60 protein-coding genes and 1 tRNA gene (1 of these 61 cut by a window edge) are annotated in these 54742 nt (G+C 60.4%); 33 read left to right on the top strand and 28 right to left on the bottom strand.

Annotation, left to right across the window (positions count from 1 at the left end; genetic code table 11):
* A protein-coding gene (putA, locus tag VL130_RS09120; RefSeq protein ID WP_325362538.1) for a bifunctional proline dehydrogenase/L-glutamate gamma-semialdehyde dehydrogenase PutA crosses the window boundary here: on the bottom strand, positions 1 to 2430 show its 5' portion. 690 nt of this gene lie to the left of the window's left edge; the window shows 2430 of its 3120 coding nt (coding positions 1-2430); its start codon is at positions 2428 to 2430; its stop codon lies off the left edge, out of view.
* A gap of 118 nt (positions 2431 to 2548) precedes the next feature.
* Positions 2549 to 3721, bottom strand: coding sequence for a TIGR03862 family flavoprotein (locus VL130_RS09115; protein WP_325362537.1), 1173 nt, complete (start codon positions 3719 to 3721; stop codon positions 2549 to 2551).
* A 158-nt stretch (positions 3722 to 3879) separates the two neighbouring features.
* On the opposite strand from VL130_RS09115, the gene VL130_RS09110 reads away from it, so the two are divergent.
* From VL130_RS09110 to VL130_RS09095, 4 genes are all read left to right on the top strand, one after another.
* Positions 3880 to 4008: an entericidin gene (locus VL130_RS09110; RefSeq protein ID WP_325362536.1), complete on the top strand. Its 129-nt coding sequence runs from the start codon at positions 3880 to 3882 to the stop codon at positions 4006 to 4008.
* A 140-nt stretch (positions 4009 to 4148) separates the two neighbouring features.
* Positions 4149 to 4274 carry an entericidin A/B family lipoprotein gene (locus tag VL130_RS09105; protein WP_325362535.1) on the top strand — a complete coding sequence of 42 codons (126 nt, stop codon included), beginning with the start codon at positions 4149 to 4151 and terminating at the stop codon, positions 4272 to 4274.
* A gap of 2 nt (positions 4275 to 4276) precedes the next feature.
* Positions 4277 to 4867, top strand: a complete 591-nt coding sequence (locus VL130_RS09100) for a DUF1287 domain-containing protein (RefSeq protein WP_325362534.1) — start codon at positions 4277 to 4279, stop codon at positions 4865 to 4867.
* 36 nt (positions 4868 to 4903) lie between these two features.
* Positions 4904 to 5551, top strand: a complete 648-nt coding sequence (locus VL130_RS09095; RefSeq protein WP_325362533.1) for a hypothetical protein — start codon at positions 4904 to 4906, stop codon at positions 5549 to 5551.
* Here the strand turns inward: VL130_RS09095 and VL130_RS09090 are convergent.
* Entirely contained in the window at positions 5513 to 6529 is a 1017-nt protein-coding gene (locus tag VL130_RS09090; protein ID WP_325362532.1) for an adenosine deaminase, read from the bottom strand. The genes VL130_RS09095 and VL130_RS09090 overlap by 39 nt on opposite strands.
* An 80-nt stretch (positions 6530 to 6609) precedes the next feature.
* On the opposite strand from VL130_RS09090, the gene VL130_RS09085 reads away from it, so the two are divergent.
* A complete protein-coding gene (locus VL130_RS09085; RefSeq protein WP_325362531.1) occupies positions 6610 to 6858 on the top strand; it encodes a type II toxin-antitoxin system Phd/YefM family antitoxin in 249 nt (82 codons plus the stop codon).
* Positions 6848 to 7129 carry a type II toxin-antitoxin system RelE/ParE family toxin gene (locus VL130_RS09080; RefSeq protein ID WP_325362529.1) on the top strand — a complete coding sequence of 94 codons (282 nt, stop codon included), beginning with the start codon at positions 6848 to 6850 and terminating at the stop codon, positions 7127 to 7129. Before VL130_RS09085 ends, VL130_RS09080 begins: the two co-directional genes overlap by 11 nt.
* A 70-nt stretch (positions 7130 to 7199) precedes the next feature.
* On the opposite strand, the gene VL130_RS09075 is transcribed toward VL130_RS09080, so the two are convergent.
* From VL130_RS09075 to VL130_RS09060, 4 genes are all read right to left on the bottom strand, one after another.
* On the bottom strand, positions 7200 to 8816 hold the full coding sequence (locus VL130_RS09075; RefSeq protein WP_325362528.1) for an MFS transporter: 1617 nt from the start codon (positions 8814 to 8816) through the stop codon (positions 7200 to 7202).
* Between the two features lie 119 nt (positions 8817 to 8935).
* Positions 8936 to 10378 (bottom strand): chloride channel protein, encoded by a 1443-nt coding sequence (locus tag VL130_RS09070; RefSeq protein ID WP_325362527.1) that lies wholly within the window; start codon positions 10376 to 10378, stop codon positions 8936 to 8938.
* The gene (locus VL130_RS09065) at positions 10371 to 10856 is read right to left on the bottom strand and encodes a MarR family winged helix-turn-helix transcriptional regulator (RefSeq protein WP_325362526.1); all 486 of its coding nucleotides are present in this window, start codon (positions 10854 to 10856) and stop codon (positions 10371 to 10373) included. Before VL130_RS09065 ends, VL130_RS09070 begins: the two co-directional genes overlap by 8 nt.
* A gap of 61 nt (positions 10857 to 10917) precedes the next feature.
* On the bottom strand, positions 10918 to 11817 hold the full coding sequence (locus VL130_RS09060; RefSeq protein ID WP_325362525.1) for a LysR family transcriptional regulator: 900 nt from the start codon (positions 11815 to 11817) through the stop codon (positions 10918 to 10920).
* Positions 11818 to 11921: 104 nt separating this feature from the next.
* Between VL130_RS09060 and VL130_RS09055 the strand changes: the two genes are divergently transcribed.
* A complete protein-coding gene (locus VL130_RS09055) occupies positions 11922 to 12833 on the top strand; it encodes an NAD-dependent epimerase/dehydratase family protein (protein ID WP_325362524.1) in 912 nt (303 codons plus the stop codon).
* Between the two features lie 30 nt (positions 12834 to 12863).
* Positions 12864 to 13619 carry a metallophosphoesterase family protein gene (locus tag VL130_RS09050; RefSeq protein ID WP_325362523.1) on the top strand — a complete coding sequence of 252 codons (756 nt, stop codon included), beginning with the start codon at positions 12864 to 12866 and terminating at the stop codon, positions 13617 to 13619.
* Positions 13620 to 13640: 21 nt separating this feature from the next.
* Here VL130_RS09050 and VL130_RS09045 read toward each other — a convergent pair whose 3' ends face one another.
* Positions 13641 to 13883, bottom strand: a complete 243-nt coding sequence (locus VL130_RS09045) for a hypothetical protein (protein ID WP_325362522.1) — start codon at positions 13881 to 13883, stop codon at positions 13641 to 13643.
* A 104-nt stretch (positions 13884 to 13987) separates the two neighbouring features.
* Entirely contained in the window at positions 13988 to 14707 is a 720-nt protein-coding gene (locus VL130_RS09040; protein WP_325362521.1) for an SDR family oxidoreductase, read from the bottom strand.
* A gap of 214 nt (positions 14708 to 14921) precedes the next feature.
* On the opposite strand from VL130_RS09040, the gene VL130_RS09035 reads away from it, so the two are divergent.
* The 3 genes from VL130_RS09035 to VL130_RS09025 all read left to right on the top strand — a co-directional run bounded on the left by VL130_RS09035 (position 14922) and on the right by VL130_RS09025 (position 18115).
* Positions 14922 to 15488, top strand: coding sequence for a TetR/AcrR family transcriptional regulator (locus tag VL130_RS09035; RefSeq protein ID WP_325362520.1), 567 nt, complete (start codon positions 14922 to 14924; stop codon positions 15486 to 15488).
* Between the two features lie 42 nt (positions 15489 to 15530).
* Positions 15531 to 16229: a YoaK family protein gene (locus VL130_RS09030; RefSeq protein WP_325362519.1), complete on the top strand. Its 699-nt coding sequence runs from the start codon at positions 15531 to 15533 to the stop codon at positions 16227 to 16229.
* 95 nt (positions 16230 to 16324) lie between these two features.
* Positions 16325 to 18115, top strand: coding sequence for a chloride channel protein (locus tag VL130_RS09025; RefSeq protein ID WP_325362518.1), 1791 nt, complete (start codon positions 16325 to 16327; stop codon positions 18113 to 18115).
* 2 nt (positions 18116 to 18117) lie between these two features.
* Here VL130_RS09025 and VL130_RS09020 read toward each other — a convergent pair whose 3' ends face one another.
* The 5 genes from VL130_RS09020 to VL130_RS09000 form a co-directional block, all read right to left on the bottom strand.
* Positions 18118 to 18765, bottom strand: a complete 648-nt coding sequence (locus tag VL130_RS09020; protein ID WP_325362517.1) for an SOS response-associated peptidase — start codon at positions 18763 to 18765, stop codon at positions 18118 to 18120.
* Between the two features lie 77 nt (positions 18766 to 18842).
* Positions 18843 to 19028, bottom strand: a complete 186-nt coding sequence (locus VL130_RS09015) for a hypothetical protein (RefSeq protein ID WP_325362516.1) — start codon at positions 19026 to 19028, stop codon at positions 18843 to 18845.
* Positions 19029 to 19181: 153 nt separating this feature from the next.
* Complete coding sequence (locus VL130_RS09010) at positions 19182 to 19928, bottom strand: helix-turn-helix transcriptional regulator (RefSeq protein ID WP_325362515.1); 747 nt, start codon at positions 19926 to 19928, stop codon at positions 19182 to 19184.
* 116 nt (positions 19929 to 20044) lie between these two features.
* On the bottom strand, positions 20045 to 20620 hold the full coding sequence (locus tag VL130_RS09005) for a uracil-DNA glycosylase family protein (protein WP_325362514.1): 576 nt from the start codon (positions 20618 to 20620) through the stop codon (positions 20045 to 20047).
* A 48-nt stretch (positions 20621 to 20668) separates the two neighbouring features.
* Positions 20669 to 21793 (bottom strand): heavy metal-binding domain-containing protein, encoded by a 1125-nt coding sequence (locus VL130_RS09000; protein ID WP_325362513.1) that lies wholly within the window; start codon positions 21791 to 21793, stop codon positions 20669 to 20671.
* A gap of 177 nt (positions 21794 to 21970) precedes the next feature.
* On the opposite strand from VL130_RS09000, the gene VL130_RS08995 reads away from it, so the two are divergent.
* Positions 21971 to 22135, top strand: a complete 165-nt coding sequence (locus VL130_RS08995; protein WP_325362512.1) for a hypothetical protein — start codon at positions 21971 to 21973, stop codon at positions 22133 to 22135.
* Between the two features lie 11 nt (positions 22136 to 22146).
* On the opposite strand, the gene VL130_RS08990 is transcribed toward VL130_RS08995, so the two are convergent.
* Complete coding sequence (locus VL130_RS08990) at positions 22147 to 22557, bottom strand: CBS domain-containing protein (RefSeq protein ID WP_325362511.1); 411 nt, start codon at positions 22555 to 22557, stop codon at positions 22147 to 22149.
* Between the two features lie 46 nt (positions 22558 to 22603).
* Positions 22604 to 23584 (bottom strand): hypothetical protein, encoded by a 981-nt coding sequence (locus tag VL130_RS08985; protein ID WP_325362509.1) that lies wholly within the window; start codon positions 23582 to 23584, stop codon positions 22604 to 22606.
* A 220-nt stretch (positions 23585 to 23804) separates the two neighbouring features.
* Between VL130_RS08985 and VL130_RS08980 the strand changes: the two genes are divergently transcribed.
* Both VL130_RS08980 and VL130_RS08975 read left to right on the top strand, forming a co-directional pair.
* On the top strand, positions 23805 to 25136 hold the full coding sequence (locus VL130_RS08980) for a glycoside hydrolase family 27 protein (RefSeq protein ID WP_325362508.1): 1332 nt from the start codon (positions 23805 to 23807) through the stop codon (positions 25134 to 25136).
* A gap of 48 nt (positions 25137 to 25184) precedes the next feature.
* A complete protein-coding gene (locus tag VL130_RS08975; RefSeq protein ID WP_325362507.1) occupies positions 25185 to 25463 on the top strand; it encodes a hypothetical protein in 279 nt (92 codons plus the stop codon).
* Positions 25464 to 25481: 18 nt separating this feature from the next.
* Here the strand turns inward: VL130_RS08975 and VL130_RS08970 are convergent, their stop codons facing one another.
* Positions 25482 to 26441, bottom strand: a complete 960-nt coding sequence (locus tag VL130_RS08970; protein ID WP_325362506.1) for an NAD-dependent epimerase/dehydratase family protein — start codon at positions 26439 to 26441, stop codon at positions 25482 to 25484.
* Positions 26441 to 27655, bottom strand: a complete 1215-nt coding sequence (gene kbl / locus VL130_RS08965) for a glycine C-acetyltransferase (RefSeq protein ID WP_325362505.1) — start codon at positions 27653 to 27655, stop codon at positions 26441 to 26443. The genes VL130_RS08970 and kbl overlap by 1 nt, the downstream gene beginning before the upstream one ends.
* 99 nt (positions 27656 to 27754) lie before the next feature.
* On the opposite strand from kbl, the gene VL130_RS08960 reads away from it, so the two are divergent.
* The 10 genes from VL130_RS08960 to VL130_RS08915 all read left to right on the top strand — a co-directional run bounded on the left by VL130_RS08960 (position 27755) and on the right by VL130_RS08915 (position 35260).
* A complete protein-coding gene (locus tag VL130_RS08960; RefSeq protein ID WP_325362504.1) occupies positions 27755 to 28351 on the top strand; it encodes an XRE family transcriptional regulator in 597 nt (198 codons plus the stop codon).
* Positions 28352 to 29015: 664 nt separating this feature from the next.
* Positions 29016 to 29903, top strand: coding sequence for a MotA/TolQ/ExbB proton channel family protein (locus VL130_RS08955; RefSeq protein WP_325362503.1), 888 nt, complete (start codon positions 29016 to 29018; stop codon positions 29901 to 29903).
* Positions 29904 to 29908: 5 nt separating this feature from the next.
* Positions 29909 to 30343 (top strand): biopolymer transporter ExbD, encoded by a 435-nt coding sequence (locus VL130_RS08950; RefSeq protein WP_325362502.1) that lies wholly within the window; start codon positions 29909 to 29911, stop codon positions 30341 to 30343.
* Between the two features lie 13 nt (positions 30344 to 30356).
* Positions 30357 to 31067, top strand: a complete 711-nt coding sequence (locus tag VL130_RS08945) for a TonB family protein (protein WP_325362501.1) — start codon at positions 30357 to 30359, stop codon at positions 31065 to 31067.
* A gap of 57 nt (positions 31068 to 31124) precedes the next feature.
* Positions 31125 to 31301, top strand: coding sequence for a hypothetical protein (locus tag VL130_RS08940; RefSeq protein WP_325362500.1), 177 nt, complete (start codon positions 31125 to 31127; stop codon positions 31299 to 31301).
* Between the two features lie 124 nt (positions 31302 to 31425).
* On the top strand, positions 31426 to 32031 hold the full coding sequence (locus VL130_RS08935; RefSeq protein ID WP_325362499.1) for a hypothetical protein: 606 nt from the start codon (positions 31426 to 31428) through the stop codon (positions 32029 to 32031).
* A gap of 141 nt (positions 32032 to 32172) precedes the next feature.
* On the top strand, positions 32173 to 32934 hold the full coding sequence (locus tag VL130_RS08930; RefSeq protein WP_325362498.1) for a M48 family metallopeptidase: 762 nt from the start codon (positions 32173 to 32175) through the stop codon (positions 32932 to 32934).
* Positions 32935 to 33037: 103 nt separating this feature from the next.
* Positions 33038 to 33114 (top strand) — tRNA-His (locus VL130_RS08925).
* 86 nt (positions 33115 to 33200) lie between these two features.
* Positions 33201 to 34271, top strand: a complete 1071-nt coding sequence (locus VL130_RS08920) for an FAD-dependent oxidoreductase (protein WP_325362497.1) — start codon at positions 33201 to 33203, stop codon at positions 34269 to 34271.
* Between the two features lie 74 nt (positions 34272 to 34345).
* Positions 34346 to 35260 carry a transglycosylase SLT domain-containing protein gene (locus tag VL130_RS08915; RefSeq protein ID WP_414636243.1) on the top strand — a complete coding sequence of 305 codons (915 nt, stop codon included), beginning with the start codon at positions 34346 to 34348 and terminating at the stop codon, positions 35258 to 35260.
* A gap of 1 nt (position 35261) precedes the next feature.
* Here VL130_RS08915 and VL130_RS08910 read toward each other — a convergent pair whose 3' ends face one another.
* Complete coding sequence (locus VL130_RS08910; protein WP_325362496.1) at positions 35262 to 37079, bottom strand: ATP-binding protein; 1818 nt, start codon at positions 37077 to 37079, stop codon at positions 35262 to 35264.
* A 246-nt stretch (positions 37080 to 37325) separates the two neighbouring features.
* Here VL130_RS08910 and VL130_RS08905 point away from each other — a divergent pair, with 246 nt between their 5' ends.
* Positions 37326 to 38510 carry a DUF2336 domain-containing protein gene (locus VL130_RS08905; protein ID WP_325362494.1) on the top strand — a complete coding sequence of 395 codons (1185 nt, stop codon included), beginning with the start codon at positions 37326 to 37328 and terminating at the stop codon, positions 38508 to 38510.
* A 36-nt stretch (positions 38511 to 38546) separates the two neighbouring features.
* On the opposite strand, the gene VL130_RS08900 is transcribed toward VL130_RS08905, so the two are convergent.
* Positions 38547 to 39905, bottom strand: a complete 1359-nt coding sequence (locus VL130_RS08900; RefSeq protein WP_325362493.1) for a hypothetical protein — start codon at positions 39903 to 39905, stop codon at positions 38547 to 38549.
* Positions 39906 to 40124: 219 nt separating this feature from the next.
* On the opposite strand from VL130_RS08900, the gene VL130_RS08895 reads away from it, so the two are divergent.
* Both VL130_RS08895 and VL130_RS08890 read left to right on the top strand, forming a co-directional pair.
* On the top strand, positions 40125 to 41000 hold the full coding sequence (locus VL130_RS08895) for a DUF2336 domain-containing protein (RefSeq protein WP_325362492.1): 876 nt from the start codon (positions 40125 to 40127) through the stop codon (positions 40998 to 41000).
* 66 nt (positions 41001 to 41066) lie between these two features.
* Positions 41067 to 41825, top strand: coding sequence for an NAD kinase (locus tag VL130_RS08890; RefSeq protein ID WP_325362491.1), 759 nt, complete (start codon positions 41067 to 41069; stop codon positions 41823 to 41825).
* On the opposite strand, the gene VL130_RS08885 is transcribed toward VL130_RS08890, so the two are convergent.
* From VL130_RS08885 to VL130_RS08870, 4 genes are all read right to left on the bottom strand, one after another.
* The gene (locus tag VL130_RS08885) at positions 41822 to 42559 is read right to left on the bottom strand and encodes a molybdenum ABC transporter ATP-binding protein (RefSeq protein ID WP_325362490.1); all 738 of its coding nucleotides are present in this window, start codon (positions 42557 to 42559) and stop codon (positions 41822 to 41824) included. The two genes, VL130_RS08890 and VL130_RS08885, sit on opposite strands and share 4 nt — an antisense overlap.
* Positions 42552 to 43226 carry a molybdate ABC transporter permease subunit gene (modB, locus tag VL130_RS08880; RefSeq protein WP_325362489.1) on the bottom strand — a complete coding sequence of 225 codons (675 nt, stop codon included), beginning with the start codon at positions 43224 to 43226 and terminating at the stop codon, positions 42552 to 42554. Before modB ends, VL130_RS08885 begins: the two co-directional genes overlap by 8 nt.
* 8 nt (positions 43227 to 43234) lie before the next feature.
* On the bottom strand, positions 43235 to 43999 hold the full coding sequence (gene modA, locus VL130_RS08875) for a molybdate ABC transporter substrate-binding protein (protein WP_325362488.1): 765 nt from the start codon (positions 43997 to 43999) through the stop codon (positions 43235 to 43237).
* Positions 44000 to 44088: 89 nt separating this feature from the next.
* The gene (locus VL130_RS08870) at positions 44089 to 45600 is read right to left on the bottom strand and encodes a porin (protein ID WP_325362487.1); all 1512 of its coding nucleotides are present in this window, start codon (positions 45598 to 45600) and stop codon (positions 44089 to 44091) included.
* Positions 45601 to 46156: 556 nt separating this feature from the next.
* Here VL130_RS08870 and VL130_RS08865 point away from each other — a divergent pair.
* Positions 46157 to 46390: a BolA family transcriptional regulator gene (locus VL130_RS08865; RefSeq protein WP_325362486.1), complete on the top strand. Its 234-nt coding sequence runs from the start codon at positions 46157 to 46159 to the stop codon at positions 46388 to 46390.
* On the opposite strand, the gene VL130_RS08860 is transcribed toward VL130_RS08865, so the two are convergent.
* Positions 46387 to 46869 (bottom strand): META domain-containing protein, encoded by a 483-nt coding sequence (locus VL130_RS08860; protein WP_325362485.1) that lies wholly within the window; start codon positions 46867 to 46869, stop codon positions 46387 to 46389. The genes VL130_RS08865 and VL130_RS08860 overlap by 4 nt on opposite strands.
* A 100-nt stretch (positions 46870 to 46969) precedes the next feature.
* Entirely contained in the window at positions 46970 to 47449 is a 480-nt protein-coding gene (locus VL130_RS08855; RefSeq protein ID WP_325362484.1) for an Lrp/AsnC family transcriptional regulator, read from the bottom strand.
* Positions 47450 to 47823: 374 nt separating this feature from the next.
* Here VL130_RS08855 and VL130_RS08850 point away from each other — a divergent pair, with 374 nt between their 5' ends.
* The 5 genes from VL130_RS08850 (at position 47824) to mmsB (ending at position 53537) form a co-directional block, all read left to right on the top strand.
* On the top strand, positions 47824 to 48894 hold the full coding sequence (locus tag VL130_RS08850) for a Leu/Phe/Val dehydrogenase (RefSeq protein ID WP_325362483.1): 1071 nt from the start codon (positions 47824 to 47826) through the stop codon (positions 48892 to 48894).
* Positions 48895 to 48916: 22 nt separating this feature from the next.
* Positions 48917 to 50413, top strand: a complete 1497-nt coding sequence (locus tag VL130_RS08845) for a CoA-acylating methylmalonate-semialdehyde dehydrogenase (RefSeq protein WP_325362481.1) — start codon at positions 48917 to 48919, stop codon at positions 50411 to 50413.
* 96 nt (positions 50414 to 50509) lie between these two features.
* The gene (locus VL130_RS08840; RefSeq protein WP_325362480.1) at positions 50510 to 51634 is read left to right on the top strand and encodes an isobutyryl-CoA dehydrogenase; all 1125 of its coding nucleotides are present in this window, start codon (positions 50510 to 50512) and stop codon (positions 51632 to 51634) included.
* Positions 51634 to 52662, top strand: a complete 1029-nt coding sequence (locus VL130_RS08835; protein ID WP_325362479.1) for an enoyl-CoA hydratase/isomerase family protein — start codon at positions 51634 to 51636, stop codon at positions 52660 to 52662. The genes VL130_RS08840 and VL130_RS08835 overlap by 1 nt, the downstream gene beginning before the upstream one ends.
* Positions 52659 to 53537 carry a 3-hydroxyisobutyrate dehydrogenase gene (gene mmsB, locus VL130_RS08830; protein ID WP_325362478.1) on the top strand — a complete coding sequence of 293 codons (879 nt, stop codon included), beginning with the start codon at positions 52659 to 52661 and terminating at the stop codon, positions 53535 to 53537. The genes VL130_RS08835 and mmsB overlap by 4 nt, the downstream gene beginning before the upstream one ends.
* Here the strand turns inward: mmsB and VL130_RS08825 are convergent.
* Both VL130_RS08825 and VL130_RS08820 read right to left on the bottom strand, forming a co-directional pair.
* Positions 53534 to 53839 (bottom strand): hypothetical protein, encoded by a 306-nt coding sequence (locus VL130_RS08825; protein ID WP_325362476.1) that lies wholly within the window; start codon positions 53837 to 53839, stop codon positions 53534 to 53536. The two genes, mmsB and VL130_RS08825, sit on opposite strands and share 4 nt — an antisense overlap.
* Before the next feature lie 107 nt (positions 53840 to 53946).
* Entirely contained in the window at positions 53947 to 54441 is a 495-nt protein-coding gene (locus VL130_RS08820; protein ID WP_325362475.1) for a GNAT family N-acetyltransferase, read from the bottom strand.
* Positions 54442 to 54742: the final 301 nt, after the last annotated feature.

The following is a 54742-nucleotide window of genomic DNA, read 5'->3' as shown; positions in this document are numbered from 1 at the left end:
CGCCGTGGTATCGACGAACATGCCGTTCAGCCCGCCGGTTTCAGCGATGAAGGGCACGATCGGGCCGTCCTTTTTGGCCAGTGTCAGGTTGATCAGCCTTGCCGTGTCGGTGCCGCCGGTAAAGGCGACGCCGGCGATACCGGGATAGTCCACCAGCGCCGCGCCGATTTTCGCACCGTCGCCAGGCAGCAGTGCCAGCAGATCGGGATGCAGGCCCGCGCCATAGAACAGCTTCACGGCTTTCTGGGCGATCAAGGGGGTCTGTTCGGCGGGCTTGGCCAGCACGGCATTGCCGGCGGCCAGGGCGGCAGCGATCTGACCAGTGAATATGGCCAGCGGGAAGTTCCACGGCGAAATGCAGACGAAGACGCCGCGGCCGTGCAGTGCGTGCGAATTGCGTTCGCCGACCGGGCCGGTGAGGACGGTTGGCTTGCCAAATTGTTCGCGCGCCAGCTTGGCATAATAACGGCAGAAGTCGGCGGCTTCACGTACCTCGGCGATGGCGTCCGGCCAGGTCTTGCCGGCCTCACGCACCATGATGGCGCAAAGCTTATCGTGGCGGGATTCGAGCGCATCGCCCATAGCTTCAAGCACTTTCGCCCGGCCGTCGCCACCCAGTACATTCCACGCCGGTTGCGCAGCATCGGCGCGCTGGAAGGCCTCGGTGATCATGATCGGGTCGGCATCATGGACCTCGCCGACGATGCGGGTGATATCGGCCGGTGCGAAGACGTGCGCGGCATAGGTCGAATGTGGTTTCCCGCCGATCAGGGCATTGGCTTCCCTGGGGGCGGCATCGATCGCCCGCATTGTCGCCGTCAGGCGTTCGCGCACGGCGCTGATACTCACATCCGGCCCGTGGGAATTGAGCCGGTCGCCGTACATGTCACGTGGCAGGGGCAGCTTGGCATGGCGATCCGGATGGGCCATGACTTTTTCGACCGGATCGGAAATGACGTCCTTCGGGTCGATCTTTTCATCGAGCAACGCATTGACGAAGGACGAGTTGGCGCCGTTTTCCAGCAGTCGGCGCACCAGATAGGGCAGCAGGTCTTCGTGACCGCCGACCGGCGCATAGGCACGCAATGGGAAGGTCTCGAACTGTTCGGCGGCCTCGGCATAGAGCTGTTCCCCCATGCCATGCAGGCGCTGAAATTCGACGGTAACGCCCTTGGCATTGGCCATGCGGCGGACGGCGGCCAGAGAGTGCGCGTTGTGCGTGGCGAACTGCGGATAGATAAACGGCGTGGCGTCGATCAGCGCCTTGGCACAGACCAGATAGCTGAGGTCGGTCGCCGCCTTGGTGGTGTGGACCGGATAGTCTTCGCGGCCATAGACCTGCGCGCGCTTGATTTCGGTATCCCAATAGGCGCCCTTGACCAACCGCACCATTAGCCGCCGTCCGCTCTTTTCGGCCAGGGTGCGCAGGGCGGCGATCACTTCCGGGCATCGCTTCTGGTAGGCCTGAACCGCCAGTCCGAGGCCCTTCCACTCACCTAGTTCCGGCTCATGGGCGAGGCGGTCGAGTATCTTCAGCGACAGCGCCAAACGGTCAGTTTCCTCGGCGTCGAGCGTGAAATTGATATTGGCCTTGGACGCCTGGATAGCCAGAGCCTTTACTCTTGGATAAAGGTGCTCGAAAACGTCTGCTGCCCTAGCCGCTTCATAACGTGAATAGAGCGCTGACAGCTTGACCGAAATGCCGTGATCTGCCTCTGGGCCGGCGGTGGCAACCTTTGACAGGGCATTGATGGCGGCGGCATAGGATTTGGTGTAGCGGCGGGCGTCGTGCTCGGTGCGGGCGCCTTCGCCCAACATATCGAACGAACACAGATAACCATCCTTTTTCGCCCGTTTCAGCGCGGCCTCGATGGTGCGGCCGAGCACGAACTGCTCACCCATGATCCGGATGGCCTGCGCCACGGCGCGGCGGATGACTGGCTCGCCGAGGCGGGCCGCCAGATTGGTGACATAGCCGCCGACGTCTTTCTTGGCCTGTTCCTCGACATCGATGATCTTGCCGGTCAGCATCAGGCCCCAGGTCGAGGCATTGACGAACCAGTTATCGGATTGCCCCAGATGCGAGGCCCAGTCGGCCGAGGCGATTTTTTCGGCGATCAGTTGGTCCCGCGTCGCCTCATCAGGTGTGCGCAACAGGGCTTCGGCCAGGCACATCAGGGCCAGACCTTCCGCCGTACCGAGCGAAAACTCCTTCAGGAAACTCTCGACCACGCCCTGTTTCTGTGCGGCTTTGCGCGTGGCGCGCACCAGAGATTCCGCTTCGGCCCGCACTACGGCGCGGGTCTGGTCATCAAGCGGACTGGCCTTCATCAGCGCCGCGCAGATGGCGGCGTCGCTGATGTATTTGTTGTGATCGAGGCTGTCCCAGTCATAAACGAACGCACGCGAAAACGGGGCGGAATCGGGCATGGGCGGCTCCTGCTGAGACATCCGGACGCCTCGCTGAGTGAGCGTCCTGTCCGTCATATCTGTTACACTTGCGACAAATCTGGCAAGCGAAAAGAACGGTGTTTCCGGAAGCTTTGGATCACGTCTGCGTTTGCGCGATCGCCTTCGCGGCCGCCACAGCGCTAGAAAAACACGCCTGCAACAGATAGCCGCCGGTTGGAGCTTCCCAGTCGAGCATTTCGCCGATCGCATAGACACGAGGCAGCGCTCTCAATTCGAAATCCGGCGTCAGGGCGTCGAATTTGATGCCGCCGGCCGAGGAGATGGCGCGGTCCAGGCCTTGCGCGCCGGTCAGTCGTACCGTTACCGTCTTGAAGTCCGCTCCCGGTTTTTCATGAATCAGGGCGATGGCTGCCGGCGACAGATTGAGGGCCTTGCGCAGGCGGTTGCTTTGGCTGTCCTTGGGGGAGGCGCGTTTTAGTTTATTGACCGCCTGATCCGCCGTCAGGTCGGGGCGCAGGTCGATAACCAGATCGGCGTGGCCGTCCTTGTTTATGGCGTCACGCAGCGCCGCGCTGAGGGCGTAGATGGCCCCGCCTTCGAGGCCGTTACGGGTCAGCATCAGTTCGCCCTTGATCTCACGACCGGCAAATTTCACAGCGATATTTTTCAACGGTTCACCGGCGAACCTGTCGGCGAACTGCGCGCTCCATGTGGTTTGGAAACCGGCATTGGCCGGCTGGAAGGGCGCTATCTCCACGCCTTTTTCACGCAGCGCATCCATCCAGCCACCGTCACCGCCAAGCTTCGGCCAACTGGCCCCGCCGAGCGCCAGTATCGTCGCGGCGGGCACAATGCGCACATCGTCATTGAACAGAAGCGCTTCGCTTGATTCTTTTTTGGCCCAGCCGCGCCAGTCATGCCGCGTATGCAGTTTTACGCCCTGCGTCTCCAGTCGTTTCAGCCAGGCGCGCAGCAGGGGCGAGGCCTTCATCGCTTTCGGAAATACACGCCCGGAAGAGCCGACAAAGGTCTCCGCGCCCAATTCATCGGCCCAGGCGCGCAAATCCTTCGGCGGGAAGGCTTCCAGCGCCGGTCGCAGGCTTTGCGCCCGTTTGCCGTAGCGCGTCACGAAGCGATCGAACGGCTCGGAATGGGTAAGATTCAGCCCGCCACGTCCCGCCATCAGGAACTTGCGCGCCACGGAGGGCATGCGGTCGTAGATTTCAACGCGCAATCCGGCGGCGCTCAAACGGTCGGCGGCCATCAGGCCCGCGGGGCCGGCGCCTATGATAACAATCGGGTTTTTCATGCGGCGCGTCATAGCCTGTTATGTAAGGCCGCGCCACGGTTACCGGATGCCGCCATGATTTTATCCATTAACCGCACTCATTGAATCCTTATGCGCAATCTTTGATTTTGGTCTGACGTGGCGATCATGTCCACGCAATCTGAGAAGGACATCTGATCATGAAGCGCATTATTCTGTTTACCGTTATCGCCATTCTGCCGATCCTGGCCGCCTGCCATACCGTTCAGGGCGCCGGCGAAGATGTGACCGCCGTTGGCAAGGGCATGGAAAGCGCCGCCAGCAATTGATGGCGGTGTAGATCGTAAAGACCAGGCCCATGACATAGGCGTGTCATGGGTCTTTCTCTTTGCATGGAGCCATATTTCCCGTAAATTCGCCGCAATTACGAGTCACACTCGTAATGTATTAATTCTGAGGATATAAAACCATGAAACGTCTTGCCCTTATCGCCGTTATCGCCCTTCTGCCTATGCTGGCCGCCTGCCACACCATTCAAGGCGTCGGCAAGGATATCACTGCCGTTGGCAACGGTATGGAAGACGCGACGCACTAATCATGCAGCGCCGCGCTTTCCTGACCGGCCTTCCGGCGCTTGCTTTGGCGAGTGCGGCATCGGCTGCTCCGGATAAGTGCGGCGTTTTTCTAAAGGCCGCACACGCGCAGACGCGCCATGCCGTCAGCTATGACAGCGGTTATACGCGAATCGCCTATCCAATGGGTGACGTGGCCTCCAATAAAGGGGTCTGCACCGACGTGGTGATCCGCGCCTATCGTCCGATAGGTATCGATCTTCAGCAACTGGTCCATGAGGATATGGCGGCGCACTTCAGTCTTTATCCGAAGACCTGGGGGTTGAAGCGCGCCGACAGCAATATCGATCATCGCCGTGTGCCCAACCTGCGCGTATTCCTCAATCGGTTCGCCGGGTCGTTGCCGATAACGCAAAAGCCGGAGGATTACGCCGCCGGCGATCTGGTCACCTATCGCCTGCCGGGAAACCATCCGCATATCGCCATCGTCAGCGACGAACGCGCCTTTTTCGACAAACGCAGGCCCTTGATCATCCATAATATCGGCTGGGGGCCGAAGCAGGAAGACAGCCTTTTCGGCGCCGAAATCACCGGGCATTTCCGTTATGGCATTTGAGGGTTATAATCGCTGGCGATTTCCGGAATCGGCGTTATGACCTTCAGGCGTTTCCTCATCTGGCTGGGCGAAAGACTGATCGAGTGGCAGTTGGCGATCGCCCTGTTGCTGGCGGTGAAATTCGGGCTGCCGGTGACGCCGCAAAGCTATGTTGATGTCAACACCTTCGCCGCCGGTGTGCGCGAGACTTTAAGTAATAGTCTCGCCGATGCCGCCTTCATGACGCAGAACTTCATGAATGGCGACTGGAGCCTGTACTGGTGGAAAAGCTGGCGGGCCGCCGGCTGGATCATCGGTATCCATATCTATCTGCAAGGCCTTTATTTGTTCACCTCGCTGCTGGCGCGGCGGATCGCGCCCGAATATTCCGTCATGGGCGGCGTTATCGCTTTTCTTGTCAGCTTCGCGGTGATCTGCGGCCTGCATTATGAAAACCGCGATCCCGAAAGCCTGCGTCTGGCGCTTTGTTTGCTGGCCGGCGGGCTTGCGGCCGTGACCCTGAGTGCGGCTTTCGGGACGCTTTTCACCGAGCCTGCGAAGCCGGTGACGCGGCGATATTCGCCTTTGCCGCGTGGTCCGGTATTTGCCGAAGACCTGCCGCCGGAATTACCGAAAGACCTGCCGGCGGTGGCCGCGCCCCAGCCGTCAATTTTCCGCCGCGAACGCCTCTATTTCAGTGATTAACACGGCTTTCCGCTCGTCGCCGAGAAACGCGCCGTTGATGCTGTTGCGCGCCAGGGTCAGGCAGTCCGCGCGGTTGATCAGACCAAGCCGGGTCAGGCTCAGGAAATTGTCGTTCACATAGCCACCGAAATAGGCCGGATCATCGGAATTGATCGTGGCGCGCAACCCCTTTTTCAGCATGTCGGGGATCGGATGGTCGTTCAGGTCTTTCACCACGCACAGCTTGTGATTGGACAGCGGACAGACCGTCAGCGTCAGGCCTTCGCGCACGATATGTTCAACCAGAACAGGATCTTCCAGCGAACGGTTGCCATGGTCGATGCGGTCGATATGCAGGACATCCAGCGCTTCATAGACATAGGCCGGCGGGCCTTCCTCACCGGCATGGGCGCAGAGTTTCAGTCCCAGTTCGCGCGCCTTGGCGAAGACATTGGCGAATTTCGACGGCGGATGGCCGATTTCCGATGAATCCAGCCCAACGCCGATGATCCGGTCGAGATACGGCACGGCCATAGCCAGGCTCTCGAACGCGGCTTCTTCGGACAGATGGCGCAGGAAACTGTGGATCAGCGATACCGATAGCCCCAACGTTTCGGCATCTTGCGCCGCGCGGCTCAGGCCCTCGATGACGAACGCGTAGGGGATGCCACGATCGGTATGGGTCTGCGGATCGAAAAAGATTTCAGCATGACGGACATTATCGGCCACGGCCCGATGGAAATAGGCCATTGCGAGGTCATAGAAATCGGCCTCGGTGCGCAGCACATCGGCGCCCGTGTAATAGATATCGAGGAAATCCTGCAAATTGGAGAAATTATAGGCGGCGCGCAGGGCTTCGATACTGTCGTAGGGCAAGGCGATGCCATTGCGCCGGGCCAGTTCGAACATCAGTTCCGGCTCCAGCGAACCTTCGATATGCAGATGCAGTTCGGCCTTGGGCAGACCGGCGACAAAGGCATCGAGTGAGGTGTCGGACATGGAAAGCCTCTTTTCTAAGTCTTGAATTTTGGCATCTATAGTGCCAAATAAAGACCTGAATTTGACACCGAGAATTGATCATGGCCAGTGCAATCTTGGCGACTATGAGCGCCAGTATTTCTGAACTCAAGAAGAATCCGATGGGGACGGTGGAAACCGGAGAGGGAGGGGCCGTGGCCATTCTCAACCACAATACGCCAGCCTTTTATTGTGTGCCGGCTAAGGCCTATGAAGCCTTGATGGATAGGCTTGAAAATTTTGAGTTGAATGCGATCGCCGATGCACGGCAAGGACAAAAGGTGATCAAGGTCGATCTGGATGATTTATGAGCTTGCCTTCCTCGACGAGGCCTTGAAGGAATGGCGTAGGCTAGACGCCAATACCCGTCAGCAATTCAAGAAAAAGCTCGCGGAACGGCTGGAAAATCCACGTGTGCCGGCGGCTAAACTGATCGGCGCCAAGGATCGCTATAAAATCAGGCTGGCGAGTATCGGCTACCGGCTGGTCTATGAAATTCGTGACGCCGAAATCTTGGTGCTCGTAATTGCGGTGGGCCGCCGAGATCGGAGCGCAGTTTATAAGGCGGAGGATCAGCGTTAGAATTCCTTTTCTCTGATATAGACTCCGATCACCGCGCCTTGGCTCACCGCGAACGAGACGACCGGAAAATTTACGCCACAGTCTTTTGAGGGGCGGGTTTTTCAAGCTGTCGCAAGTCGAGGCCGCGCGTTTCCGTGCCGTACTTGATGAACAGACCCAGGGTGATCAGGATGGGCACCATGATCATGCCGGCGGCGATGCCCAGCGGTGGCACCAGAGCGGTGATGCTGAGCGTTTGCGCCAATACGCCACCGATTTTTGAGCAGGCGGCCACCCAGCCGGTGGCGCGTCCGCGGACCTTCAGCGGATAACTTTCCGACGCGTAAGGCAACAGAATGGCCAATATGCCGTTCGAGCCGATGATCAGCAGCGCGACCGGGAAAACCGGGCTGCCACCCGCATGACCTTCCAGCAGCAAGACCCAGCCCAGCCCGGCGAAAGTGACGGCGATCATCAGGATCAGCGACCATTTGGTGCTCCACTGGCTGTAGATCCATGTACACAGGAAAACGGTCGGGAAGGCGATCAGCGCCGATTCCGCCAAAAGACGGGACGAGACGCCCATGCTGTAGCCCTTGGCCACCAGATCAGCGGGCAGCCACAGCAGCAGGCCAAAATTGATCAGGCCCCAGGCGATGGCGGCGATGCTGAGGGCCGCCGTCTTGCCGATCAGCGCGGTGGTCCACAAGCCTGGTTCGGGCGCATGGGGTTCGCCGTGCGCGTGATGATGGCCGTGGCTGATCAGTTCGGTCGGGTCTTCCTCGTCTTCCGCCAGAACGCGGCTGACCGTGCCGAAGCGGTTCATGACCTGATGCGCCTCATGTTCGCGGCCGCGCGCCAGCAGGAACTTGGCCGATTCAGGGATCAGCCCGCCCATGAAGACGAGCAACAGGCCGGTTGGCAGGTTGAGCAGCCACATGATGCGCCAGCTATAGGTCGGCACCAGCAGCGCTGAAAAACCACTGGCGGCGAAATAACCGCCGACCGCGCCCAGCCCGCCGACCAGCACCAGCGCCCAGCCGCGATGCTTTGACGGCATGGTTTCCGCCAGCAGGGCGTAGGTGACTGGCAACATGCCGCCGGCGCCGGCGCCCATCAGGAAGCACATGACGATGTTCCAGTTCAGTGATGGCATGGCGCCGCAGATCGACGTGCCGACAAAGACGACGGCGGACAGGAGGATGGACGCCTTGCGCCCATAGATATCGGCGATAATTCCCCATAAAACCGAGCCGCAGACTGTGCCAACAAGGGCGAAAAAGGGGACCAGCGCCGCCTGGGCCTTGGATACGCCGTATTCATGCACCAGGCCCGGCATGACGAAGCCGAGCGCCGCCGGTTTCATGACGTCGATGATCAGGGCGACGACGAGCACGACCATCAGGCCCCAATGGGCGATATGAAGTTCGGCGTCTTCCGGCGCGGCGACGACAATGCGCGACGCCGATTTGACCTGCTGGCCGATCGCGGTTGGCAACAGGCCGTAGGCGGCCACGCCAATGCCGGCCACGATCAGGAACATGCCGAACAACATGCCGTTATCCATCGGCATCCCGGCCATGGCGAAACCCATATCCTTCGCCATCCAGAACATCGGGAAGTGCAGCAGGACGCCGACAGTCACCATAGCGCAACCAAACGCGAAGGCCCATGCGCCGCGTCTGCCGTGAAATGTATTGGCGTTCATGTGCCCGTGCCCTTGTGTTGTTTTTTCTAAGGCATACGCACAATTTAGCAAAAATAAAGCTTAAAATTCATAAGCTTCGATGATTTTGACAACATTAAATTGTTGCTACATTGGCAACCTTAAGATTGTGCCGGGGTTTGCGACGGCGCAGCGCTTGGGCGCGCTGTATATTCCGACGGCACATGGTGGCCGCGACGCACCAGCTTTTCGGTCATGATCGTGTTTTTCATGACAAAGGCCGAGACCATGAAGGCCGTGCAGCAACCGGCCAGCAGCGGCAGCAGGGTGTTGAACTGTTGCGTGATCTCCAGCGCGAACAGCACGGAGGCGAACAGGGCGCGCGACGCCCCGGCGAAACAGGCGGCCATGCCGACCAGTCCGGCCATGCGCAGGTCGATATCGAGCATCGGCACGGCGGCCTTGAAGACCTGTGCCGTCAGCACGCCCAGTCCGCCGCCGATAGTGAAGATCGGCGCCAGGGTGCCGCCCGATGTGCCGCTGCCGAGCGCGATCGACCACGAAACGAATTTCAGCAGGCAGAAGACGAGCAGGGCCGTGCCAAGAAAGTCGCCGCTGAGGATGCGGTCGATATTGGCGTAACCGACGCCCATTGTCTGCGGTGCGAAGACGCCGACAATGCCCACCACCCCGCCGCCGATGGCCGGCCACCACATCCAGTGGATCGGCAGGCGCTCGAACAGGTCCTCGATGATATAGGTCGATTTGGCGATGACGACGGCGAACAGGCCCAGCACCGCGCCGAGCGCCGCGTAGGCGATCAGGGCTTCGGAACTGGCTGGCGCAAAGGCGGCGATGTGGAACACCAGTTCCGTACCGAAGAAGAAAGGGCGCATGATGATGGCGGTCATAGCGGCCAGCGCGATGGGGATGAAGGAGCGCGGGCGGAATTCAAACACCAGCAGTTCGATGGCGAGCAGGATAGCGGAAAACGGCGTGCCGAAAATGGCAGTCATGCCGGCCGCCGCGCCGGCCGCCAGCAGGGTCTTGCGTTCATGCGCCGTGACGTGGATCAACTGGCCGATCAGCGAGCCGAGCGCGCCGCCGGTGGCGATGATCGGGCCTTCCGCGCCGAAGGGGCCGCCGCTGCCGATGGCAATGGCGGCGGACAGGGGCTTGAGGAAGGTCATCCGCACGGGGATGCGGCTGTCATTGGTCAGGATCTGCTCCATCGCCTCCGGGATGCCGTGGCCGCGGATGGCCTTGGCGCCATAGCGCGCCATCAGCCCGACGATCAGCGAACCGATAACTGGCACGGCGATAACGAACAGGCCGAGATGGTGATCGGCGGGCGAGGTGAGATCGAACGACACGCGCTGATAAAAGGCCAGGTTGGTGATCAATCCGATCAACGCCATCAGGCCGCGAGCGATCGGCGTCATGACCAGGGCCAGGCAGATGCACAGCATCCCGACCAGCAGGCTGCGGCGATCGAGGGCGCGCGGATGGCGCTCGACATCGGCTTTTTCCAGCACCGGGCCAATGCCGAGCGACAGCGGCAGGCCGGGGGTGGTGGAGGCGTTTTTCAGGTCGTGGTTACTCATGAGGGTCACTTTTATCTTCAAAGAAAAAGGCGGCGGGCTGGTCGGCCAGGCGGGCGGCGTTGATCAGGGCATCGAGGCCGCCGGCGAGATCAGACAGGGTTTGTGGCGGCAGGCGACTGACGGCCTGCATCAGTTTTTCGTGGGCGCTGAGCGGACTGGTTTCCAGCGCCGAACGGCCATCGGCGGTCAGATGAATTTCGACGCGGCGGCCATCGGTGGCGGCGCGCTCGCGGCGCACGAGGCCACGCGCTTCAAGGCGGCTGACGATTTCGGATACCGTGCTTTGATGCGTGAAGGTGAGGGCGGCCAGTTCATTGACCGAAATACCGTCGTGGTTCTCGATGCGCTTCAGCACCAGCAGTTGCGCCGGCGTGGGGCCGCTCGTCTGTTCGCTCTGACGCGTGGATTCGCGCAGGGCCTGTACGATGCGGCGCAACGAATCCATGACGATCTGGGGCTGGGTCAGTATATCGGACATTGTATGGGTTCCCATTTAATGGGGCCATAAACCTTGCGATGGGCTATGTCCAGTAGGATGGTCAGATATTTTTGTGCGCTGCGGTATTTAGTTTTTGTTTCAGGCTGACCGTCAGGAAGTCAGCGACGCGGCGGATGCGGGCATTGCTGCGGACCTCCTCGTGCATCACCAGCCAGACCGGCAAGGCGGGTAGGTTCATGCCGATATCGATGCGCTCCAGTTCCGGTTGGGCATCGGCCAGCAGGCATTGCGCAAAGCCGATTCCGGCGCCAGCCAGCAGCAGGTGCCAGCAAACCATCTGGTCGTCGGTCCGTACCGGGAACTGGTTGCGCGTCACTGGGAAGCCGCGGGCGGCATAGCCTTTCAGGATATCGTCGGCGCGATCAAAACCAATGACATCGTGGTCAAGAATATCGCGCATGGCCTGCGGACGCCCCTTGCGTGCGATATAGCTTTGCGCGGCGTATAGCCCCAGAGGGGTATCACCGAGCTTGCGGGCGATCAGGGCGTTCTGCGTCGGATCGAACATGCGCAGGGCGATATCGGCGTCGCGGCGCAGCAGGTTCTGTGAGGCGTCCGAAGCAACGATCTCGATCTGGATCAATGGTTCGGCCGCGCGCAGTTGCGCAATGATCGGCGGCAGGATCAGGTTCGACACCACGACCGAGGCGGTGAGGCGGACCGTGCCAGAAAGAGTCTCGGCCTTACCCTGGGCTTTCAATGCCAGGGCTTCGGCGGCGCGGCCCATGTCGCGGGCGTCGTCGATCAGGCTTAAGCCGGCTTCGGTCGGCTCCAGCCCCTTGACCGACCGGCGAAACAGGGGCGTACCGATGACAGTTTCCAACTCCTTGATCTGACGGCTGAGCGTCGGCTGAGTGGCGCCGATCCTTATCGCCGCAGCGGATAGTGAGCCGGTATCGATCGTGGCGAGGAAGGCGCGCAGCAGGGTCCAGTCGAGCATGACGATATATCCATATTTGCATACAATGTATCAAGATATGCGCAATTTGTATGCGTAATTAAATGAATTAAACCTTGTCTTGTCAACTGAAGGAGGTATGAAAAATGAAAACGGTTCTGGTTTTGGGCGCCAATGGCGGCGTCGGCAAGGTGGTGGCGAAAGCGTTTCTGGAAAAGGGCTGGCGGGTGCTCGGTCTGGTGCGCGCCGGCAAGGCAGCCGGCGAGGGGATTGTCCCGATTCATGCCGACCTGTTCGATGCGGGCGCGGTCGCAAAAGCGTGCGGCCCGGTCGATCTGGTGTTCAACGGCCTCAACGTACCCTATCCGGTTTTGGCGGAGAAAGCCCTGCCGACCTATACCGCGGCGGCCGATATCTGCGAGGCGCTGAATGCCCGCCAGATATATCCCGGCAGCGTCTATAATTTCGGTTCCTCCATGCCGCCGGTCCTGACCCCGCATACGCCGTTTGCGGCTGATACGCTGAAGGGCCGTATCCGGGTCTCGATCGAAGCCCTGTTCCGGGAGCGCGCCGAAGTCGGTCGCCTGCGCACCATCGTCATCCGCGCAGGTGATTTCTTCGGCTCCGAGGCGCCGATGAGCTGGATGCAGGCCCTGGTAGCCAAAGACCTCGGTAAGGGCAAGATCGTGACGCCCGGTAAAATGACAACCATCCACGCCTGGGCCTTTCTGCCTGATCTGGCGGCTACTGTGGTCAGGCTGGCGGAAGTCGAAGGGACGCTTGGCGCCTACGAAGTCTTCCATTTCGAGAACCACAATGTCTCGGCGAAACGGCTGGCGGAGGCGGGGCGTCTGGCTTTGGGGCGCCAGGTTACGGTGGGCCATATGCCGCGCATCCTGTTTTCGCTGATTGCCCTGTTTGATCCCTTCATGCGGGCGGCCCTGGAAATGCTGTACCTGTGGGATGTGCCGCACGCCTTGCGGGATGACCGACTGGCCAGGGTGATCGGAGAGGTGCCGCGCACGCCGCTCAGTGAAGCCATGAAGACTTTGCTTTGAAACCGGCCGGCCCTTGCCTATATAGGGCGCATGACCTCCCGCATTGCACAATTAACCTACGCTATCGGCGATATCCACGGCTATGACGATCTCTTTGAGCAGATAATCGAGCGAATCCGGGCTGATGCGGAAGGGCTGGGGGAACGTCCGCGCATTGTCCTGCTGGGTGACTATGTCGATCGCGGACCGGCCTCGCGCCAGGTTCTGGATCGGGTTGGGCGCCTGCTGGCGGCGGACTGGTGCGATGTAGTGGCGCTGATGGGTAATCACGAGGAAGCCCTGCTGCGCTTCCTCGACGAGCCTGAATTTGGCGATACCTGGCGCGACTGGGGCGGGGCGGCGACGCTCGATTCCTATGGCGTGGTCATGCCCTATATGGCGCGGTCCATGGAAATCTGGGACGAGGTCAGCCGCCGGTTCGCGGCGAAGCTCGATCCGGCGCACCTGGAGATGCTGCGCGCCATGCCGTCATCCTTCCAGTCGGATGACTACCTGTTCGTCCACGCCGGCGTCGATCCCGACCGGCCGCTGGCGGAACAGGACGGCGCCACCTTCATGTATATCCGCGGGCGTTTCCTAAGGGCGGATCAGGCGTGTGACTATGTAGTGGTGCATGGCCATTCGCCGCACAAGGTGCCGGCCAATACGCGCTGGCGGATCGGAATCGATACCGGCGTCTATTACAGCGGCGTCCTGACAGCGATGCGCCTGCGCGGCGAGGAACGCGAACTTATTCAGGTGCAGCGGGAGATGGATTTGGATCGTCCGCCACCGGTGTTTTTCTAACCTCATTAAGGCATCTGTTTTTTACTTTTGATATTTCGGTATCAAGCGGAGCCTAGCCATGGAAATTGCCCACTCCATGACCTCCAAAGGAATGTCCTCTTTAAATGTCGTGATAAACATTTCACCTATTTGATCAGAATAAAATATGTCGAAAAGTGGTTTCACATCATCGAGGGGATTTTCAACCTCTAGGTACATACCATCACGTACAATATCGCTACCTATAGTAATGGTGTAGTCTTGCCCTCTCAGGTGAAAATCCATTTCGATGCCATCTGTCTGAAATGAGTGCCAGTAACGGCTGTTGGGGTAAGCTACCTTGCTAAAAGGCAAAAGAAAAGGCGGGACCAAATCCCGCCTTTAGTGTTTTAGCCTTCACCGGCGAGGGCCGTATCGAGCGTCTTGCCGTCGGTGGCCCAGAGATGGCCTATCTGCAAGGCGACCGGATCGGGGAAGATGTAGGTCTCATTAGCGGCGATGCCCTTGACGATCTGTTCGGCGGCGTGTTCCGGCGTGGCCTTCTGCATCGGGATGTCCTTGGCCAGGTCGGTATCGATCGGGCCGGGATAGATGCCGAGCACCTTGATGCCGGAGCCTTTGAGCGTGACGCGCAGGGTTTGGGTCAGGGATTGCAGGGCGGCCTTGGAGGCGGAATAGCCGGCCAGGCCTGGCGCCGAGGTCAGGCCGACGACGCTGATGACATTGGCGATGGTGCCGGATTTGCGCGCCTCAAACACCGGCGTGAAAGCGCGGATGACGCGTAGGGTGCCGTAATAGTTGGTATCCATGTCGCCATTGATCAACTCGATCGGGCTTTCGATGAAGTTGGCGAAGACGGCGGTGCCGGCATTATTGAGCAGGATATCGGTATCGGCGGCGGCCTTCACAGCGGCATCGACCGAAGACTGGTCAGTGATATCCAGTTGCAGCGGCACGACGCGGGCATCGCCGAAGTCGGGCAGGGAGTCGAGACGGCGGGCGCCGGCATAGATTTTCTTTACATCGGTCTTGAGCAGTTCGCGGACGGTGGCGGCGCCGATGCCGCGATTTGCACCGGAAACGAGGACAACTTGATTAGCGTAGGACATGACGAACTTCCTTTTGAAAGAGCCGTCGAATCCGGCGGCCGAGAAATGTAAACCGATCTGTTTACATCGCCATAGGTAAACAGATCAGTTTACATTGTCAAGCGGCTGTGCTAGTTTTTTTAGCTCAAACGCCGCATGGCTCCTCGCATCAGCTCGGGCGGCCTTCGGCCTTGCCAAATTTCCTTTGGAAATTTGGAATTCAGGAGATTTCGACATGGCCGACACCGCCACGCCCACCAAGAAGCAGGAGATTATCGCCCAGGCCTATGATGCCTTCTATAACGGCGGCTTCCACGCCACCGGCATCGATACGGTCATGGCCAACAGCGGTATTTCCAAGCGCACCCTCTATAAATACTTCCCCAGCAAGGAAGACCTGATCGAGGCGGTGCTGGAGCAATATGGCGAGGACACCGACGCCCTTCTCTTCACGCCGGCGCTTGCACGCAGTGATGATCCGCGTGCGCAGATCGCCGCGCTTTTCGATGTCCGCCGCGAGATTATGGAAAAGACCGCCTGCCGGGGGTGTCTCGCCATGAAGGCCGGGCAGGAATATATCGGCAAGCACGCCGGCATTGCCGCACACGGCAGAGAGGCTTCGGTCTATCTCGAAGGGCGCTTTATCGAACTATGTGAAAAGGCAGGATTGGCGAACCCGCGCGAAACCGGACGACAGATCGGTCTCCTGTTCCAGGGCGCGGCCCTGACCGCTCAGATGCAGCAGGATCCTTCGACATTTGATGTCGCCAGGAAAGCTGCGGATATCCTGCTTGCGGTCTGACCGGCCTTCGCCCTAGATGGTGGGATGAGCAAGGATGTTCTCATGCTTTTAGCCGGTATAAAGCCCGAACGCACCCTGCCGGTGGCGGCTCTGCTGATCACCGCGGCCGGGATGCTCGACGCCTTCACCTATGTCGGTTACGACGGCGTTTTTGCCAATGCCATGACGGGCAATATCGTATTGCTTGTGGTCCGGCTGGCCAAGGGCGAAATACCGGGCAGCCTGCCGTTCGCCGCGCCGATCATCGCCTATCTGTGCGGCGTCGCCGTGGCGCACGCCTTCAAGGAAAATCCCCTGCGCCGCCTGATCCCGTCGCCGGCGCGCCTGTCGCTGGGGCTGGAGATCGTCTTTCTGATCGTCGTCGCCTTCCTGCCGAAGAGTGTGCCGAATATGCTGGTCGTCACCGGCATCGCTTTCGTGGCGGCCTTGCAGGCAACGGCTTTCACACGCCTGGACGAATTCGCCTATACCTCGGTGACCACCAGTTCCAATCTGCGCCGTTTCGCCGGCGCCACAATGGCCTGGCTGGCTTTTGGTAAAGGGCGTGAAAGCCGGCGGGAAGCGCTGTTTTTCCTGTGCCTGTGCGTCTGTTTTATCGGCGGTGCACTGCTGGGGGCGATATCGACCCTGGCGTTCGGACATGCGGCGGTATGGGGGCCGGTGGCGCTGCTCAGCATAGCGCTGGGGCTTTGCCTACCGTGGACTAAGGCCATCCGGGAGATATTCGACGAGGATAAATAACGCGCAGGTAATTGATCTTAAAGCGCGATTTGTCTTCACAAGGTCACCAAGCGGGCATAGGGTATCGCCTTAGTAAGCCTCCAGCCCCAAATTCCATGTCATTGCCGAACGCCCATCTGAGTGATTTTATACTGGGAAAGGCCGTCAAGCGGCCGGTGCTGCGCGGCGTGGCCCTGATCAAGCGTCACCTGCAAGGGTCGGAAGTCTGGTTTATCGTTCTGGCCGGTGGCGTTGGCCTGATCGCCGGGGTGATGGCGGCGCTGCTTGGCCATTTTGCCCATGCGCTTCAGGCTATGCTCTATGGTTTCTCACCCGACCTGCGCCTGAGCGCCCTGCCAAATATCGAACCCTGGCACCTGATCGCCCTGCCGCTCGGCGGCGCAGCGCTGGGGCTGGTGCGCTTCATCTTCCCGCGCCGCACCCGTCAGCCGATCGATGTGGTCGAGGCCAATGCGCTCTATGGCGGCCGTATTCCGTTGCGTGACAGCCTGATCGTGTCGTTCCAGACCTTCCTGTCGAACGGTTTCGGCGCTTCGGTAGGACTGGAAGCCGCCTATGCCCAGCTCGGCGGCGGTATCGCCTCCAAGATCGGCCAATGGCTTGATCTCAAGCGCGTCTCCTTGCGTACCCTAGTCGGGGCAGGAGCGGGATCGGCGATTGGGGCCGCTTTTGGCGCGCCCCTGGCCGGCGCGTTTTATGCGTTTGAACTGGTGCTCGGCGGCTATACGGTGCCGGCGCTGGCGCCGGTGGCGGCGGCCTCGCTGATGGCGGTGCTGGCGGCGCAACTGATGAACATCGAGCCGTTCGTCATCGCCTCGACCGTTGGGCAGACCATCGAGATCAGCGGCTATCTGCTCTATGCTGTTCTGGGCGCGCTGTGCGCCGGCGTCGGTATCGTCATTATCCGGCTCGTCGCCAGTGTCGAGGCGGTGGTGCGCAAATTGCCGATTGGCGACATCTGGCGGCCAATGATCGGCGGCTTCTTCCTGATCCCCGTCGCCTGGGCCGCCCCGCAGGCGCTTAGCTCCGGCCACGGCGCCATGCACCTCTATATGGCGCAGCAGGCGCTGGTCGTTACCCTCCTGGCTGTCTTTGCGCTGAAATTGTGCGCCTCGGTCATTTCGCTGGCTTTCGGCTTCCGTGGCGGTTTGTTCTTCGCCTCGCTGTTCCTGGGATCTCTGCTCGGCGCGGCCTTCGCCCAGATTGTCAACCAGATCTACCCCGCCGCCGATCTCGACATCCTCAACGCCTCACTGGTCGGCATGGCGGCGCTGGCCGTGGCCGTGGTCGGCGGGCCGATGACCATGTCGCTGATGGTGCTGGAGGTGACGCATGACTTCAACCTGACGGCGGCGGTGGTGACGGCGGCCCTGTGTTCGAGCGCCATCATCCGCGAACGTTTCGGCTATTCCTTCTCGACCTGGCGGCTGCACCTGCGCGGCGAGACGGTGCGCAACGCCCGCGATATTGGCTGGGTCAAGGCCCTGACGGCGACGAGCCTGATGCGCAAGAACCATACGACCCTGCCGGATGATCTCAGCGTCGCCGCGATGCGTGAGCAGGTGCCATTGGGGTCGACCTCGCGCGTCCTGCTGGTCGATGACAAGGGCGATTACCGTGGCATGGTGCTGACCGCCGAGGCGTGGATTGAATCGCAGGAAACCCTGACGCCGCTGAGCCAACTGGCCCGCCAGACCGAGGTCTATGTCCGGCCGGATATGGATATCTCGGCCATCATGCGCGTCTTCGAGCATTTCGGCGTCGATGATCTGGCGGTGGTGGATGAGGATCACAAATTGCTGGGCCTGCTGACGGAAAAATACGTCAACCGGCGCTATGTCGAAGAACTGGAACGTTCGCAGCGTGAGTTTTTCGGCGAGATGTAGCGTCAGAAAAGCGCGCTTTGCGCTGGAATAGCAGCGGACTCCGTTGTCAGCTTCAAGGGTGCGTTTGCTGTCAGGTCAACCGGCCTGCGCCGCAGCCAGTTGTCCCACTGATCGGGAGACAGAACCACGGGTTCACGGTCATGTATGGCCGACATCTCCGGACCAGCCTCACGCGTCAGCAGAGTGAAACTCCAAATCTCACCTTCCAGCAGATTGGCGCAGTCCCACAGACCGGCGAAGGCCAGGGGCTGATTATCGCCACGCGTGATCCGCCATTTCTGTCTAGCGTTTTTGTGGCGGGCGATCTTCGCACCCGACCATTCATGGAAACAATCCGCCGGCACAAGGGCATGACGGTATTTCCAGGCGCCTTTGAAAACTGGCTTTTCCGCTACCGTATCCAGCCGGGCATTGAAGGTTGAGGCTTTCCAGTCCTTCAGCGACCCCGAATACCAGTGCGGGATCAGCCCGAAACGCGCCGGAATGACTTCCAGGCGGCCGGTTTCCGGATTCTCGATGACAATTGGCGCGCCATCGCTCGGCGCGACCCTGGAGGTATGGCCATATTCGACCTTATCCGGCAAGTCCGGCAGATGCAGGGTGTTCTTTAAAAAATTGAGGTATAAAAGCGCCTCAAATTGTCCGCACATAGGTTGCCTCCCGTATGTGCGGACAATTCTGGCCCCCCGTGCCCCCCGGCGCAAGCTCCAATTCGGAGCAGTGCTTCTTAATTCATATAAGCTTTCGACGGCTGGACATGCCTGCGCATCCGGGTGTTCAGAGCGGTGTGCCTGGAATCGCAATAGCGGGTGATGAAGGTTTCAAAAACATGGCTCAGGCCATCGACCAGTTCATAATCACCCGTTTCCAGTGCCAGGCCTTTCAGTTCATCCAATCGGTCAAGTATTTCCATGCACGTTTCGTCATGCGCCGATTCTGCCGGAAAACCGTTTGTGTCCGATCTGGCCCTGCTGGACATACCTGCCTCTGAAACGCTATTCATCCGTTCCAGCCAAGCATATCGCCTCATTTCGCGCCATCACGAGAATTCGTGATCACGCCGCATTCACGGGCAGATAAGGCCGTCGGCGATCGCCCTGACCACGGCGGTGACCCGGCTGTGCGCGTCCAGCCTGGCGAAGATATGGCGCATATGGGTATCGACCGTATTGCGGCTGATATTGAGGATAACGGCGATTTCCGCGTCAGTCTTGCCGGCGGCCACCCAACTGAGGATCTCGGCTTCTTTCGGCGTGATGCCCGTGGTCTTGGCGCGTGGCGAGGGCGTTTGCGCGTTCAGCCGCTTATAGCTGAGGTAAAATTGCGCCGTCAGGGCGCCGATCAGGTCGAGATTAGCGCGGGTGGCGTCACCTTGCTCAGCGGAAGCCAGGCCCAGGCTGGCCAGGAGGCCATTGCGCCCCCACACCGGCGTCGATACGCCGTTATGCAGGCCGCCATCGCGCGCCACATTATAGAGGCGCGTCTGAGCCGGTTGGTAGTTCGAGCGTTTCTCGTGCGCTTCCCAGTCGAGGCTGCCGGTTTGCATCTTTAGCGCCTGCATTACCGGATCATAGGCGTCGCAGTTGTTTTCCTTGTAATAGACGCGCAGATCTTCGGGGAAATTGTGTAAAACGCCACGGCCATGTACCCGCTGCGGCAGGTCCGGATCGTCGATCACCCACAGGCTGAGGCGGTCATAGCCATGCTGCGCCACCGCGCGTTTCAGCAGGCGAAACAAGTCCTCGTCCGCCTTGGCCAAACGGGTGTCGGTAACGAAGTCTTCGAACTGATAACGCTGTTCGGAATCAAACATGGAATCCATCTCCAAACCTGTGCGTTTTTAACATGGACCTGCGAACCGGTCGTGTATATTCGGCTGGGTGCAACGGATGGATATAATCGTGTGTTAATCCGGCCACCACGGGGGCGTTATGCCAGCCAGTCAGCGACATGTATCCGCAGATACGGCACGATCTCCGCCTCGAACCACGAATTGCGTTTCAGCCAGATCTGGTTGCGCGGCGAAGGATGGACCAGGGGCAGGTAACCCGCATCGATATAATCCCGCCAGGCGCGGACCGTTTCGCCCAGGGTCGCCTTGCGCCGGGCGCCTAGATAATGCGCCTGCGCATAGGCGCCGATCAGAAGGGTGAGCCTGATATTCGGCAGGGTGGCCCGCACACGGTCATGCCACAGGGGGGCGCATTCGGGGCGAGGCGGATTGTCGCCACCTTTACCTCGGCCCGGATAACAGAAACCCATCGGCACGATAGCGAACAGGCTTTCATCATAGAACTGCGCCGGCGACACGCCCATCCAGTCGCGCAGACGCTTGCCTGAAGCGTCGTCCCACGGCACGCCGGAGACGTGGACTTTTGTGCCCGGCGCCTGGCCAATGATCAGGATTTTGGCGCGCGGATCGGATGCCCGCACCACCGGCCTCGGTCCTAGCGGCAGATGCGCGGCGCAGGCCGTGCAGGCGGCAATTTCATCGAGGAGAGGCATGTCAGGCATATGGCGACGAGATTGCCGATTTCCAGCCCGATCTTTTGTTTAAGCCCCCTGGCTATCCGCCGGGCGCATCAGGGACATACCCATATCCGAATCCATCCAGGTGTCCTTGTCATGAACGATGGCCTGGGCCGGCATCATCTGTGTTTCGGTGCCCATGCCGGACGCCTTACGCACCGCTGTGCCGATGGCCATGAACTCGATCAGGCCCTGGCCGATCTCGATGATATAGGTCTTCACGCCCACCACCTCCTCGGCGCCTATGGAATCGGCCTCGGCCTTCAGGCGGTCGAGCGCGTGTTCGCGGGCGTCATGCACCAGCGAGGTCAGTTCGCTGATCTCGCCTTTTGCAAAAGCTTTCAGCGCCGAGAAGATGCCGCCGACCAGGCCCAGTGAATAGATCGAGGTCGACATCAAAAGCTTCATCGGCGCGTAGCCCAAGGACGCCATAGACCACAGTTCTTCGCCGGTCAGGTCGGATGAGACCACACCATCGTATGGCAGGCCCGGATGATGCGCCGCCGTACCGGTCATGACCATTTCGTGCGTTCCCATCCACGGCAGGATGGTGGTGCGGATGCCAAGCACGGCATTGGCGCCATCGGCCCGCGCCGCCGCCGTGATCCGGTCGAGCGCCTTGTGACGGGTCTTGTTGAAGACATCGGAATACTCCGAAATCTCGCCACGGCCCAGTTGCTTGAGCGCGCCGATAAAACCACCGCCGATCCCCATCGAATAGGCGATATTGCCGAAGACATGCTGGATCGGCCGGTAGCCGGCATCCATGTGGCAATAGAGTTCCTGCGCATTGCCGGCGGTGGTGAAAAACGCGCCTCCGCCCGCTTTTGAGAAGATGCAGGACCCGACGAACAGGAATTCGGTATTGCCGGAAAAGGCGCGCAGGTCGCCCGAAACGCCCGCCACACCTGTCGCGCCATGATTTTGCGCCTCCTTGGCCATGCGGGCGAAGGCGTGCATCCGGCCGTCCTGGATCGCGGCGGTTACCTGCGGAATTTCACCGCCGAGGATGTTGTTCAGGCCTGCGCCCAGCGACCCCAGGAAGCCCATCGAATTGACGCTGTTGCCGACGACCAGCTCACCGGCGGTATAGCCCTTGAGCGCCATGCAGTAGATTTCATTGCCCGACAGACCGGTGACTTTTGCCATGATGACGGCGCTCCCTTGCTTTGTTGTGATAAGCGGGAGGGTGGCCGTTTTTCATCCGAAAAGTCAACGGCCGCCGGCGCTTTTCGGCTTATTCCGGATTTATATTCGGGAGTAATATCCACAACTGCAACATTACGCTGAAAGGGCCAGACTCCACTCCATTTACAGGAGCCGAATATGCAAATCTATAATGATCGTCATCACGCCCGCGCTCAGGCCGGGCACGCCGAAATGGATGCCGTGGCCTGGATTGGCCTTGGGCTGTCATTGCTCGGACTGGCGGCCTTCGGCGCCTATACGGCCTTTTTCCTGGCCGGCTTTATCAGCGACCTGATGGCCTAGATTCTGATGGCCTAAATCTGAGCGACCTCAAGCTCGATCTCACCGGCCAGCCTTTGTTCATCGGCGCGGGCAATATCGCCGAGCGTAATGACGCCCACCAGGCGCTTGCTGTCATTCAGCACCGCCAGCCGGCGGATCTGCTCGCGCTTCATCACATCGGCGGCTTCGCGCAGGTCATCATCCTCGAAACAGTAGACAATGGTTTCCGACATGACATCGCTCAGGTGAGTGTCCGGTCCCATGCCCGCCGCCACGGCGCGAATGACGATATCGCGGTCAGTCACCGCGCCCTTCAGCTTGAAGGTGTCACCGACCGGCAGGTAGCCGAAATCGCCATCGCGCATTATTTCCGCCGCCTGCCGCAGGGTGGTTTGCGGGCTGGCGATATGGAAATCCGTACTCATGATATCCTTGACGTGCATCTTTTCCTCCTGCTTTTTGCGAACGGACAGCCCTCCGCCTGTTCGTTCAGCGATGACGGCCCCGCCCGGTATGTGTCGGGTTGCGTTGCCATTCACGGGAGGGATTGCGGTCCTCGAAATCCCGCTCCGAAGTGGCGCTGTAGCCGCGCGGCTGGCGCGGATCGCTGCGGTCGTCTTCGTGCCCGTAATCACGTTCGTCCGAGCGTGAGGCGCGATAGCCGTAGTCATCGTCACGAAAGCGCGAATTGCCATAGGAATCGCGGTCGCGGTTATATTCGCTGCCGTTGCGCTGCTCATTGCGCCAGTCATCATTGGGGCGCCACTCGTGTCCGCTGCTGCGATAGGCGGTTTCGCGCCACTGCTGGTCCCGCCAATTATTCTGGAAACGGTGGTCGTCAGGATGGCGGCGTTCCTCATCCCGATTATCGACACGGACATTTGCCTGCCAGCCATTCTGGCGGTCGTTCAGGTCATCACGATTGCGTTCGGCACGGTTGCCGTCATAGTGCCCCCGGTCTTCCTCACGCCAGCGCCGATCGCCCGGATAGCTTCGATCATCACTGAGGTAGCGGCGATCCACTTCGTTCATCGGGTCGCCATAACCGTCGTCAGGGCGGCGATTGGCGCCATGGCCCATCTGGACATAGCGACTGCCGGCCGTGCGATTGCCGCCGGAACGGCTGAAGAACTGATAGGCACGGCTGTCGTCGTTGTAGTGTGAGTAGTCGGAATGGGTGTAATTGCGGTCTGCGGGGGCTTCAGTCCGCCAGTTCTCGCGGCCGTCGTCCCTGTCTTCCCAGCCTTTTTCGCGCTTCTGGGCGCGGGCGGAAGATTGTGAACGCTCGATATCCTGCGTATCCGCCGCGTGAAAATGCCTGTGCTCGTCCCGATCCCGGCTTTCCTGCTGCGTGGCCCGATTTCGCTCGTTATCCGTATCATTGTCACGCTGGATGCGTGCCGCCGCACCTTTTTTGACCTTGCTGGCGCCTTTATCCTGCGATGTCTGGGAAGATCCGGTCGTGGCCATTGGGTATCTCCTGGGGTATTTGAGAAAACTGCGGACCAGGAAGGTCAACGCTTTGATTTTTTTTGTCATTTTTAAATGATACGTTTTGGTACTCTACGCGCCTGCCCGTAAGGTTATTATGCCGATACCCAGGAGGCTGTATAAAATGTCCATAAAGCGTTTCGGGGTGGATTTTTATAACGAGGCTGTTATTACTCAGACAATAAACGGGAGCGAAATCATGACCCTTACCGCCAATCGCCGTGGCCTGATGGCCGGCCTGGGGATGTTGCCTTTGCTGGGTGCTGCCTCAACCACAGCCGCCGCATCGAGCGCCTTAGCGCCAAGGCCGCCGATGGGCTGGAATAGCTGGAACAGCTTCGCCACCACGATCAACGAGGCTCAGGCGCTGGAAACGGCGCACATCATGGCCGACAAGCTTAAGCCGCACGGCTACGCCATCTTCACCATCGATATCCAGTGGTATGAACCCGGCGCCACCAGCTATGCCTATGCCGCCAAACCGGTCCCGGCAATGGATGGTTACGGCCGCCTGCTGCCGGCGCCTAATCGTTTCCCTACTAGTGCCGATGGCAAGGGCTTCAAGCCGATCGCCGATCAGGTCCATGCGCTTGGCCTGCAATTCGGCATCCACCTGATGCGCGGCATCCCGCGTCTGGCGGTCGAGCGAAATCTGCCCGTTTTCGGCACGAAATTCCACGCGCAGGATATCGCCAATACCCAGAGCATCTGTCCGTGGAACCCGGACATGTACGGTGTCGATATGGCGAAGCCGGGCGCGCAGGCCTATTATGACAGCGTGTTCGCGCTCTATGCCTCGTGGGGCGTCGATTTCGTCAAGATGGACGATATGAGCCGGCCCTATGACGCCCATGCCCCGGAAATCGAGGCGGCACACGCGGCCATCGTCAGGACTGGCCGGCCGATGATGCTCAGCCTGTCGCCCGGCGAAACCCCGGTGGCACGCGCCGGTCACGTTCGGAAATACGCGCAGATGTGGCGGATCAGCGATGATTTCTGGGACGAATGGCCGCTGCTGGAGGCGCAGTTCACCCGTCTGGAAAACTGGAACGAACATCGCGTGCCCGGGGGATGGCCGGATGCCGACATGCTGCCGCTCGGCCGGTTGGCGCTCGGTAATCGTGACACGAAATTCACCCCGGCGGAGCAGAAGACGGTCATGACCCTGTGGTCGATCGCGCGCTCGCCGCTGATCATGGGCGGTGATCTGCGTCATCTCGATCAGCCGACGCTCGATCTCCTGACCAATGACGAGGTGCTGGCGGTCAATCAGATGAGCCATGACAACCAGCCACATTTTCTGGCCGACGGGCAGCGCGTCTGGACGGCGCGGGCGGAGAATGGCGATCATTACCTGGCGCTATTCAATACCACCCCTGATGATGCCGACCTCAGCTTTGATCTCGGTATCCTGGGGCGGAAAAGCGCGCAAGTCCGCGACCTGTGGAGCCGCAATGATACCGGCGCTGTCAGCGGACGGTTTACAGCCTCCGTGCCTTCGCATGGGGCGGGACTTTGGAGATTGTCTTAACGCCGCCTTTAACCTTTCTATGATCATCATGCGTGACGGAGAACCGGAATGCACGATCGCCTGACACGACTTGAAGATATTACGGAAATCCTGGCCCGTTCGCCGCTGGCGAAATCCGGTGGTGTCATGCTGGATGAACTGGCGATGGACGCCGCCCTCGTCGATCTGTTGTTCGAGAAAAAGGCGACTCTGGGCGTCGAAAAGGACGCCTGTCCCGACAAGTCAGTCAATTCAGCGGCTTATAATGAACTCTTGATGTCGGTAGCCGAGGTCATTGCTGAAATTCGTGGTTTTGAATTCAAGTACGGCATTCAGTTGACCGCATAACCTGCTGAACGGCAAAAATTATTTTGCCATTTGATGAAGCGTGACAGGAGCGTGACGCTTCATACCGGCCAGCATTTCGCTGACAAGTTGCGGCAGGCCGTATTCGGCGCGCCAGCCCCAATCCGTGGCCGCTTGACTGTCATCAAGCGAATCAGGCCAGGCAGCGGCGATGGCCTGACGGTAATCGGGCGCGTATTCGATATGAAAGCCGGGCGATTGGCGGGCGATTTCAGCCGCTATCTCCGCGGGCGAGAAGCTGACGCCGCTCACATTATAGCTGCCGCGTTCGGTGATGGTGTCCGCCGGCGCTTCCATCAGTTCGATCGTGGCGCGGATGGCGTCGGCCATGTACATCATCGGCAAGGTCTCGTGAGCGTCGAGGAAACAGCTATAGGTCTCGCCCAACACCGCCGCGCGGAAGATATCAATGGCGTAATCGGTGGTGCCGCCGCCCGGCGGGGTCTTCCAGGAGATCAGGCCGGGATAGCGCAGGCTGCGCACATCGACGCCATGCGTCTCATTATACCAGCGGCACCAGCCTTCGCCGGCCTGCTTGGAGATGCCGTAGACGGTTTCAGGCTCGATGATGGTTTTCTGCGGCGTATGGTCGGCCGGCGTCGTCGAGCCGAAAACGGCAATGGAACTGGGCCAGAAGACGCTGAGTTTCCGTTCGCGCGCCAGTTCCAGCACATTAAGCAGGCTGGTCATGTTCAGGTTCCATGCCCACAGCGGATTTTTCTCGCCTGTAGCCGAAAGCGCTGCGGCGAGGTGATAGACTTGGCTTATGGCGTTTTCTGTCACAACCCGGCGCAGGGCGTCCGCATCGGTGGCATCCAGAATTTCATGCCTTAGCCCGGAGGGTTGCGCCGGCGAGATATCGCTGGTGACGATCTGAGCCGCGCCGTATTTATCCGCCAGGGCGATTGCCAGTTCGCTGCCGAGCTGGCCATTGGCGCCGATAATCAGGATTTTAGGCATCAGATCAACCCCAGTTCGCGGCCGGCCGTGGCAAAGGCGGCGAGGGCGGTCGTCAGTTCTTCTTCAGTGTGGGCGGCGCTGATCTGGACGCGGATGCGTGCCTGGTTTTTTGGCACGACCGGATAGAAGAAGCCGACTGCGTAGACGCCCAGTTCGAGTAAACGAGCCGAGAGGCGCTGCGAGGTTTCGGCATCGTGGATCATCACCGGAATGATTGGGTGCTGGCGGGGTTTCAGTTCGAAGCCGAGCTTCGTCAGACCGTCACGGAAGAACGCCGCATTGTGTTCCAGACGGTCACGCAGGTCGGTGCTGCCTTCGAGCAGGTCGAGCACGGCGATGGTGGCGCCGACGATCATTGGCGCAACGGTATTGGAGAACAGATAGGGGCGCGAACGTTGACGCAGCAACTCGACCACTTCCTTGCGGCCAGCCGTAAAGCCGCCCGAAGCGCCGCCGAGCGCCTTGCCAAGCGTGCCGGTGATGATGTCCACCTTGCCGAAGACGCCGCGCAGTTCATGGGTGCCGCGTCCGCGCGCGCCGAGGAAGCCGGAAGCATGGCTGTCATCAACGCCGAGCAGCGCACCGTAGCGATCGCACAGCACGCGAATCTCATCGAGCCGGGCGATAATGCCGTCCATCGAGAAAACGCCGTCGGTAAAGACCAGCTTGTGGCGCGCGCCCGCGGCATCGGCTTCCTGAAGGCAGCGCTCCAGATCGGCCATGTCATTATTCTTGTAGCGATAACGTTGCGCCTTCGACAGGCGAATGCCGTCAATGATTGATGCGTGGTTCAGTTCGTCGCTGATCACCGCATCGGCATCGCTCAAAAGCGTTTCAAAAAGCCCGCCGTTGGCGTCGAAAGCCGAGCCGTAGAGGATGGTGTCTTCGGTGCCGAGAAAACGGGCCAGCCGTTGCTCCAGTTCCTTATGCAGGTCCTGGGTGCCGCAGATAAAGCGCACCGAACTGAGGCCAAAGCCGCGATCGTCCAGCGCTTTGTGCGCCGCCGCGATGACCGTGGGGTGCGACGACAGGCCGAGATAGTTGTTGGCGCACATATTGATCAGTTGCCGGCCATCGGACAAACGCACCAGGGCGCCCTGTGGCGTGGCGATCACCCGTTCGGATTTGAACAGGCCGTCCTGCCGGGCCGTAGCGAGCGTGGCGTTGACGTTATCTAAGAACGCTTGGACGCCGGTATTTGGCTGGCTCGACATGAGAACCTCTTTCAGCTAGGGTGGGCGTTAAATCGAACGATGTTCAATATATCGATCTAAATTCCGTTATAACGGATAATTTGGGAAAGCACAACACAGATGTCCAGCCCGGTTATCGCCAATTCTGTTCTCGAAGGCCCGCCCGCCATCGGGGCGACGTTGCAGAGCCTGCGCCAGGGGCAGAAACTGTCGCTCGATGAACTGTCGAAGCGGGCAGGAGTGTCGAAGTCGATGCTGTCTCAGATCGAGCGCAATACGACGAACCCGACGGTGGCTGTGCTGTGGCGGCTATCCAACGCGCTGGGGGTCTCGATCACAGATTTTCTGGCCGGCGGCCGCGCCGAACGCGTTGGGCCGAGTATTTCCGTGGTGGCGGCGCACGAAACGCCCTCATTGATCAATCCGGACGGTAAAAGCGAGTTGCGCATCCTGGGGCCGATCGAATTGGCCGGAAAGTTCGAATGGTACGAACTGGTCATCCAGCCGGGCGGGGCGTTGATCTCGGACGCACACGAACAAGGTGCCAGGGAACACCTGTCTGTGCTGTCCGGTTCCGTCGTGGTGCGTGCCGGCGCGGAAGAAAAGAAGCTCCGGCAGGGCGAGACGGCGCGCTATGCCGTTGATGTCGCCCACGCGATCTCGAATCCCGGCAAGTCGGTGGCGACCATGCTCTTGGTCGTTGCGCACCCGGATTGACCACTTGGAATTGGCGGCTATCTTTGATTAAGGGAGAGGGGCTTTTTCTTCCTGCTATGTGGGACGCCCGATTAGCCACCGGTGCGAGTCGCAACTCCTTATAACGCTGTTTTTGGGAGCGCTAACATTTATGCGTCGTGTCCGATGGTTGCGGCCGCGTGTGAAAATTCGCCTTTAAGGCGTTTTCCGTGGCCAAACTGACCTGCGAGCGAATTTTTTTTGACCATGAAGCAATTTTTTTTTGCAAGCGCTTTGCAAGATTAACTATCGGACATGTTTGAACTTTTGCTTCACACTTTGGTAAGCACCCCCGTCTACATGTCGCGGCGGCGTGAAAAGTCTGTAACTGACACCTTGACGTTTAAGGCGTTGCCGGATCATTTAGGCCCAAACCGCTTGGGTCACAGGTGTAACAGCCTGTAACAAAGAGGTCGCCTTTTGAATCGCTTTGGTTCATAATGGCAGAGTTTGTGCTCTGGCATGGTGTGATACGGACGTTAGATTCTGTACGTACTTTGCCCGGACACGGGGACTCGTTGGGGCCGAGGGCTTATGCCCGCGGTCTTTTGCGCGTCTATTGTTTTTAACATGGGGTAAACGCTTCCCCTTTAGTCCTTGGTCAACCCTTCGGTGGGTGAAGTCCATATTCAGGAATTGGCGAAAAATGCTCGAACACAAGAAATCTAATCCGCTCATTGCTCTGCTTGGCGCTGCCGCCCTGCTGATGAGCGCTCCCGCTATGGCCGCCACGGCCCCGGCCCCCACCTCGGCGGCCGCTTCGGTCGCCGCTCCCACGGACGCGGCGCCTGCCGCCGCCGAAGCCACGACGGAAGACAGCTCCTCGACGGCTGCCCTGCCGCATACCGCCAATGTCGATTTCGTCTCCATGTTCATGGGCGCAACGGTTGTCGTTAAGCTCGTCATGGCTCTGCTGGCCGTTTGCTCGGTCATCTCCTGGGTCCTGCTGATCATGAAGCTGATGGACTTCTCCTCGCTGAACCGCGTCACCACGAACTATCTCGAAGCCTATCGTGGCGCCCGCTCGATCGCCGACATCAACCGCATCTCGGTTTCGGACGAATTCGCCGGTAACCCGCTGGCCGACATGGCCGCCGTGGCCACCGAAGAAGTTCAACTGTCCAAGCAAGCCGGCCTGCAAATCTCCGGCGAACACCGTGACGCCGTTCTGCACCGCGCCGAAGCTTCGGTTGCCGCCGTTCAAGCCGGTCTGGCCAAGCGCCTGTCGGGTGGCCTGTCCTTCCTGGCTTCGGTCGGTTCGACCTCGCCCTTTATCGGTCTGTTCGGTACCGTTTACGGCATCATGAACTCCTTCATCTCGATCGCCCAGTCGCACACGACCAACCTGGCCGTCGTTGCGCCGGGTATCGCTGAAGCTCTTATGGCTACCGGCCTCGGTCTGATCGCCGCTATCCCGGCCGTTGTCATGTACAACATCTTCAACACCTCCATCTCCAACTACGGCATCCGTTCGGAACAATTCGTTTCCGAACTGATCAACTCCCTGTCGCGTCAACTCGACAAAGGGGCGTAACTGATATGGGAGCCAAGCTATCAGGTGGTGGCGGCTCGAAGTTTCACGTCGAGGCCAACGCGGAAATCAACGTTACGCCGTTCGTCGACGTCATGCTGGTTCTGCTTATTATCTTCATGGTGGCGGCGCCGCTCGCCACTGTGTCGGTAGAAGTGAAGCTGCCCCCGGCAGTCGCCAAACCAATACAAAACCCGCCGAAGCCGGTTTACATCTCGTTGCAAAAGAGCGGCAACGTGTACATCGGCAACGAACCTACGTCTCTCGATGCCCTTGGGGATGACCTCAAGAAGGCGATCGGTGCACGGAACCCCGATGAAGAACGTATTTTCATCCGTTGTGATAAAGGCACCCGCTACGCCGAATTCATGAAGGTGATGAATAAGCTGCAGGACAATGGTTTCTACAGTGTCGCTCTTCAGGGTGAAGATGACGCAAAGTAAGAGGGTCTAATTTATGGAAGAAACACCCCATAGGAAACGGGACCCGATTCTTGATCCGCCAGAGAAAAAGAACTCAGGTTCTCTCTGGATTGGTATTGGCGTCGCAGCCGCGCTGCACATAGGTGTCGCGTACTATTTCCTTCAGGCGAAGTTCGAGTTGAAGGCGGAAAAGTTTACGGATGAGAAGGTGAACGTCGACCTGGTCGCGCCGCCTCCGCCTCCACCGCCGCCACCGCCTCCGCCACCGCCTCCGAAGGCGCCGCCCCCTCCCGTGGTTCAGCCACGTGAAGCGCCGCCTCAGCCGAACATCACGCCGCCGCCGCCTATCCCCGTGCCGCCTGTTCCGCAGGAAAAGCGCGTGGAATACAAGGAGCCGCCGGCACAGATGAACACCGGTACGCCGCCGCCAGTGACCCCGCCAGGGCCTCACTATGTGACGGGTAACTGGAAGTATCCGAGTGGTGACGTTCTTGCGGATCTGTATCCGGACAGAGCACTCAACGATGAAGTGGAAGGCACGGTCACAATCGATTGCGCCATCAATTCATCCGGTCGCGTGACGTCCTGTGATGTGGTGAGCGAAAGCCCGAAAGGCTACGGCTTCGCTGCGGCGACCGTCAAGGCGTTCATCAGATATGCGCGGGTTGACCCGTCTTCCGTTGGCGGTCAGTTGCGTGATGGCGACCGACGAAAGTTCACCTATAAATGGACTTTGCCTGGTTGATTATTGTCAGGCTCGAAGACCAAAAACACCCTGGACTTTCGTCTAGGGTGTTTTTTTATGCCTGATGAACTGCGCCCAATGAAATTGCGAATGGCTATCAATCTGACGATTGCGTCAAATTTAAAATGGGAGTACGGTGATACCAAGGACAAGAAAAGTAAACGGACTATACTCGTTGATGCAGGTGCGTACAGCATTGTATCGGTGATGATTTTTTGCCGGGGCGGGCTGTAATTCCTTCTGCGTGATACTGTAATCATGGAGGAGACTTATTATGACAGATGCTGTTCACAGCTTTCACTCGCCTATATTTGACACGCCGAAATCAAAGAAACTTCCGCCTTCCTTTTACTGGGGCATGTTATTTGCTGTTCTTCTGCATCTCGCGCTTCTGTACTATTTTTTCAATCAGACATTCAGCCTTGCGCCTGTGGAAACGCCGCCCTCTGATCCTCCGGTGATCATGACGATGGACCGGCTGCAACCCAAACCTCCGGAACCGACCGACAAGCCGGTCAAAGCCGTTACCGTACACGCGCCTGTTTCAACGATTGAGACGACGGTCGAACCACTGCGTATTGAGCCGAAGGTAGACCCAAATCCGCAGCCACTGACCGGCCCGCCAGAGATCGTGCAAGGGCCTGTCACCCAGGCGCAAGGGCCGGCGGCGCCTGTCTACGTAACCGCTCACTGGACTCGTTTCCCGGATTCCAATGCGCTGGGCCAATACTATCCGGCACGCGCCGCCAATGACGAGGTGGAGGGGGCCGCCACGGTGGAATGTACGGTGCTGGATAAGGCCGGCCGTGTGCACTGCATCGCTTTGTCGGAAATTCCCGGCAATTACGGGTTCGGCAAGGCGACGGTGCAGATGGTTCAGGATAAGGGCCGGGTTGATACCAGCCAGGGAGATGTCAAGATTGGCTCCATCCTGCGCACCACGGTCAAATGGAAGCTCGGCTGATCATTTGGTCTAAGAAGAGACGCGCTTCGGACGGGAGTCCGGAGCGCTTTTTTTGTGCGAAAAATTACAATGTCATTTTTTTCGGTCACAGGTTAGGGTGGCTAAAAGTATCAATCCTGACATTTATCCGGGGAAGACATCATGACGCGTTACCTGAAATTATCCGCCATGGCTGTGGCGCTTGTGGGGGCTGGCTTCGCCCTGAACGGCTGTGAAACCAATGATACGCTTGGCCGGTCGCAATTCCTCCTGGTCGATGACGCGGCGCTGGAACAAAGCGCGCTCACCGCCTGGCAGGAACAGCTCAAGACGGCGAAAATATCGAAAGATCCGGTGCTCAACAAACGTATCCAGACGGTCGGGGCGCGCATCGCCGCGGCGTCGGGCCTGGGCGCGACTGGCTGGGAATATGTGCTGTTCCAGGATGACCAGCCCAACGCCTTTGTCATTCCCGGCAAGAAGGTCGGCATCAATACCGGCCTGTTCAAGGTGGTGATGACGGATGACCAACTGGCGGCGGTGATCGGCCACGAAACCGCCCACGTCCTCGGTAAACACGCCGCCGAACGCGCCTCACAGCAGATGGCGACGCAGGGCGTGCTCGGCGCGGCCGCCGGCGTGACCAAGGGCAATGTCCAGAAGGCGATTTCGAGCTATGGTGGCCTGGGTGCGCAGCTTGGCCTCTTGCTGCCCTATTCGCGCAAGCATGAATCGGAGGCTGACCGCATCGGCGTCGATCTGATGGCGAAGGCCGGCTATCGCCCCAGCGCCGCTGTCGAGGTGTGGCAGAACATGATGGCGCAGAATTCGGGCGCGCCGCCGGAATTTATGTCAACCCACCCGTCGGACAAGACGCGCATCAAGGACTTGCAGGACTATATCGCGGCCAAGGGATATAAGTAGAAAGGGGGGATAGCGTGATTTTCACATAAATCACACAGTTTCCCGCTTTAGGGGCTTGATCATCCTCCTGCGCCATATTAGAGGATGCCCCCTGCGATGATGTGCCGCCTTAGCTCAGTTGGTTAGAGCGCCGGTTTGTGGAACCGGAGGTCCTCAGTTCAAGCCTGAGAGGCGGTACCATCGCAAGACAATCTCCCAAATCGCCCCGCATAAAAAAGCTTTCGTGTCGCATGGCGCCGGAGCCTGGAATCGCGTAGGTCGAAATCATGGCGCAGTCTTTCTCTCAGTCAGTCATCATCGTCGGCGGCGGCATCACCGGCCTGACCATCGCGGTTGCGCTTCAGGCCAGCGGCCATAAGGTCACCCTGATCGCGCGTGATGCACCCGGCGATACCGCGTCGGGCATTGCGGCGGGCATGATCGCGCCGGCCATGGAAGCGATGAACGAACCCGATCCGGCTTTCAGTTTCAACAGGCTCAAGGTCGCACAATCTGCCTGGCGCGATTTGATGCCCCTCTGGCCGCAAAGCCTGCGCTTCCTGTGGACGGAAGTCCTTGAGGGCCACAGCTATTTCGTCTGGCCTGCCGGAGAAGGGGAGGCGCCCGAAAGTCTTTCGGACACGGGTGTCGAACTGGCGGCGATTTCCGATGAACGGGTGCGCGGACTGGGCGTGGGGGAGGGGATATCCGCCATGCGTGTGCCAGGCGACGGCAATGTGTCGGCTATGTCCCTGCTTCAGGCCTTCGAGGCGCATTTCCGCGCGCTCGATGGCGTTATGGTGCGTGGGGCTGTGGATGGCGTAGAGGCCGGCCGGGTTCATGTCGATCATATCGGCTGGGTGGCGGGGGACGAGATCGTCATTGCCGCCGGTTATGACAGCCACCAATTGGGCGTACCTAATCTGTCGCCGATCAAGGGGCATCTGCTCGATGTGCCGGCGGACCGCCCGCCCGTGGTTCTGCGGGGGGCTGCGGGCTATCTGGCGACACGTACCGACGGCGCCCGGTTTGGCGCCACCATGCAGGCGGGGCAGGCTGATCTCGATATTGAATCGGCCGTAGTCGCTGACCTGAAAAGCCGGGCGCGGACGTTGTTTCCTGATCTGGAACTGGATAAGGCGGTGCCCCGCACGGGTATTCGCGCCAGTACGCCCGACGGTTGGCCGATGATCGGCCGTGATCCGGCATCAGGTGTGTTGGTCGCCACCGGAATGCGGCGTAATGGCTATATCTTTGCCCCGTTTGCGGCGCAGATCATCCTGGCTCTGGTCGAGGGCCGGGAAAGCCCTGACGCGGGTATCTACCGGCCCGATCGTTTCCATAGTCCGGAAAATTAACACACGTTAAACGCAATATTAACCAAGCGGGCGGCAAAATCTGCCGATCCATAAGGTTTATGATGCCTGCCTATATGCCTCCAGCGATTGATCCGAACCGCCTGAACCAGATAACGGATCAGGTGAATGGTGGTGTGCGTCAGGCCACAACGGGCGTTATGGGGGCGCTGCAACGGGCCGCTAACGCTACGGGCGTTGATTTCACCTATCTGGTCAAGACGGCGACACGGGAAAGTTCACTCAACCCGAACGCCAAGGCCCCGACCTCTTCGGCGGCCGGCCTGTTCCAGTTCATCGAACAGACCTGGCTGGGCACGGTCAAGACCCACGGCGCCAAGCATGGCTATGGCGCCTATGCCGACCAGATCAGCAAGGGGCGCGACGGCCTTTATCATGTCAATAACCCGGTGGCGCGCAAACAGGTGCTGGGCCTGCGCTATGACGCCAATGCCAGCGCCGTCATGGGAGCCGAACTGACCGCCGGTCACGCCGCCTACCTCAGGGGCCGCATTGGCCGTGACCCGACGCAAGGCGAGCTTTACGCGGCGCATTTTCTCGGTCCCGACGGGGCAGCGAACCTGATCAAGACCAGCCAGAGCCGTCCTAACGCCATTGCGGCCAACCTGTTCCCGGCGGCGGCGCGAGCCAATCGCAGTATCTTTTATCAAAACGGTCACGCGCTGAATGTCACCGATGTGGTCGCCAACCTGACGCGCACCGGCGGTTCGGCAACGGTAACGGTCCGGCAACTCGATCCGATAGAGGATACGGCCGTCGGGACGACAATGCTGACCGCGCGTTGGGACAAGGTGAAGGCCGATCAGGCGATCATGAACATGGTCTTTGGCGGCAGCGATGGCCAGCAGAGCCTGTTGTTCGCCACGCAACTGATGTCGGCCTTCGGACCGGGGGAAGAGGGCGATGTCGACAGCAAGCCTGGCGACAATTCGAGCGGTTTCGGCAAGGCCTTCGGTAGCTTGATGGGGTAAGTTACGCCGTCTGTGCCAGGGCGCGCAGCAGGGATTCCCGGTTCAATGGCATCAGCAGGACGCGCACACCCAGCTCTTGCAAGACTTCGGCCTGTGCGCCATCCGGCAGAAGGGCCAGGATATTGAGCCGCGTATCGGCCTGTGTGCCGCGCAGGCTATCAAACCAGGCCGCCAGCTTTACGCGATTGCCGTCATCGTCCAGCGCCTCGAACGCACCTGTGCTGATCAGGCAGGCGTCCACCGGGGCTTTTCTGGCCAGGGTCAGGGCGCGCTCGCGTGTGGTCGAGGTCAGGCACTTGTGCCCTTGGCGTTCGAGCACGTCGCGCAATTGCGCCGCGCGCAGGCTGTCATTGGCGATCAGCAGGATACGCAGGGAATGGTCTGGCGCGGCATCCGGTTCTTCCGGTTCGACCGGACGGGGCGGCGGCTTGGCGCGGGCGTCATAGGGCAGGTCCAGCCAGAATTTCGAGCCGACATCGAGCGTGCTTTCCGCGCCGGTGCGCCCCCCCATCAGTTCGCTTAAAGAGCGTGACAGGCTGAGGCCGAGACCCGCGCCCGAATGACCGGAGGAGGTGCGCAGGATGCGGCTGTGCGGTGTAAAGGCCAGGGCCAGTTCTTCCTCGCTGAGACCGGGACCGGAATCGACCACCTCGATACGTATAAAGCCTTCCGGCGTATGGATCAGTTTCAATTCGACCCGGCCTTGCTGGGTGTAGAGCAGGGCGTTGCTCAACAGATGCGCCAGGATCTGCTCGACGCGGTGTTCGTCGCCGCGCACGGCGCCGGTTTTCGGCAAGCCCTGCATATTGTAGGTGAAGGTAAGATCCTTGGTGCGGGCGAGGTCGGCGAACTGGGCCATCAGGCGTTGCGCCAGCCGGTCTATATCGAGCGGTTGCAGGTCGATCTCAATCTGACCTGCGGCGGCCGTGTCGTTGTCCAGCGTGGTGACCAGGATGGTTTGCAGGTGAGCGATCTCTGCCAGGGCGGCATCGACATACTGGCGCGGGGCAGGGGCGCGGGTCAGATGAGTCAGGCCTTGCAGCAGGTTTTGCTCCACGCCTTTCAGGCCGGTCTGCACCTCACGCGACAGGGTTTCCATCAGCGCCATCTTGGCTTCGTTGAGGGCCTCGGTCCCGGCGCGGACAGCCTCGCGTTCGAGCGCGGCGTCGAGTTGGGCGTTTTCCAGCAGGTAATGCTCCTGCATATGCCGGTTGAGAATGAAGGCCATAGCGAGGGCGAGGGCCATGCCGCCCATCATCGGCTGGGCCAGTTCGCCGGTGGAATCGAGATGGTACAGGGCGAAGACCGGACCGGCCGCCGCCAGCGGGCCGAGGGTCAGCAGAAAGAGCAGCACCGGGGCGCTGAAGAAGATAATGCCGATCGCCGCACCGGCGCAGAGCAGCAGCAAGGTGGCGGTATAGGGGCCGGCGCCGATGCTGAGCGAAATAGCCAGCAGGGTCAGCGCCCATAGCCCGCCTGCCAGCCATTGCCGCCACAGGCGTTCGCGGATCAGGCCGCGGCGGATGGCGGCGTCCGGTATGGGCATGGGCGTCATGCGGCGGGCCACCTGGCCCTTCATCATCATGAAGACCGTCCAGTTGATGATGAACAACAGCATATAGGCAGCCATCAGCCAGACAGGCAGGGAGATGCGGGCCGTCCACAGGAACAGCGGCAGGCCGATGCCGAAAAAGCCGAGCGCGTAGGGGGCCAGCCGCCACTGTGCGATCAGGCCGTAATCGAGCACGACGGAATCGCGCGACGCGCTGCGCGGCAATGGCGCCGGTTTTCGGGACAGGTCGGGGGTAAACGCGTTCATGCGGGCGAGCGTAGCAGATGTTCGTTGCCGCCCGGTTACCACAGGTGAAAAGGGTGTAAATTTTCGATGTGGTTTTGTGAGGGACGCAGACGTCTGGATTCCTTGCGGGAATTGGATGTTGCCACAACACAGGCCGTTTTTGGCCTTGATTTACAAGGTAAACACCCCATCAACCCTATCGATAAAGGTTTCATTAGGATTCCGGCGCGACACTGTATTTTCAAGCCTTTCCAAGGATTCGTCATCATGACAGCCGGTAATATTCTCATCCAGCGCGCAAGCCTTTCCGACCTGGATATCCAGGGTCTTGTGCGCAGCGAAAACGCCGATGACCGCGCCGTCGCCACGCACAAGATTTGCCGGGCGATGGAACGCGGCGAACTGAGCGAAGGCGAGCGCCGCGCCGCGCAGGAAATCATCCGTATGCTGGCCCAGGACGCCGCCGAGCTGGTGCGCCGCGCCCTGGCCGTCACCCTGCGGACTTCCGATCTGCTGCCGCATGATGTCGCCATGAAGCTGGCGCAGGATGTGGTCACGGTTTCGGTGCCGGTCCTGACCCATTCGCCGCTGTTCACTGATGAAGACCTGACCGACATCATCCGTTCGGGCGGGCCGGTGCGTCAGGTCGCCATCGCCAAGCGTGACGCCCTGTCGGAGGTTGTTACGCTATCCCTGGCCGACAACGGCGTCGAGGAGGCGGTGGTGATCGCCTGCGCCAATGACAATGCCCGGTTTTCCGAAGACAGCATGAACCGCGTCATGGATCGCTTCGGCGCTTCGGAAGTGCTGCACAGCGTCCTGATCAATCGCAAAACCTTGCCGGTTTCGATCAGCGAGCGCCTGATCAATATCGTCAGCGCCGGCCTGCGTGAACAACTGATTTCGCAGCACGCCCTGTCACCCGAAGCCGCCGTCGAGATCGTCACCGCCACGCAGGAGCGCGCCACGGTCGACATGGCGGATCAGGCGGGGGCCAGCTTCGATCCGCAAGGCCTGGCGCATCACCTGATGGTCGCCGGTCGCCTGACGCCTTCGCTGATCCTGCGCGCGCTGGCGCGGGGCCACATGGGCTTTTTCGAATATGCCCTGGCCGAACTTTCGGGTGTGCCACATGAGCGGACCTGGCTGATGGTGCATGACGCCGGCACCCTGGGCCTGCGCGCCATCTATGACCGGGCCGGTCTGCCGGGCCGTATGTTCCAGACCTTCCGCGTGGCGGTCGAAGTCTATCACACCCTCCAGGCCGAAGCCGGTCATCTCGATCCGGTTCGGCTACAGGAGCGGATGATCGAGCGTTTCCTGACGCAATCGCCCTACGCGCCACGCGAAGACCTGATCTATCTCTTTGAACGCCTCGACCGCGACAGCAAGGGCCGCCGCTGGAGTCGCGCCGCCGAGACGGGCGTCAACGGACTGACGCGCGCGGCTTAAGACTCTCGAAACAGGGAAATCTGGCGCCGGAAGCTTTTAGCTCCCGGCGTCTTCTGTTGCCACGGGCGCCGGCGCCTTGGGCGACATCAGTGCGGCGGTGCGCATACTGGCGTGGGTGACGCCGGCCAGGCGGGCCACGGCCATCTGGCGGTAATTGTCGAAGCCCTGCACCATGCAGGCGCCAGCCGAAAGCTTGGCGGTGGTGGCCAGGCCGCCGAGATAGTCGCGCAGAGTGTCTTCGTCGCGTTTTGCGCCGTCGTATTCGACGCAGACGCCCGACAGGCCGCACTTGGCCAGGGCGGCGATGATTTTGCGGTCAGGGCTGACCGAGCCGACCACCGTCATGCAGAAGGGCTTGATCAGGGAGACGATTTCCAGCACGCGATGCGGCGGTACGCCATCGAGTCCACGGATTTCGAACAGGACTTTCAGGCCCATTTCGGCGGCGGCCTTCTGCACTTCCTGGGTGATCTTCTGCCTGGCCCGGGCCGAGGCGAAGGTCGAGAAGGCGGCGGGGACGACCATCATCATCTTGCGCTGCTCAGGGCTGCGCAGTTTCAGCAGTTTCAGGCCCTGGTCAATATTGAGAATATCGACCATTTCACGCAGGCCCCAGTCGAGATTGGCCAGCGCCTTGCGGTCGAGCAGGGTGTTGTCGAGATTTTCCATCACCATCGATTCGAGGCGGTGGCCGATCAGGACCATCTTCTTCATCTCGAACAGGGGTTCTACGGCGCTGGCCACCTTGAGGTTACGGCCGGCGTGGGACAGGTTGGTGGCGACGATCAGCGGGCGCTGGGCGGCCGAAGCCCCCTCCGCCTTGGCGTCTTCCGTGGTTGATGAGCCGTGGCGGGCCTTGATCGGGGCGTTATCAGCATTTCCGGCCGGGAAATAGGTGGCCAGATCGATTTTTTTCAGCGAGATACGATCGACGTCCTCAGCCAGTACGTCATAAAGCGGCACCTCCAGCGCCGACATGTCGCCGACGAAGAAGCCGCAAAGCTCGCGCCAGGTTTCAGCTATGAACAGGGCGCCCTTGCGTGAGTCGGATTCAGGCAACATGCCCAGCCAGCAATCCTGATTGACGGGGATGCACCAGTTCGGTTCGGGATGGGCGCGCTCGAAAGCCGTCTTCAGGTGGTCAAGGACCTGCTCCCGCTTGCCCTCCCACTTAATGCCGAGACGAACGATCAGGGTGTCGAGCTTCAACAGGAAGGTATGGCCATTGATGTCGACATGGGTTTCGCGCAGGCGCTCGATGATTTCGACCGCATCGTCATGCTCGATAATCAGGTTTTCACGCCCGAGGTCCGGCGAACGCGGCATGACGGCGGAACCGGCATCGGCCGGGTGGGTCATCTGTGCCCTGGGGGCCTCCTGAGACGTATCGGACATGGATGTCCTTTTTATGGGTACACTGAACAGGAGGTAAGCCTAGCGGGCGTCGATTGAGACAAGATTAATAGCGAGCATTTTTACAAAACATAACGTGGTTACGCAAACTTGCGGTTGAGCCACCGGTGTCTTTATGGGCTATTAAGCAAGTCTTCACCCTGTTTCGTCAGACTCTGTTTATAACGAATCTCTTCAGCTTTTCAGGATGTCACAACGCCCTTGTCCGCCTTGCCGTTCGCCTTTTCAACGGAATCCGCGCCTGCGGAAACGCGCCTGACCGTGGCGCGAACGGCAGAGGCGGCGGCGCGTGATTTCCGTAATGCCGGCCTGTCGCTGGTGGCGCGCAAACCGCTATATGAAGTCCCCGAACTGCCTGTCGGGGAACTGATCCGTTCCGACGAGGAACTGGTGGTACGCCTGTGCCGCCTGCCGGTTGATCTGGCTGCGCCCCTGCTGCGGGCGTCCCTGCCGGCATTGACGCCACAGGCTTTGCTGGCGCTGGTCACCGCAACCGGCGAGGCGCATCATCGCCTGATCGCGGCACGGCCCGGCCTTGACTGGCGTGTGATCAAGGCGCTGATACGCACCCAGAATGATAGCGTAATGGCTGCCCTTATTGGCAATCCGGCCCTGTCCTTCGACGAGGAAGACCAGCTGGGTTTTGCCCGCAGGGCGCTGGAAAACGCCGATATCCGTGCCGCTGTCCTGGCCCATGAAGGCTTGGCCGTCGCTAAATCGCAGGTGCGCCTGCATCATGGCGCGGATATGGGCCATAGCAATCTCAAACTGATCGCCTTGGTGCGCGGTGGGGAAGCGGCGGGGTTTGTCCGTGAAATGGCGCGCCGGCTGAAACTGGATACGCCGGGCCTGGGCCGGGTTCTGGCCTCGGAGTCGGCTGTGCCGCTGGCCCTGGCCGTTTGCGCGGCGGGCCTGGATCGGGTCGTTTTCCTGCATATCCTGTCGGTCTGGCAAGGCGCATATGAAGCTGCACCACAGATGACTGACGGGCAGAGGCCACTGGTTTTGTCGGTTTTCGGCCTGACAGCCGCCGATGCGCGGCGCAGATTAGCCCTCCTGATCGATCAGGCGCACTGATTTCCTTAGACTTATCGGCGAAAACCGGCTTAGATAGGCTTGAACCTAACCGTAAAAACGGCCCTGATGTCACTCCGCCTCGATTTTACCGCCTCAGACCGCCCCGAAGCGCAGGAAGCCTGCGCGCGGCTCAAGGCGCTTTACGGTTCGGTCGCTAACCCCGATGTGGTCGTGGCGCTGGGCGGCGACGGCTTCCTGTTACAGACCGTGCATAAGTATCTGAAAGACCAGATTCCGATCTTCGGCATGAATCGCGGCAGCGTCGGTTTCCTGCTCAATGACTATGCCGAGGACCGCCTGATGGAGCGTATCCTCAAGAGCGAGAGCACCCTGATAAGTCCGCTCAGCATGACCGCCCACACCCGTGCCGGCGTCGAGCATACCGCCCTGGCCTTCAACGAGGTGTCGCTGCTGCGCATGTCGCACCAGGGCGCCAAGCTGCGCATCCTGATCGACGGCAAGGTGCGGCTCGATGAACTGATGTGCGATGGCGTCATGGTGGCGACGCCGGCCGGGTCTACCGCCTATAACCTGTCGGCGCACGGGCCAATCATTCCCCTGACCGCCAAGGCCCTGGCCCTGACGCCGATCAGCGCCTTTCGTCCGCGACGCTGGCGCGGGGCCATCCTGCCGCATACGGCGAAGGTGCGGATCGAGGCGCTGGAGGCCGAAAAACGCCCGATCAGCGCGGCGGCGGATACCTATGATGTGCGTGATGTCATCAGTGTCGATATTGCCGAGGCCGAAGACCTCAAGGCAACCCTGTTGTTCGACGCCGGTAACGGTTATGACGAGCGGGTGCTGGCCGAGCAGTTTGTCAGCTAGCCCTTGATCCCGGCCTTCAGGGCCGCTTCGGCCAAGGCGCGGATCTGCCCTTCGGTGAGACCGTCCAGACTGGCGTTGAACGCCATATCGGGCATGTCGATGATTCGGCCCTTGCTGAGGCGCAAGATCCGGTCGGCGAGGCGCTCGACCTCGTAAGCATCGTGGCTGACGTAGAGGATGGGCAGACCGGTCTCGCGCGACAGCGTCGCGATCATCGGCACGATCTCGGCCTTGGCTTCACCGTCGAGACTGGACAAGGGTTCATCCATCAGCAGGATTTCCGGAGCGCTCACGAGGGCGCGGGCCAGAGCCACGCGCTGGCGTTCGCCGCCGGAGAGTTTGCCGACCGAACGCGAGAGCAGGGTGGTTAGTTTCAGGCGCTCGACCAGTCCATCGAAATCGACCCTATGGCCGCCATTGCGTTTTATGGCGAAATCGAGATTACCGCGCACCGAAAGATGCGGCAGCAGCGACGCCTCCTGAAAAACGTAGCCGACACGGCGTTTATGGACGGGCACGAACCGCTGTCCGTCTTGCCAGACATCAGCGCCAATTTTTACATGCCCTTCCAACCGGGTCAGGCCGGCGATGGCGCACAGGAGCGTGGTTTTTCCTGAACCGGACGGTCCCCAGATGGCGGTGACGCCCTGCGCCGGCACCGAAAATGCGGCGTCAAGCATGAAACCACCGGCTGATCCCTTAAGCGACACCTTTATTTTTGCGTTTTCAGGCATGTTTCGCCCCCCAGCGCCGGTCGATCAGCAGCAGGGACAGCAGCATAGCGAACGCGAAGACCAGCAAACCCCCGGCCAACCGGTGGGCGTTTGGCCAGTCGAGTTGCTCGACCATCTGCCAGATGCGGATGGAGACCACCTCGGTCTTGCCGGGAATGGCGCCGCCGATCATCAGCACCACGCCGAATTCGCCGACCGTATGGGCGAAGACGAGCAGGGCGGCGGTCAGGAAACCCTTGCGCGCCATTGGGATGGCCACGGTAAAAAAGGTGTCGAGGGGGGATGCGCGCAGGGTGGCCGCCACATCGAACGGCCGCTGGCCCAGGCTTTCAAAGGCATTGCGAATTGGCTGGACGGCGAAGGGCAGCGAATAGACAATGGAGCCGATCACCAGGCCAGCGAAGGAGAAATTCAGCGTCCGGATGCCGAAGGGGTGCAGCAGGTCCATCAATGGGCTTTTCGGCCCCATCGCCACCAGCAGGTAGAAGCCCAGAACGGTCGGGGGCAGGACAATCGGCAAGGCCACTACTGCGGTGACGATATCCTTGAATAGATTACGGCTTCTGGACAGCCACCAGCCAATCGGCGTGGCGATCACCAGCAGACAGAGTGTGGTGACCGCCGCGAGGCTGATCGTTACGCGGATGGCGCTGGCAAGATCCGTCATGTCGCCTTTCAGTGAACCGCGTAGCCGTAAGATTTGATGATCTTAACCGCTTCTTTGCTCTTGAGGAAGGCGATATAGGCCTTGGCCGCCGGATCATTGGCGCCGGGATTGAGCAGGATGGCCTGTTGGTCGATCGGCGTATAGTCGGAGGCAGGGACGACCCAGCGCGAGCCCTTGCTCAGCTTGTATATCTGCGACAGGGCGACGAAACCCAGTTCGGCCGATCCGGTATCGACGAAGCCATAGGCTTGGGCGATGGAACTGCCCTTGACGATCTTCGGCGCCAGCGTGTCGTACAGGCCAAGCTTTTTCATCGTCTGGACAGCCGCTGTGCCATAGGGAGCGGTGGCCGGATCGGCGATGGCGATGTGCTGGAAATTACCCCTGGCCAGCACCGCGCCCTTGTCATCGACGAAGCCGGGCGTGGCGCTCCACAGAACCAGTGTGCCGTAGGCGTAGACGAAGCGGCTGCCCTTTACGCCGAGATTTTCTGCCTCAAGTCTGGTCGGGCGCTCGGCGTCGGCGCTGAGGAAGACCTCGAACGGCGCGCCCTGCCGGATCTGGCTGTAGAAGCCGCCGGAGGGGCCGAAGCTCATGACGACATGGTTGCCGGTCTTCGCCTCGAAAGCAGTGGCGATTTCCCTGGCCGGTTCGGTGAAATTGGAGGCCACGGCCACCTGGACATCGCCGGCAAAGGCAGGCGCTGAGAGGACAGACAGGCACAGCGCCGCCAGCATGAAGGCGCGCTTGTGGAACGTGATCTTTGAGGTCATCGCGGGTCTCTTGATTCGGGGAGGAAAAAACAGGTTGCGCGGTACGTCAAGGTCCGATGATCGGTCAATCACCGGACCTTGGCAAGTGATTAGAAGCCGAACTGGCTGCGGACGGCGAAGGTGGTGTAGTCCTGGCCGATCTGCGCGCCGGCGGCATTCAGGCGATCAACCTTGACGCTCTGGCCCTGGAAGATGAAGCGGACGCCGGGGTTAAGCTGCCAGTTGAGGCCGAGCGCGGTGATGTCCTGTTGGCCGCCGAGTACACGATCGGCCGTAAGCGCTGCCGTATCATGGTAGTTCAGGTCGAGAGTTGAATAGCGCGCCACCAGTTCAAACGCCCCCCAGTGACCGGAGGCCGGATCGAAATTGGCCGCCGGCGTCACGCCGTCAAAGGCAGCGGTCGCGGTATTGTACTTGCGGCTCTCGCCTGTCAGCACCCAGCCGCCTTCAACATACCAGCCCGTGAACTTCGGATCGGTGACGCCCGTGGCGGCGCCCAGGCGTTCGATCTTGTAATCAAAGGCTTCGCTCTGCACGAACAGGTTTTTATACTGTGCGCCGAATTCGACGCCGGTCGCGGCGGCCGAACCGGCATTGATGGCGCCGGAATCGACCAGGCGGCTGCCATCGACGCGCAGTTCCGGACGATCGCGCAACTGCACCGGATAACGCGTGGCCGAGGCCGCGCCGGTATCGGCCGGATTGATGATGGCGGAATAGTTGAGGCCAATGTGAACCAGCGAGTTCTTGCCCTTGAACGGGGTGCCGGCGATACGCGCAGCGACGCCGAACTGCTCGTCAGTATTGACCGTATTGAAGCTGGACGCCGCCGTATTCAGCGACGACACCGTATTGCCGGTCAGGGCCACTGACCACAGGTAACGATCCTTGGCATTGAAGGCCGCCACGCCCATGCGGGTGTCGCCGCCGGCGAAGTTACGGGCGATTTCAGCGGAGGAGGCGCGTTCGAGGAACGGCGAGCCGGTTTGCGAGCCGGCATCGGCCAGACCGACGCTGGGGCCGAATTCACCGACGCGGAACTTCGCCGACTTGAAGCCGGAATACTGGACCCAGGCCTCGTGGACGCGGCCGACATCCTCGGCGCCGGCGCCGCCGAAGTCGAAGGTCAGGTTATAGTCGAAATCGCTGAACATCTTGCCATTGAAGATGACGCGGGCGCGGCGGATATTGGTGCCGCTGTTGAGGTCGCGGTTGGTGACGGCCGCGGGCAGATTGTCGTCCTGGCTGTAGGCAGCGGCGTCGGCCTGGAAGAGGCCCTTGACGTTGAAGGTGAAGGCGCCGTCGCTGGTGGCGATGCCGGGCGAGCCGTTCTTGATGGCGACCGTGGTGGCCGGTGCGACGGGCTTGGCGGGGGGCGTCGCCACGGCGACGGGAGCGGGGGCATGATACTGCGCGGCGACCTGAGCCTTGAGGTCGTTCAGCATGGCCTGTTGCGCGTCGATCTGCGCCTGCATGGCGTCCATCTTGGCCTGGACTTCAGCCGGTACGGCCTGGGCGAGGGCTGGCACGGCGAAGGTCAGGGCCATCAGGCTGGCGGCGGCGATCAGGGTCCGGTGTGTCCGGCGAGTGGGGGTACGCATAGAGGAGGCTCCTTTGAAACTGGCTTGGACCATAGTTTGATTTGGTTAATTGCATCTTTCAGGGGAAAAATCGCATCGTGATATGGCTAGGTGAAGTTCGGAGATAAGATGTTTCATCGCCTGTGAGGCCGCCACTCGTGCGCCTTGATCGGTTCTTAGTAGGAGGAGCAGGCATTCACGGCATTAAAGACCGTCAATTGACTGCCAAAGGCTTTTGGGCTGCCCGCTTGATAAAATTGCGTGCGCGCGTTTCCGGCGCAGGCACGCGGTTTGAGGTTTTGGCCATAAAAAAAACGCCCCAGAGCCGCCCGCGCGTGGCGGTCATGCTATGAGACGTCATTGTCTGATCTGTAGCCAAAACGCCGCCATTGGCGAATTTGGCCGGAGGTGCATTCATCTTTGAACGCAGGGCCAGATTACGCCGCGGCAGATGGGCGTCAAGCGCCGAACACTGATTTTAATGCAATGCAGCAAATTCGATGCAAATGGGTCACAGCTCTACCCAAGCCGGGCAAAACCGGCTAAAGGCGGCCGACATCTTTTACAGGAGCCTGTTATGGCCATAGCGCAAAGCGATCTTCAGGCCCGCATCGAAGCGGCCTTTCCGGATGCCGAGGTGACGATCACCGATCTGGCCGGTGATGGCGATCACTATAAGGCGCGCATCGTATCCGAGGCTTTCAACGGTCTGCCGCGTGTGCGACAGCATCAACTGGTCAACAAGGCGCTGGCGGACCTGCTCAGCGGTCCGCTCCACGCCCTGGCGCTTGAGACGGTGGCGAAAGCCTAATCTTTCTTGCGTGTCCAGGTATAGGTGCCCTTGCCGCCTTCGAGGCCCAGTGACAGGGTATCGCCGTCCACCGCGTAATCTGCGATCGAATTGGCGTTGAGTTCCCACTTGGTATCAAGACCGGGCGTGGGGCAGGCCATGCGCGTCATGGCGAGCGGCCCGAAGGTCAGGTGCCCGTGGGTGCCGTCGGTCGGCGTCATTTCCCAGATGGCGGTGGCGCGGTTGCAATCGACCTTCATGGCGGCGCGGCCACCGCTGAGGAAGGTCAATTCGTACTTATCCGCGGTGTCAGGCTTCACAGGCGCGATGCTAACATCGTTCGGCTGGAACTGAGTCAGTTGCCAGGTGCCAACCAGGGTTTTGGGCGGTTCACTCGAAGCGACCGTTGCGCTGGTATCCTTCGACGCCTGCGGAGACGCTGTGGCGCAGGCGCTTAAGGCGAGGGTGGCGGCAATCAGAAATCCGGTGCGAACGATCATGGAGCGGCGCCTTCTGCTGGAACGGTGAACCCGATGAACCGGGCGGCTTCACCTTACCGCAGATCGCGCGGTTGGGGAAGGTGACGCAGACGGTTCACTTTTACAAAGAAGGCGACGGATCGCGCTTGAGGCGACGCAGGCAGAAGGTTGAGCGGGCATGGCGGATGCCGGGGAATTTCAGCAGGCGCCGGCGCAGGAAGCCTTCGTAGTCCTCGGTGTTTTCTACGGCGGCGATGATGACATAATCATATTCGCCGGTGGTCAGATAGGCGTCGGTTACTTCAGGTAACTGCGCCAGATGGCGGGAAAAGGTCTCGATCTTCTCGTCATCATGCTGTTCGAGATTGATTTCGATGATCACCGACAGAGGCCGGCCGATCTTTTCCGGGTTGAGCAGGGCGACATAGCCGGCGATCACGCCTGACTCTTCGAGGCGCTTGATGCGCGACCAGCAAGGGGTCTGCGACAGGCCGACCTTATCCGCCACTTCCTGCGTCGTCATGTGCGCGTTTTCACGCAGCAGGCGCAGAATTTTGCGATCGATTTCATCCAGGGATTGGCTGGCTTTGTTCTTGTTCATTGCGTCCTTTTGCCCTGCAGCAAAATATTTTTCTATATTTGGTGATTATCGCAGATAGTTTCACCCGCGCCAATGTCTTTATCAAGGCAGTTCGGAAACACTTTCTCCTGAAACGCGCCTAGTCTCCGTCGTAACGATATAAAACAGGGACACCCGCCATGTACGCCCATGTGACGTTAGCGGATAACAGGTGCCGGTTTCGGCTGCCGGGGTTCTCCACCCGGCACGCGGGACAGGCGCCCCCAGGAATGGACACACAGGCAAATATGCCAATTTCGCCGGGATCGGCGCGCTAGGCGGCGCGTCGGTCCCGGCGACCCAAAAATCTTCCAATAATGCCACAAGGCGAATGCCTGAACTCAAGGAAACAGCAGATGTTTGACCATCCCGATTACGACGCGCACGAAAAAGTCCTCATGGTGGAAGATGCCGCCACAGGCCTGAAAGCCATCATCGCCGTCCATTCCACGGCGCTGGGTGCCGCTGCCGGCGGCTGCCGGTTGTGGGCCTATGATAGCGGGGTGAGTGCGCTCGGTGATGCCCTGCGTTTGTCGCGCGGCATGAGCTACAAGAACGCCATGGCCAATCTGCCAATGGGCGGCGGCAAGGCGGTGATCCTGGGGCCGGTGCCGGCGGACCGGCGCGAAGCCGTGCTGGAAGCTTTTGGCCGCGCCGTCGATAGCCTTGATGGCCAATACATTACCGCCGAAGACGTCGGGGTGTCGGTCGCCGATATGAAGATCGTGGCGCGGACCACCGGTTATGTGTCAGGTCTCGACGCGGCGGTCGGCAAATCGGGGGGCGATCCTTCGCCCTTTACGGCGCGCGGCGTGCGCGTCGGTATCGAGGCGGCAGTTAAATCCAAACTCGGCCGTTCCGATCTGGCGGGCCTGAAGGTGGCTGTGCAGGGGCTGGGCCACGTCGGCAGCTATCTGTGCGAAGAACTGTACACGCTCGGTGCCCGCCTGGTGGTGGCCGATATCAACGCCGAACGTGTCACGGAAATGCGCGATCGCTTCGGCGCTGAAAGCGTGTCTGTGAAAGATATCCTTTTGCAGGCCGTCGACGTGGTGGCGCCTTGTGCGCTTGGCGGAGCGATCAGCGAGGACGTGGCGAAGCATCTGCAGGCAACCATCGTGGCGGGTGCGGCCAATAATCAACTATTGACCCCACAGGCCGGGGTGATCCTCGGTGAGCGCGGTATTCTCTACGCGCCGGATTATGTGATCAATGCCGGCGGCATCATCATGGTGGCCGGTGAAATCTCCGGTCATAATGACGAAGCGCATATCCAGGCGCAGGTGGACGCCATAGGCCCGCGCCTGGCGGATATTTTCGCCAAGGCGAAAAGCACAAATGTGATCACAAATGTGGTTGCCGATTCGATGGCGCGGGATAAGATCGCCGCTGCAAAGGCCAAGGGCAAAGTGACCGAAGCCGCTTAAATCCCTGAACAAGAGGCACCGGATGCGCGAGATTACCCACTTCATCAACGGCAAGTCCGTAATTGGCGCGTCAGGCCGCTTCGGTGACATCTATGATCCCAATACCGGCCAGGTTCAGGCGCGCGTGAGCCTGGCCACGGCCGCCGAGGTAGATGATGCTGTCCAGAAGGCGGTAAAAGCGCAAGTCGGCTGGGCGGCGATGAACCCGCAACGCCGCGCGCGGGTCATGTTTGCCTTCAAGGCACTGATCGAGCAGAATATGGAAGAACTGGCGCACCTCTTGTCCTCCGAGCACGGCAAGGTCATCGCCGATTCTAAAGGCGATGTGCAGCGTGGGCTGGAGGTGGTCGAGTTCGCCTGTGGCATTCCGCATCTGCTGAAAGGTGACTATACCGAAGGCGCCGGGCCAGGCATCGATGTCTATTCTATGCGCCAGCCGCTGGGCGTGGTGGCCGGCATCACGCCATTCAACTTCCCGGCCATGATCCCGCTGTGGATGTCGGCGGTGGCCCTGGCCTGCGGCAATGCCTTTATTCTCAAGCCTTCCGAGAAAGACCCATCCGTGCCGGTACGTCTTGCTCAACTATTGATCGAAGCCGGATTGCCAGAAGGCGTGTTCCAGGTCGTCCACGGTGACAAGGTGGCGGTCGATGCCTTGATCACCCATCCGGATATCAAGGCGGTGTCGTTTGTCGGCTCGTCGGATATCGCCCAGTATATCTACGCCACCGGGGCAGCGCACGGCAAGCGCGTCCAGGCCATGGGCGGCGCCAAGAACCACGGCATCATTATGCCCGATGCCGATCTCGACCAGGTGGTGAAGGATATCGTTGGCGCGGCCTATGGCTCCGCTGGCGAACGCTGCATGGCCCTGCCGGTGGCGGTGCCGGTTGGGGCGAAGACGGCGGATGCCTTTGTCGAACGCATGATCGACGCGGCACGGGGGCTGAAGGTTGGCATTTCTACCGATGCCGAGGCACATTACGGGCCGGTGATTTCCGCGGCCCACAAGGCCAAGGTGGAAAACTATATCCAGATGGGCGTCGATGAGGGCGCGGAACTGCTGCTTGATGGTCGCGGCCTGAAGCTTCAGGGCCACGAGGAGGGCTTCTTTGTCGGGCCGACCCTGTTCGATCACGTCAAGCCGGGCATGAAAACCTATCAGGAAGAGATTTTCGGTCCGGTGCTTCAGGTCGTGCGCGCCGAGACCCTGGAAGAGGCGGCGGCGCTGTCGTCACAACATACCTATGGCAACGGCGTGGCCATTTTTACGCGCAACGGCCTGGCGGCGCGGGAGTTCGCTGCCAAGGTCAATGTCGGCATGGTGGGCATCAATGTGCCGATCCCGGTGCCGGTGGCCTATCACAGTTTCGGTGGTTGGAAGCGTTCGGCCTTCGGTGACATGAACCAGTATGGCGAGGACGGCGTGCGCTTCTACACCAAGGTCAAGACGGTCACCCAGCGCTGGCCGGACGGCGATATTGGTGACCAGGCGTTTGTCATTCCGACGATGAGCTAAGAAAGTAAGAAACCCCACCACCATCAAAGATGGGGAGGTACAAGAAATGAAACCTCTCCCGTCAGAGCAGAGGACAAATACAGGTCAGGAACCACAATGCCACTGAACGACGATCAACTGATGATCCAGGAAGCGGCACAGCGCTTCGCCTATGACCGCCTGCGGCCCGACGCCGGAGATTGGGACGAACGCAAGCACTTCCCGGTCGATGTGATGCGTGAAGCGGCGGGGCTGGGCTTTGCCGCTATCTATACTCAGGAAGAACACGGTGGATCGGGCATGTCGCGGCTCGATGCGGTGCTGATCTTCGAGCAACTGTCGCGCGGCTGCATCGCCACGGCGGCGTTCCTTTCCATTCACAACATGTGTACCTGGATGATTGACAGTTTCGGATCGGAGAGCCTGCGTCCACGTTTCGTGCCGAAGCTGACCGGCATGGAACTGATCGCCAGCTATTGCCTGACCGAACCAGGCTCCGGTTCCGACGCCGCCGCCATGAAAACACGGGCGAAGCGCGACGGCGACGCCTACGTGCTCAATGGCTCGAAGGCGTTCATTTCCGGCGCCGGGGTCTCGGATATCTATGTCGTCATGGCAAAGACCGGCGATACCATATCGGCCTTCGTGGTGCCGAAGGAAACGCCGGGCCTGAGCTTTGGCGCCAATGAGAAAAAGATGGGGTGGAATGCCCAGCCGACCCGCCAGGTGATGTTCGATAATGTCCGTATCCCGGCGGAGAACCGTATCGGCGGGGAAGGCGAGGGCTTCAAATTTGCCATGAAGGGACTGGATGGCGGTCGGCTCAATATCGCATCCTGTTCGCTTGGCGGCGCACAGGATGCGCTCGATCGCGCCCGGTCATATGCGGCCGAGCGCAGCCAGTTCGGCAAACACCTGAATGAATTTCAGGTGACGCAGTTCAAGCTGGCCGACATGGAGACCGAGCTTCAGGCGGCGCGCACCCTGCTTTACGAAGCGGCCGCACGGCTGGATGCGGGCGCGCCGGACGCCACCAAATGGTGCGCCATGGCCAAGCGCTTCGTCACCGATACCGGCTCGAAAGTTGCCAATGACGCTCTGCAAATCCACGGTGGTTACGGCTACCTGCATGATTACGGCGTCGAGCGTATCGTGCGTGACTTGCGGGTCCATCAGATACTCGAAGGCACCAATGAAATCATGCGCGTCATCATCGCGCGCGACATGCTGAAGGATCAGTGATGGACGTACTTATCCGCAACGAAAATGGCATAGGCCGGATTACGCTCAATCGCCCTCAGGCCCTGCACGCGCTCAATACCGACATGTGCCGCCTGATGAGCGAGGCGCTGACCGAATGGGCCGTGGATGACCGCGTGACACTGCTGATGATCGACCATGCCGAGGGCACGCGCGGCTTCTGCGCCGGTGGCAATATCCGCATGGTGGCTGAAAGCGGTCGCAAGGATGGTAAGGCAGGCGAGGACTTTTTCCGCATCGAATATACGCTCAACACCCAGATCAAACGCTTTCCCAAGCCCTATGTTGCGCTCCTCGATGGCGTCACCATGGGCGGCGGTGTCGGTATCTCCATTCATGGGTCTCACCGTATCGCCACCGAGCACACCCTGTTCGCCATGCCGGAAACGGGCATCGGCCTGTTCCCCGATGTCGGCGGGTCATGGTTCTTGCCGCGCCTGGAAGGTCAACTCGGCACCTGGCTGGCCCTGACCGGCGCCAGGTTGAAAGGCCGGGATGTGTTGGCCGCCGACATCGCCACCCATTTTATTGCGTCCGAAAAATTGCCGGAGGCGAAGGCGCGGATACTGGGCGGCGAGGCGCCGGAGACGGTGCTGGCCGATTATGCAGAGGCGCCGCAAACGCCGGCCTATGCCGAACATCTCGATATCATAAATCATTGTTTTTCGCGCCCGACCATCACCGATATCTGCCTGGCGTTGAAAATGGCCGATAACGTCTGGGCCACGGCGCAGGCGGATATCCTCAAAACACGATCGCCGCTCTCCATGGCCGTATCGCTGGCGCAATTACGGCGCGGGGCGCAGATGTCGTCCTTTGAGGATATCATGCGGATGGAATACCGCATCGCCTGCCATATCATCCGCACGCACGATTTTTCCGAAGGCGTGCGCGCGGTGATCGAGGACAAGGATCACGCGCCGAAATGGTCGCCGGAAACACCGGCCGGCGTATCGCAAAATCAGGTTGAGGCCATGTTTGCCCCGGTTGCAGAGGAGCTTTCTCTATGAAAATCGCGTTTATCGGCTTGGGTCACATGGGCTCCGGTATGGCGGCCAATCTGGTCAGGGCCGGGCATGAGGTGCGCGCCTATGATCTGAGCGAAACGGCCCTATCTCAAGCCATGGCGGATGGCGCGATCGGCGCAGCGTCACTTAGCGAAGCCTGTGAGGGCGTCGACGCGGTGGTGACCATGCTGCCGGCCGGGCAACATGTCTTGTCGGTCTATGGCGAGGTATTCGGTGTCGCGCCGAAATCGGCCATCCTGATCGATTGCTCGACTATCGATGTCGAAAGCGCCCGCCAGGTGGCGGGGCAAGCCGAAGCGGCCGGATATCAGATGATCGACGCGCCGGTCTCCGGTGGGATGGCCGGGGCGAAGGCTGGTACGCTCACCTTTATGTGCGGCGGCACGAAGACGGCATTTTCCGGGGCCGAGCCTATCCTCGCCAAAATGGGCAAGGCGGTGATCCATGCCGGTGAGGCAGGGGCCGGGCAGGCGGCAAAAATCTGCAACAACATGCTCTTGGCCATCACCATGATCGGCACCTGCGAGGCCTTTGCTCTGGCGGAAAAACTGGGCCTCAAGGATCAGGTATTTTTTGATATCGCCTCGAAGGCGTCGGGCCAGAACTGGTCGATGACCAGCTATTGCCCGGTGCCGGGACCGGTGCCGGCCTCGCCGGCCAATAACGACTATCAGCCGGGGTTTGCGGCGGCGTTGATGTTGAAAGACCTGTCTCTGGCCATGCAGGCGGCGGCGCAATCGGATGCTGACACGCCGCTTGGCGCCAAGGCCCATGCGCTCTATGAAGCGCTGTGCAGCCAGGGCCATGCGGCGCAGGATTTTTCCTATATGATGGAACGTATCCGGCGCGGAGCCTAAGCGCGTATATAGTGCAGCACGTCCGGGCTGTTGGCGGCGGCGGCCATGACCACCTTGTTCAGGCCCTGCTGGGTGGTACGCTCGTCGATCTCGCCCTTGCGATACATCCAGGAGAGCTTGCGCAGATAGTCACGCAGGGCGATCTTGTCGTCCTCACCAAAGCGTACAGAGGTCATGGACTCGATGCCGGCCTGAAGTTTTTCACGCGCCGCGCGGCCCTCACGCACGCCGACCTTGAAGGCCTGCATATGCTGATCGACGAATGTCTTGCGCGCCGCTTCATTGAAAAGAGTGATGGCCATGGGGTGTCGCTCCTGAAAAACCTGAGATCCGAGTCTTTCACACGTCACGGCATACGCCAACTAACGCTTGCTCACTTCCGCGGCATCCGGGGTGGCGAAAAAATTGATCAGTCGTGACCGGAAAAATCCTGAAACATCACAAAAGCATCAACAAAGCCAAGTCTCGGATGAGCGAAAGCCCCCGGCAGGCGGCCGACAATCTCAAAACCAAGCCTTTGCCACAGGGCGACGGCGCGCGCATTGGTGCTGACGACGAAATTGAACTGCATGGCGCGGAAGCCCTGCGCCCTGGCCGTTTCCAGGGCGTGGGCGCACATGGCGCTGGCGACGCCCTTGCCGGTGGCCTGTGGAGACACCATGAAGCCGCAATTGGCGACATGGGCGCCGCCGCCCTGGCGGTTTGGCGTCAGGAAATAGTGTCCGAGAACCACGCCATCGATTTCCGCCACAAAAACCTGATGCGGCGAGGCGAACCAGTAGGCGAGGCCGGTGTCACGATCCCAATCACGCGGCAGGGAATAGGTTTCACCGGCGCGCACAGTGGGTTCGATAATGGCCCAGATGGCGTCGTGATCGGCGAGGGTGGCAAGTCTGATAAGCATGGCAGGCATATAGGCGCCCATCACAGATAATTGAAGCCCTGACGCAGGCTTTTCGCTCTATTGGGGAAACCTTAACCCGTCGCGCGCATCGTCGCGCATCAGGCATCTCGTTTGAAAGTCATTGTATGCGTAACCTGCCGCTTATCGCCGCCGCCTGTGTGGGCCTCCTTGCCACCTCTCCGGAGGCTGCCCCACGCGGCCCGGAGGCCGATGTGCTGGCCATGATCAATGCCGAGCGAGTGCAGCACGGCTGCAAACCTCTGCGGGTCGAGGCACGTTTGTCGGAAGCCGCCGAGCGCCA

The organism is Asticcacaulis sp., from assembly GCF_035497195.1.
Classification (GTDB): domain Bacteria; phylum Pseudomonadota; class Alphaproteobacteria; order Caulobacterales; family Caulobacteraceae; genus Asticcacaulis.
The sequence above is the reverse complement of the archived record's forward strand: the minus strand, read 5'-3'. Positions and strand labels throughout refer to the sequence as shown.

Bases quoted from the DNA above. Each gene is read 5' to 3' on its own strand.
- VL130_RS08900 (WP_325362493.1), bottom strand. From the start codon at position 39,905: ATGTCCGATACGTCTCAGGAGGCCCCCAGGGCACAGATGACCCACCCG.
- VL130_RS09010 (WP_325362515.1), bottom strand. From the start codon at position 19,928: ATGTTTGATTCCGAACAGCGTTATCAGTTCGAAGACTTCGTTACCGAC.
- VL130_RS08840 (WP_325362480.1), top strand. From the start codon at position 50,510: ATGCCACTGAACGACGATCAACTGATGATCCAGGAAGCGGCACAGCGC.
- VL130_RS09060 (WP_325362525.1), bottom strand. From the start codon at position 11,817: ATGCTCGACTGGACCCTGCTGCGCGCCTTCCTCGCCACGATCGATACC.
- VL130_RS08905 (WP_325362494.1), top strand. From the start codon at position 37,326: ATGACAGCCGGTAATATTCTCATCCAGCGCGCAAGCCTTTCCGACCTG.
- VL130_RS08850 (WP_325362483.1), top strand. From the start codon at position 47,824: ATGTTTGACCATCCCGATTACGACGCGCACGAAAAAGTCCTCATGGTG.
- VL130_RS08855 (WP_325362484.1), bottom strand. From the start codon at position 47,449: ATGAACAAGAACAAAGCCAGCCAATCCCTGGATGAAATCGATCGCAAA.
- VL130_RS08870 (WP_325362487.1), bottom strand. From the start codon at position 45,600: ATGCGTACCCCCACTCGCCGGACACACCGGACCCTGATCGCCGCCGCC.
- VL130_RS09110 (WP_325362536.1), top strand. From the start codon at position 3,880: ATGAAGCGCATTATTCTGTTTACCGTTATCGCCATTCTGCCGATCCTG.
- VL130_RS08860 (WP_325362485.1), bottom strand. From the start codon at position 46,869: ATGATCGTTCGCACCGGATTTCTGATTGCCGCCACCCTCGCCTTAAGC.
- VL130_RS08865 (WP_325362486.1), top strand. From the start codon at position 46,157: ATGGCCATAGCGCAAAGCGATCTTCAGGCCCGCATCGAAGCGGCCTTT.
- VL130_RS09050 (WP_325362523.1), top strand. From the start codon at position 12,864: ATGACCTCCCGCATTGCACAATTAACCTACGCTATCGGCGATATCCAC.
- VL130_RS09025 (WP_325362518.1), top strand. From the start codon at position 16,325: ATGTCATTGCCGAACGCCCATCTGAGTGATTTTATACTGGGAAAGGCC.
- VL130_RS09020 (WP_325362517.1), bottom strand. From the start codon at position 18,765: ATGTGCGGACAATTTGAGGCGCTTTTATACCTCAATTTTTTAAAGAAC.
- VL130_RS08935 (WP_325362499.1), top strand. From the start codon at position 31,426: ATGTTATTTGCTGTTCTTCTGCATCTCGCGCTTCTGTACTATTTTTTC.
- VL130_RS09030 (WP_325362519.1), top strand. From the start codon at position 15,531: ATGCTTTTAGCCGGTATAAAGCCCGAACGCACCCTGCCGGTGGCGGCT.
- VL130_RS09105 (WP_325362535.1), top strand. From the start codon at position 4,149: ATGAAACGTCTTGCCCTTATCGCCGTTATCGCCCTTCTGCCTATGCTG.
- VL130_RS08890 (WP_325362491.1), top strand. From the start codon at position 41,067: ATGTCACTCCGCCTCGATTTTACCGCCTCAGACCGCCCCGAAGCGCAG.
- VL130_RS08920 (WP_325362497.1), top strand. From the start codon at position 33,201: ATGGCGCAGTCTTTCTCTCAGTCAGTCATCATCGTCGGCGGCGGCATC.
- VL130_RS08940 (WP_325362500.1), top strand. From the start codon at position 31,125: ATGCCTGATGAACTGCGCCCAATGAAATTGCGAATGGCTATCAATCTG.
- VL130_RS09080 (WP_325362529.1), top strand. From the start codon at position 6,848: ATGATTTATGAGCTTGCCTTCCTCGACGAGGCCTTGAAGGAATGGCGT.
- VL130_RS08960 (WP_325362504.1), top strand. From the start codon at position 27,755: ATGTCCAGCCCGGTTATCGCCAATTCTGTTCTCGAAGGCCCGCCCGCC.
- VL130_RS09100 (WP_325362534.1), top strand. From the start codon at position 4,277: ATGCAGCGCCGCGCTTTCCTGACCGGCCTTCCGGCGCTTGCTTTGGCG.
- VL130_RS08985 (WP_325362509.1), bottom strand. From the start codon at position 23,584: ATGGCCACGACCGGATCTTCCCAGACATCGCAGGATAAAGGCGCCAGC.
- VL130_RS09070 (WP_325362527.1), bottom strand. From the start codon at position 10,378: ATGAGTAACCACGACCTGAAAAACGCCTCCACCACCCCCGGCCTGCCG.
- VL130_RS08975 (WP_325362507.1), top strand. From the start codon at position 25,185: ATGCACGATCGCCTGACACGACTTGAAGATATTACGGAAATCCTGGCC.
- VL130_RS08825 (WP_325362476.1), bottom strand. From the start codon at position 53,839: ATGGCCATCACTCTTTTCAATGAAGCGGCGCGCAAGACATTCGTCGAT.
- VL130_RS08970 (WP_325362506.1), bottom strand. From the start codon at position 26,441: ATGCCTAAAATCCTGATTATCGGCGCCAATGGCCAGCTCGGCAGCGAA.
- mmsB (WP_325362478.1), top strand. From the start codon at position 52,659: ATGAAAATCGCGTTTATCGGCTTGGGTCACATGGGCTCCGGTATGGCG.
- VL130_RS08980 (WP_325362508.1), top strand. From the start codon at position 23,805: ATGACCCTTACCGCCAATCGCCGTGGCCTGATGGCCGGCCTGGGGATG.
- VL130_RS09035 (WP_325362520.1), top strand. From the start codon at position 14,922: ATGGCCGACACCGCCACGCCCACCAAGAAGCAGGAGATTATCGCCCAG.
- VL130_RS09045 (WP_325362522.1), bottom strand. From the start codon at position 13,883: ATGGATTTTCACCTGAGAGGGCAAGACTACACCATTACTATAGGTAGC.
- VL130_RS09005 (WP_325362514.1), bottom strand. From the start codon at position 20,620: ATGCCTCTCCTCGATGAAATTGCCGCCTGCACGGCCTGCGCCGCGCAT.
- modB (WP_325362489.1), bottom strand. From the start codon at position 43,226: ATGACGGATCTTGCCAGCGCCATCCGCGTAACGATCAGCCTCGCGGCG.
- VL130_RS08915 (WP_414636243.1), top strand. From the start codon at position 34,346: ATGCCTCCAGCGATTGATCCGAACCGCCTGAACCAGATAACGGATCAG.
- VL130_RS08930 (WP_325362498.1), top strand. From the start codon at position 32,173: ATGACGCGTTACCTGAAATTATCCGCCATGGCTGTGGCGCTTGTGGGG.
- VL130_RS09115 (WP_325362537.1), bottom strand. From the start codon at position 3,721: ATGAAAAACCCGATTGTTATCATAGGCGCCGGCCCCGCGGGCCTGATG.
- VL130_RS09015 (WP_325362516.1), bottom strand. From the start codon at position 19,028: ATGGAAATACTTGACCGATTGGATGAACTGAAAGGCCTGGCACTGGAA.
- VL130_RS09055 (WP_325362524.1), top strand. From the start codon at position 11,922: ATGAAAACGGTTCTGGTTTTGGGCGCCAATGGCGGCGTCGGCAAGGTG.
- VL130_RS09090 (WP_325362532.1), bottom strand. From the start codon at position 6,529: ATGTCCGACACCTCACTCGATGCCTTTGTCGCCGGTCTGCCCAAGGCC.
- VL130_RS08835 (WP_325362479.1), top strand. From the start codon at position 51,634: ATGGACGTACTTATCCGCAACGAAAATGGCATAGGCCGGATTACGCTC.
- VL130_RS09040 (WP_325362521.1), bottom strand. From the start codon at position 14,707: ATGTCCTACGCTAATCAAGTTGTCCTCGTTTCCGGTGCAAATCGCGGC.
- VL130_RS08885 (WP_325362490.1), bottom strand. From the start codon at position 42,559: ATGCCTGAAAACGCAAAAATAAAGGTGTCGCTTAAGGGATCAGCCGGT.
- VL130_RS08990 (WP_325362511.1), bottom strand. From the start codon at position 22,557: ATGCACGTCAAGGATATCATGAGTACGGATTTCCATATCGCCAGCCCG.
- VL130_RS09075 (WP_325362528.1), bottom strand. From the start codon at position 8,816: ATGAACGCCAATACATTTCACGGCAGACGCGGCGCATGGGCCTTCGCG.
- VL130_RS08845 (WP_325362481.1), top strand. From the start codon at position 48,917: ATGCGCGAGATTACCCACTTCATCAACGGCAAGTCCGTAATTGGCGCG.
- VL130_RS09095 (WP_325362533.1), top strand. From the start codon at position 4,904: ATGACCTTCAGGCGTTTCCTCATCTGGCTGGGCGAAAGACTGATCGAG.
- VL130_RS09085 (WP_325362531.1), top strand. From the start codon at position 6,610: ATGGCCAGTGCAATCTTGGCGACTATGAGCGCCAGTATTTCTGAACTC.
- modA (WP_325362488.1), bottom strand. From the start codon at position 43,999: ATGACCTCAAAGATCACGTTCCACAAGCGCGCCTTCATGCTGGCGGCG.
- VL130_RS09000 (WP_325362513.1), bottom strand. From the start codon at position 21,793: ATGGCAAAAGTCACCGGTCTGTCGGGCAATGAAATCTACTGCATGGCG.
- VL130_RS08995 (WP_325362512.1), top strand. From the start codon at position 21,971: ATGCAAATCTATAATGATCGTCATCACGCCCGCGCTCAGGCCGGGCAC.
- VL130_RS08820 (WP_325362475.1), bottom strand. From the start codon at position 54,441: ATGCTTATCAGACTTGCCACCCTCGCCGATCACGACGCCATCTGGGCC.
- VL130_RS08955 (WP_325362503.1), top strand. From the start codon at position 29,016: ATGCTCGAACACAAGAAATCTAATCCGCTCATTGCTCTGCTTGGCGCT.
- VL130_RS09065 (WP_325362526.1), bottom strand. From the start codon at position 10,856: ATGTCCGATATACTGACCCAGCCCCAGATCGTCATGGATTCGTTGCGC.
- VL130_RS08950 (WP_325362502.1), top strand. From the start codon at position 29,909: ATGGGAGCCAAGCTATCAGGTGGTGGCGGCTCGAAGTTTCACGTCGAG.
- kbl (WP_325362505.1), bottom strand. From the start codon at position 27,655: ATGTCGAGCCAGCCAAATACCGGCGTCCAAGCGTTCTTAGATAACGTC.
- VL130_RS08910 (WP_325362496.1), bottom strand. From the start codon at position 37,079: ATGAACGCGTTTACCCCCGACCTGTCCCGAAAACCGGCGCCATTGCCG.
- VL130_RS08945 (WP_325362501.1), top strand. From the start codon at position 30,357: ATGGAAGAAACACCCCATAGGAAACGGGACCCGATTCTTGATCCGCCA.